Source organism: Clostridium tanneri (genome assembly GCF_033659955.1).
Taxonomy (GTDB): Bacteria; Bacillota; Clostridia; order Clostridiales; family Clostridiaceae; genus Clostridium_AM; species Clostridium_AM tanneri.
The window spans coordinates 230,686-288,356 of record NZ_JARUJP010000001.1 but is presented as its reverse complement, the minus strand read 5'-3'; the positions used below and the strand labels follow the sequence as shown (position 1 = coordinate 288,356).

Sequence of the window (57,671 nt, the reverse complement as noted above, 5' to 3'; positions counted from 1 at the left end):
TAGATGACGGAAGAGCTAGAACTCTTGAAGAAGTAGGTAAAGAATTTAATGTTACAAGAGAAAGAATAAGACAAATAGAAGCAAAGGCCTTAAGAAAGCTTAGACACCCAAGTAGAAGTAAAAAGTTAAAAGACTATTTAGACTAAAGCACCTATCAAATGGTGCTTTTGTTATATCTTTAATTTTCTGTGAAGAACATCTTTATAGTAATACTGATAACAAAATATGCTATAATATTATAATAGGAAGGTGATGATGTGGAAACTTATAAGTCAATTAAAGGGAAGGGGATATACCCTATAGTAGGAATAAGTGTATTATACAATATCTTTTTAGTGTTACTACTATTTGTAGTAAATTCCTATGAAATCTCTATCATACTTAAAATAACTATTATTGTTTTTAATATATATCAGCTTTATTACATAATTATTTGTACTTCACTAAGTTATTCTATGGACAAGGAAAACTTATATATTACCAGCAGTTTAGGCATAAAAAATATAAAAATTCCTTTCTCATCAATACAAGGTTATAAAAAAGCTAAGGGGTATATAAAAGGAGTGAAGTTATCCGGCTATGGCAAAAATCATTTTGCTATTGGGAGAGCAATAATTGAAAAAATAGGAAGTACCTATATGTTTGTTACTTCAACAGAAAATATAATTTATCTAAAAACAGAGGATATGAATTACGGCTTGTCCCCTGAAGACTTTAATAAGTTTGAAAAAGAATTAAGAGAGAATGATATTAATGAAATAAGTTGGGAACATAAGGCGAATAGAAACATTAATCTTTATAAGGATAAGAAATTTTTTGTTCCATTTATAATAGTGGCGGTACTGTCGCTTACGATTGCATTAAATCCTATATTATTATACTTGTATAATATGCTTCCGGCTATGATGCCTTTAAATTTTGATTCTCAATTTTTAGCCATAAAGTTGGGAACAGGTAAGCAATTTGCATTTAAACAAATGGTTTACGGACTTCTTAATATGGCTATTCTTTTCTGTATGTATTATGCAGCTTATTTTTGTGCAAAATACGATAGAAAGTCATCCTATAAGTTTATTTATATATCTCTAATTATATCCATAACTTTTTTTATTATGCAGATTAGAATTTTACTTACATTTAGATAAAGAATGGAGAATGAAACATGGAGTTAAGTATAAGACTTGAAACTATTGCATCAATGGTAGATAAATGTGAATGTGTAGTAGATGTAGGCACTGATCATGGATACATACCTATTTATTTAGTCAGAAACAACATATGTAACACAGCTATTGCTTCTGACATTAATAAAGGTCCTGTTGAAAAGGCAAGGTTTAATGTAAGAATTGAAGGTTTAGAAGATAAAATAAATTGTAGATTAGGTGGAGGGTTAACCACTATAAATAAAGGTGAGGTTCAGGGTATAGTTATTGCAGGTATGGGAGGAAACCTAATAAGAGATATAATAGAAGAAAGAAAAGAAATATTTAAGGAAGTGAAATTTGCAGTACTTCAGCCTGTTCAAAATCCTGAGGTTTTAAGAGAATACATCTACCAAAAGGGGTATAAAATAATTGATGAAGAGTTATGTATTGATGAAAATAGATTTTACGAAATAATTAAGATAAAGTACGATAATAACCCTAAAAAAGTGGATGAAATATTTTATGAAGTTGGTAAGAGTTTAGTAGATAAAAAGCATTCCCTTCTTCCTAAATTTATTGAAGAAAAGATAAAAAAATATAATAAAATATTATTAAATATTAAAGAAAATACAGAACTAGCAGATAAAAGAAAGAAAGAGCTTAGGGTTAAAATAGATAGATTGGAGGAACTATTACAATGTCTTTAAAAGTAAAGAATATACATAGTATAATGGAGAAACATGCTCCAGCGAGGCTTAAACAAAGCTATGATAATGTTGGTCTTATGGTAGGCGATATGAATAGTGAAGTATCATCTATACTTATAGCCTTAGATTGTACTATGGATGTAGTAGAAGAGGCAAAGAAAAAAGGATGTAATCTAATCTTTACACACCATCCCCTGCTTTTTAAAAAGCCTTCTAATATAACTACAGATACACTACTTGGAAGGAAGATAATAGAGCTTATAAGAAATGATATTAGTTTATATTCTAGCCACACCAATCTAGATGCTGTAAAGGGTGGAATAAATGATATAATTATGAACCTCCTAGGTATGGATAAGTGCAAGATTATTGAGCCTATAGAAGGAACAAGTGGTAATGAAGAAGGTTCTGGTATAGGCAGAATTGCAGAGCTTAAGGAAGTTATTACCTTAGATCAATTTTGTGATAGAATAAAAAAGGCCTTAAATATTTCAGTACTAAGATATGCAGGACCTGAATCTAAAAAAATAACAAAGGTAGCAGTTATAAATGGAAGTGGGCAGGATTATTTTAGTGCTGCTAAAAAGATGGGTGCAGACTGTGTAATTACAGGAGACACTACATACCATTATGTTAGTGATTTTCAAGAAGAGGGAATAGCTATAATTGATGCTGGACATTTTGGAACAGAGTGGCCTGCTATGACATTAGTTGCAGAGTATTTAAAAAAACAAATAGAAGATATGGGCTTTAATAGCACTATTATTTTATCGGAAACTTCTCGAAATCCTTATAAGTATAAATAGGAGCAATAGCATAATTCATTTCCTATTTACCAAAGTAGATAATATAAAATATTTATTAGGTATGTAGTAAAAGAAGGTTATTGTGATAACTAAGAATATTAGGAAGTAAATTTTATTTGCATTTATGTATTCACTATGATATTATAGTACCTGTGAGTAAGCCAGACAATCGCTGCTGTGGAAACACAGGAGAGGAAAGTCCGAGCTCCATAGGGCAGGGTGCTGGGTAATACCCAGTCAGGGTGACCTGAAGGAAAGTGCAACAGAGATATACCGCCGAAACTCAGTTTCGGTAAGGGTGGAAAGGCGAGGTAAGAGCTCACCAGCGCATTGGCGACTTTGCGGCTATGTAAACCCCATCTGGAGCAAGATCGAATAGGGAAGCATTATGGGGCGGCCCGTCCCGCTTCCGGGTGTATCGCTGGAGCCTATTGGTAACAATAGGCCTAGATAGATGATTGTCAAATACAGAACTCGGCTTATAGACTTACTCCTTTATACCGTGAAAAACACTAGGTTCATGCCTAGTGTTTTTGTTATATAATTAATTACTATGTTACTTAAACTATTGCATCTTTATTCAAACTTCGATGAATATAAGCTGTTGTTTTAAGTGATAGGTACTCAGCTTTTAAAAGTCCCATTGATATCTTATCATAGTATTTACCATCTTTATATATTTCCTGTTTTAAAACTCCTTCAACTTTGTAACCACATTTCTCATAGCATCTTATTGCAGATTCATTGTAAGAGTATACGATAAGTCGAATCTTATTTATATTCATTTGCATAAATACGAAATCTGTAAGAACCCTCATAGCATCAGTGCCATAACCTTTACCTCGATATTGTCTATTGCCAATAAATATACCAACGGTAGCAACACTATTTTTCCAGTCTACGCTATTTATGCTGCAGCCACCAATAAACTTACTATCATTAAGTGTTTCAATTGCAAATTTATACGTATCATTAAGTGCCGTGACTGATTGGAACCATTTCTCCTCTTCATGGAGAGTCATAGGATAAGGTATATCCGGCGTTAGGCTCTTAATTATTTCTGGGTCATTTATATAGGTTACTCTTAAAGGTATATCTTCTTTTCTATATTCTCTTAATCTGACTTTTTTTCCTATGTACATAATAAGCCCTCCTTTATGGTATCTATCCAGCATATAAAATGATATAAAAAGCTATAGTTAAGCTTTATAGTTCATCACAAATTATAGTATATACCATAAGATGGCTAAATTATTCCAATAGCCACCAAAATTGTTAAACAGAAATATAATATCAGGTATATTTGAAGTATATAAGAATATAATATTATCAGGAGTGTAGACTCTAATAGTGCTTTTACAATATCTCAGAGAGAAAACGAGAAGTATACATTTTTATATACTTCTTGTTTTCTTTTTTTCTTAGAGCAGTTAATTTTATTATAAGATTTGATAAAAATAGGAAGTGATTTTTACTAATAATTCATATAATTTATATTCTATTCACGTATATACATTCACTATGGTAAAGCAATAATAAAGTTTGATAATATTTAGATTTTCATTGAAAAAGTACAAACCCTATTATAAAATGATATAGCGATGTAAAGGATAACAAAAAAATATAGTATATAATGGAGTTTGGAGGAAAAACATGTTAAAAGTATTATTAGCATTTATGATTTTTAGTGGTGTCTGGTTTTCATTTTTGCTTATAAAAGACTATATGAACAAAAAGAAAGCTAGGACTCTTGAGAAAGATAGTTTTACAAAGTTAGGCATCATAGGAATGATAGCTAACTTTTTTGATACATTAGGTATAGGAAGCTTTGCAATTGAGACTTCGCTTTTCAAAAGTTTAAAGGTAGTTGAAGATAAGAAAATTCCAGGAACCCTAAATGTTGGGTGCACAATACCTACTATACTTGAGGCGTTGATATTTATGACTGTTATTGAGGTTGACCCAGTAACTTTGTTTAGTATGCTTGCGTCAGCAGTGCTAGGAGCGCTAGTTGGAGCAGAGATTGTTTCTAAATTTAATGAAAAGACTATACAACTTGTAATGGGCACAGCACTTCTTATTGTAGCTGCAATTATGATAGCGGGACAGTTAAAGCTTTTCCCAGTAGGCGGAGATGCTATAGGTCTTACAGGAATAAAACTAGTAGCTGGAATAGTAGGGAATTTTGTTTTTGCAGCACTTATGACAGTTGGAATAGGCTTATACGCACCTTGTATGGCACTTATTTTTGCACTAGGAATGGGCCCAAAAGCAGCATTTCCTATAATGATGGGTTCCTGCGCGGTACTATTACCTTTCTCTTCTTACAAGTTTATAAAAAATGGAGCTTATTCATCAAAGGCAGCAGTGGCTATTACTATACTAGGTTCTGCAGGAGTTTTAATTGCAGCCTACCTTGTTAAATCATTACCTCTTGATACATTAAAATGGGTAGTTGTTCTTGTAATATTATACACATCTGTGTTGATGTTTAAATCTGTGAAAAAGATTGCAAGTAGAGGAGAAATCCTGGAGAATGCAGCATAATAATATTCTATGTTAACATAAAAGACTTTCAGTTAATTAATTAAAGCTGAAGGTCTTTATGTTTTTTGGTGACTACCTTTTATACCATTATATGAAAAGCCTAGAATTCTGTTTATATAAATACAAATTTAGTGATATAATGGTTACTATATAAAAATAAAGAGAGGACGTGAAAGGTATGAATCCAATAGCTTTTTCCATTAATGGATTTGAAATTAGATGGTATGGAATAATTATTGCACTTGGAGTTACTTCTGCCCTTATATTAGCAAATTTTAATTGTAAAATGAAAAGGTTTGATTTCGAAAAACTCTTAGATACTTTTTTAATAGCCTTTCCTTTTTCTATTATAGGAGCAAGGCTTTACTATGTAATATTTCAATTTGATGATTATAGATATAACCTTATTGATGTGTTTAATATAAGACAGGGTGGTCTTGCTATTCATGGAGGCGTTTTACTTGGTCTAACAGCAGCTTATATTTATACAAGAAAAAAGAAATATGATTTCTTATTTATGGCAGACATTGCAGCTCCTTCTCTAATATTAGGGCAGGCAATAGGTAGATGGGGAAACTTTTTTAATGGCGAGGCTCATGGAGGACCGGTATCCTATGAATTCATTCAGAAGTTTCCTTTGTTTATACAAAAGGGTATGTATATAGATGGAAGTTATTATCATCCCACTTTTTTATACGAATCTCTATGGAATATTTGTGTTTGTCTAGTACTTATTTACCTGTTGTCAAAAACTTTAAAAAAGGGTTATGTAATATTTTCCTATATAGGGTTATATTCTTTAGGAAGATTTTTTATTGAAGGATTAAGGACAGATAGTTTAATGCTGGGCAGTATAAGGGTAGCACAATTAGTAAGTTTATCTGGAGTATTATTATCTATTGTATTTTTTATATTGGTGCATAAGGGGTCAGGCGAAAAAAATAAAGAAAATAATAAAGCATGATAGCCCTTAGCTAAATAAATAGGCGAATTAGGTTAATTAGTTCTAGAATAAACGAGGCTAATTATTACTTTTGGAGGAAGAGAATTTATGCTTGGGGAAGAAATAATAAAGAATGAAGGTGTTTTCGGGGCCATATATGAAAAGTTAACAGACAGGGATATACGTAAATCAATGGGAATGTTTTATACTCCTGATTTTATAATAGATTATATACTTAAGAATACAGTTTCTAAAGCAGATGTAGTTAAAAATCCATTTGTTAAGATACTTGATCCTGCTTGCGGGGCAGGTTATTTTTTAGTGAAGGCTTATGATATATTAAAAAATAAGTTTATTACAAATTTAAAACTTATTAGAGAACTATATGCTGATGAAACCTATTATATTGAAGAATACAGCCAATTTAACAGTAACTACACTACTGGAGACAGAGGTAAAAGTTTAAAAAAGGTTAAGGGTAATGATTACTGGACAGAAGAAATTATACACTATCATATATTAAAAAATTGCCTTTATGGTGCAGACTTAGATCCTGTAGCTGTAGCTATTACTAAAAACAATCTTATAAAAAAAGGCAATGAAAAATTAGAAATAAGTTTCAATATAGTACAGTGTGATAGTCTATTAAAATGGGAACAGTCAATTTTACATAAGGAACATAAAGTTTTAAATGATATATTTAGACTGCAGAATAAATACAGTAACAGATCAGAGGAAATAGATAGTTATCAGGTAATAGAGAAGTTAAGTAATTTTTGGAGCAATGAATTTGATTATATAATAGGAAATCCTCCCTATGTAATGATGCTTAAATCAGAAACTAGTGAAACTTACTGGAAATACATTTTAAATAAGTATAATACCGTAGGATATAAAAAGAATATATTCTATCTACTTATGGAAAGAAGTCTAGAAAAACTTAAACCTGGTGGAATGCACGGGTTTATAATACCAGATAGGTACTTTTTTGCAAGTAGTTATATTAGTTCAAGATGCAGTTTAGTTAGAAATGCCAAGCTATTAAGTGTTACTCAGTTTTCTAGTAAAATATTTAAAGATGCCATTGTTGGGACAGCAGTGTATATTTTAGAAAAAAGTAAATATGAAGATAACCATGAAATATCTTTAAAATTAGATTATATAGACGAAGAAAACTTTTGTCGTTCTCAAGTTAGCCAAAAAGAAATAGCAAAAGATGAGAAGTGTATCATAAATATTCTCACAAAGTTGAACTACAAGAGTATAATAGAAAAAATAAAAATTAATTCCTTAGAACTTAAGGAATTCTGTAATATTCATGTAGGAATGATGATCAAAAATAAAGAAAAGAATTTTAAGGATGCTTATGGAATGACAAATAGAGATAGAATAGCTTTAGGAAGAGACCTTGGTAAATATACTATAGAGAATAATGATAGATATTGCTATTTACAAGGAATGAGTGTATTTGGTGGAACTAAGAAAATAGAAAAACACAGAAAGAATCCTAAAATCTTACTAAGGAAAACTGGCAGTAGTATAGTAGCCAGTCTAGACAAAGAAGGTACTTTTGCAGAACAATCTGTATATATGATTATTCCCTTTGAGGAAGATGATGTATATAATTTACTAGGACAAATACAATCAAAGTTATCTAACTTCTATTTTATAAAAGCTCTTATAACAAATCCTGAAGCTTATCCCTACATACAACATTATGATTTAGAAAGAATACCTATACACAGAGAGGTTTTAAGCAGTAATATTTATTCAGAAATAATAAAAAAAATAGTAAATCTTAAAGAGGATATAAAGAGCATCAAATTCAGCCCTTTAATCATGAAAAATAGTTACGAGGATATTCTAGGGGAGTATAGAATTCTAAAGAATGAGGAAAAAAGATTGAGGGAAGAGCTAAATGTCTGTGTAAAAAGTAGTAATGAAATACTATATGCAGCTTATCAGTTGTCGGAAAAAGAAATAGAGTTAATAGAAAACTGTAATACTAACTGTGAGTTAAGGGAAATTGATGAGTACAATACAGAGCATATTAAGTATTATGAAGGGCTTATTAATGAAATATATAGAGAAATAAAGACAAAGAGTGTAAATATTTTAAGTCATGTTGGAAAGTATTTAGCTGTTAAAGATTTAGAAAGAGAGTTGGCTAAGGCTATTCCCAATATTGATGTACTAATAGAAATACTTAAAGAACATAGATTTGATAAAAAAGAGGTATGTATAATAAGAGAAGTTTTAAATTTATGTTCAGACAGTTGGAGCAAGTATGTAAAAGAAAAGGTTTCAAATAAGAAGGGAAAAGAGCTAGTAAGATACAGTAAAAATGAGTATGGATTAACTCTTTGGACGGAAGAAGTCCATAACATCTGGTTTAAAGATAAAGGAAAGTAAAAATTTAAATTAACATTTATATAAGTATAATATATAAATGTTAATTTAAAAGTATTCTAAAAATATTTTAGGAATAATGAGAACTATAAACAAGGGACTGATTTAACTTGCATAAATCAGTCCCTTAAAAGGTCAATAGAGAAAAACTATATTTAAATTATTCGGACAGTGTTAAAGTTAGGAGCTTGTTTTTACCATCTCGATAAACATCTATCTGTATCTGATCTCCAGATTTATGCTCACCTTTTATTTTATTAATATCATTAATGGATTTAACAGATTTACCATCAAACTTTAAAATTATATCTCCAGTTTTAAGACCAGATTTTTCTGCCGGACTGAACTCTTCTACTTGAGCCACATAAACTCCTTCAGGCATATTGTAACGTTTTGCCATATCTGAAGTAATATCTCTACCAGCTATACCAATTTTTAAAATAGGTTTCAGCAAAGTACTTATTTTTGGTTTTACAATATCTATAGGAATAGAGAAACCAAGACCTTCAACACCGTCACCACCCATTTTAGCACTGTTGACACCTATAACCTGACCGTAAGAGTTAACTAAAGCACCACCACTATTCCCAGGATTTATAGCAGCATCTGTTTGTATAAGAGTTTGGGTAACATTACCTACTTTAATTTCTCTATTTGCAGCACTTATTACACCAGTAGTAACAGAACCTAACAGTTCCTTTCCTAAAGGGTTTCCTATGGCAACTACAGGATCTCCTACCTGCATATCTTTAGAATTGCCCAGCTCTGCTACTGCAGGCATTTTGACATTCTCTGTTACTTTAACTATAGCTAAATCTAAATCTGCATCGTAGTTTATTATCTTGGCTTGAACTTCCTTCTTGTTATTAAAGATAATACTTACCTTATTCGCTCCCTCTATAACATGATAATTGGTAAGTATATAACCTTCTTCATTAATTATAATTCCAGAGCCTAAGCCTTCTTGCGATTGAGAAAATCCAAAGTAGTCTGGATCGCTTTGACTTTTAGTAGATACACCTACTACAGCAGGGCCTACCTTTTTAGCTATCTCAGAAACAGAAAGAGCACCAGAATTTGTAGACATAGGTGAAGGCTTTAGATAAGTACTTTCTGTTTTGTTTTCTACCATACTCTGGTATAGTGGTGTACTTTTAAACAAATCCGATTTAGGTAGTAGATATAATGAAGCTGCAGTAGAAGCAGCTCCTCCTACCATGCTGCAAATTAATCCTACTACTACATAAGATAGAGCTTTTTTTCTTCTAGGTCCTTTCTTTCTATTTGATTGGTTAACTTCTACATAATCTGTAGTAATAATATTATTTTTATTGAAAATTTCTCTATCATCTCTATTAAAATCATTATTTATACTAGAATTATTAAAATTGTCCATAATATCTTCCTCCAAGGTAAATTTATTTTATAGCTATATAATAATTTGAATTTGTTACAGTTTAGTGACAAAAGTGTTAATGATGTGAAACTTTTTTGTTTATCTATTGTTACAATTAATTATATAAAATTTTTATTGTTATTGACAATATAGAAGCATTAATATAAAATAGTACGAGTGGTTATTTAGGAGGCTAAATAAATGAATGAAAAGTTTGAACACGAAGTAGAAAAATGGGTAGGGCATTGGATTAAGATAATTAATAGAAATATGATAAATATACACAATCAGAAGTTGGAGAAGTATGGATTTACCGTATCTCAACTAAGTGTGCTGTCACGACTTTGGAGACAGGATGGTTTAACTCAGAAGGAAATTGCAAAAAAATTGAAGATAAAGCCGCCATCTCTGACAGGGTTAATAGATACATTAGTAACTAAAGGTTGGGTAGTGAGAAGAGAAGATAAGGTAGATGCAAGAATTAACAGGATTTATCTTACAGAAGAAGGACAGGAACTTAAACTTAAAAGCTTAGAAGTGGTAGATGAAATGGAAAAGTTGATTTGTGAAGGATTTTCACCAGAGGAAAAATTGTTGATGCTTTCATGGTTAAAGAAACTTAATAACAATCTAGAACAACATTAATAAGACTTCAGCAGAAAATACAAGAGATACTATTCTGTAAAATTATTTAGGAACCTAATATTTAGGGTCTTAATATTATGATAAATGGGGTTGAGTTTATTAATAATTTTCAAATATAAATTTAGGAGGGATTTTATGGATCGTTCAAAAAAATTAGCAGAGCAAAGTATAGGAAAATTACTATTAGAATTTTCTGTTCCAGCTATAGTTGGAATGTTAGTTAACTCTTTATATATAGTAATAGATAGAATATTCATAGGAAGAGTTGTAGGTGCAATGGCAATTTCAGGGGTAAGTCTTACATTTCCTATAGGAATAGTAATTATGGCCTTTGGAATGCTGGTAGGTATAGGGGCAGCAGCTCAAATATCTATAAAATTGGGGCAGCATAAGAAAGATGAAGCGGAAAAAATATTGGGAAATGCATTTATTTTACTTATAATTGTTTCTTTAATTGTTTCAGTTTTAGGGTTAACATTCTTAGATCCGATGTTAAGATCTTTTGGAGCTAGTGATAACACTATAGTTTATGCCAAAGAATTTATTACAATAATATTATTTGGTGCCGTACTACAAAATATAGGTTTTGGTTTAAATAATATTATTCGTTCTGAGGGAAATCCTAAAAAAGCAATGATGACTATGCTAATTGGCTGTATATTAAATATAATTTTAGATTTTATTTTTATATTTGGTTTCGGCTGGGGAATTAAAGGAGCAGCAATGGCTACAGTTATTTCACAAGCTGTTAACAGTATTTGGGTAGTGTCATACTTTAGAGGCAAAAACAGTATGTTGAAGCTTAAAAAGGAAAACTTCAAGATTGACAAGAACATAGTTGCAGGTATATTTGCTATAGGTATGTCACCTTTTGCTATGCAGATAGCGTCCAGTGCAGTTAATATTATTTTAAATAATAGTCTTGCTACCTATGGTGGAGATTTGGCTATAGGTGCCTTTGGTATAATAAATAGTATAGCTACTATTTTTCTAATGCCTATCTTTGGTATAAATCAGGGGTCACAACCTATAATAGGATTCAATTATGGTGCAAAACTATACGATCGTGTAAAAAGTGCATTAAAATTAGCAGGAATAGCGGCTGTTATAGTATCAACGACAGGAACAATTGCTGTTCATGTTTTTCCTACAGTTTTAGTAAGTATGTTTAATAAATCCGATGCAGAGTTAACAGCTATAACTGTTCATGGAATAAAAATATTTATGATAATGTTCCCTGTAGTTGGTTTTCAAATTGTTAGTTCAAACTTCTTCCAAGCAATTGGTAAGGCTAAAATATCTATGCTTTTAGCTCTTTTAAGACAAGTTATAATTCTTATACCTATGCTGTTAATACTTCCAAATATATATAATTTAAATGGAATATGGATGGCAGCACCAATATCAGATTTCATAGCCTCTATTTTAACCGCAGTGTTCTTGTTTATAGAAATGAAGAAACTAAGTGAGGAAAGAGAAATAGGAGCTAATTCTAAAGTATCAATGGGATATTCTAAATAAAAGAAGAGACTGTATTTTTAGCAGTCTCTTTTTGTACATTAAATTACTAACCTTTAGTACTAACCCTATCAATATCTAAAGCACTGTGAGATGGCTTTTTCATCATTTCTTCTTCATAAATAACATCTGGTCTAGAAAACTTCTTATTCTGCGGCTTTGTTGCCTTTTTACTTTCTCTGTGTGTCATTCAGTTCACTTCCTTTTGTATATTATGAATACTTAAAGATTAAAAAGTTCTGTGTAATGGTTTCATTTTATAGGATGTCTATTAAAAAAGTTTTTATACTTTTCAATTATATATGCTAAAATATAATAATTAAGGAAAGAATTTAAAATATAAGAACATCTATTAAAGGTGGGTTAAAATGATTTATTTAGTACTAATACTCTTTTTATCAATTTTTGCAGCAGCAAATATATTCATAGGACTTAGAGGTTTAGATATTTTAAGACACTTTATGCCAACTATAAGTATATATATTTATTGGGCATTATTTGCTTCAATAGCTCTATCCGTGTTTATTGGAAGAGTAGGAAGAGGCTATTTACCAGCAGCTCTAGATAGAGTTTTTAATATAATAGGTGGTTACTGGCTTGCTGCTCTAGTATATTTTTTAATTGGAGCCATGCTTTTTGGCGTTGTGAATATAGTAATAAGATTATTTAAGATTAAGTCTTACTACAGAGGCAATACGGATATTCACTTGATTTTAAATTTGGCTGCTATCTTTATAATAATACTATTACTAGCATATGGAACCTATAATGCAGGTCATAGTAAGGTGATCAATTACGAGATTAACATAGACAAAAAAGCGGGAGCTTTAAAGGAACTAAATATAGTAACTGTTTCTGATATACATCTAGGAAGCTTAATAGGAAAAGGCAGATTAGATAAGATGGTAAGTGAAATTAATAAACTTAACCCAGATATAGTATTTTTAGCGGGAGACATAATAGATGATGATATAGAGCCTTTTATAAATAATAATATGGGAGAATCCTTTAGACATATTAAATCAAAGTATGGTGTTTACGGAGTATTAGGAAATCATGACTACTTCGGTGGTAGTATAGAAAAAGTTGAAAAGGCCTATAAAGAGGCAAACATAAATATTTTAAGAGATAAAATGGTTAAAGTAAGTGATTCCTTTTATGTAGTAGGAAGAGAAGATGCTTCTGCGGGAAGAGTGATAGGTGGAAAAAGAAAAGAGGTATCCGTTATTACTAAGGATGCTGATAAATCACTACCATTAATTATACTAGATCATCAACCTGTGAAACTAGAAGAAACAAAAAAAGCTGAAGTAGATTTACAGTTTTCGGGACATACACACAAGGGACAGTTTTTTCCTGCAGGTTTGGTAACTGAGAGAGTATTTAAAATTGACTGGGGGTATCTAAAGGAAGATAATTTTAATGTTATAGTATCCTCTGGATATGGTACCTGGGGTCCTCCAATAAGAGTAGGAAGTAATTCTGAAATTGTGAGGACAATAGTGAAGTTTTCAAAATAGAAGGCCTCAAAGTAGTAGCTTGGAAAGGATAATAATATGTATGACAAACATAAAAGTATCAGGATATTAGGAAAAGAGTATGAAAAAGCTATGGATAAGGTAAAAAGAAAGACCTATGGAAGTTTTTACACTCCAGACTATATAGTAGACTACATAATAGAAAATACACTAAGTAATTTAAATTTAGTAGATAATCCTTTTGTGAAAATTTTAGACCCTTCCTGCGGTGTGGGATATTTTTTAATTAAGGCTTATGATGTATTAAAGAGTAAGTTTAGTGATAACATTGAACTTATAAGAAAAAAATACTTAAAAGAAGAATATAGCATCAGCGTAAATGGTAAGTTGAAAAAACTAACTGGAGAAGACTATTGGAAAAAGAAAAATCTACACTATCATATCTTAAAGTATTGTATTTATGGTGCAGATATTGATGATGAAGCTGTACAAATCACTAAAGCAAATTTATTATCTAAAGGAGTATATGATTTAGATTTAAGTGATAATATTGTTTGCTGTGATAGTTTAATAAGATGGGAGGAGGATTACTGCTTTGAGAATGAGGAGATATTTACCTCAGGGAAATTTTTGTGCAAATATAGAGATATAAATTTTAAAAGTACAGAGAAGTATTTGAATAAGGATGAACTATTAGAATTACGAAATATACGTAACTTTTGGGGAAAAAAATATGACTATATCATTGGTAACCCACCTTGGGTTTCTTTAAATAGAAAATATAAAAAGAATATTGATGATAACTTATTAAACTACTATATTACTAAATATGATGGAAATAAGTACCTTCCTAATTTATATGAATTTTTTTTAAAAAGAGCAATTGATTTGATAAAAAATACTGGAAGAGTTGGGTTTATTATACCAGATAGATTTGCAAAAAATCTTCAGTACAAGTTATTGAGGAAAGAATTGTTAACTAATTATAAAATAGTACATTTAGCATTCCAAGTAAACTTTCCAGAAATAAATACGGATACTATGATACTTATATTAGAAAAAGATTATGAAGAGAATAGCAAAATAAGCATAAACATATTTAATAAAAGGCAATATGATATTCATCAAAAAGAATACCTTAGTACCGAAGATTACGAATTTATTTATGAAAGCAATAGTGACTATAAATTGATAAAGGAAAAAGTAGAAAATAAAAGTGTAACCTTAGGCGATATAAGCACAACTTTTACAGGGTTTATTGGTGACTCTAAAAAGATATCAACAGAGAAAGTTACCAGCAAACAGGTAGAAATATTAAAGGGAGAAAATATTAATAGATTTAATATTATAAGTAGATATTATTACGAATTTATTCCTGAAAATCTAAAGGGTGGTACTAAGAATATAAAAAAATTAGCATGTCCTTTGAAGATTGTTGTAAGAAAAACGGGAAATAAAATAATAGCTGCATTGGATACAGAAGGCTATATTATTGAACAATCCCTCTATGGAATAATAAATTTAAGAGAAGGATTTTCCTATAAATATGTTTTAGCAGTACTAAACTCAAGGCTAACAGAGTGGTATTACTCTAATTTTCTTATAACAAACATAAATTCTACTCCTCAGATAAAGAAGTATGGGTTGGATAGACTTCCTATTAAATGTTGCAGTAAAGAGAAGCAAACTACAATAGAAGGACTGGTAGATAAAATTAGTGCCAAAGCAAAGAAGCTAATAAATGAAAAGGCTGCTAATAAAAATGATAGTAATATGGAAGACAAGAAACAACTTAAGGAACTTCAAAGAAAATTAAACTATGAAATATTTAGTCTGTATGAACTAGAGTACGAAGATATAAATAAAATTTCAATAGACTACTAATTTATTTGTGAAATTTAAGTAACTACTGTTAGTATATATAAAATGAATTGAAACATCTGTAACAGGTGCTTATTTTTATATAAGATTTATTAAAAAAAGAAGTCCACATGTAGCAACATGTGGAGGGGAAGTGAAAGGGATCAGTTTAGAGGAGGCGGTTAGATTAATTTTACTCCCTTTTATATTTATATATCTAAATTTAAGAAAATTACAATTATAATATAGTTTCTTAATAAGGCTTATTTAGACAATATTTAACCTAAAATTACTATAAAGGTTATTTCTTATTTATAATAATAACAAATCAAAGAAAATAAGTCAATGAAATAAGTTGGAATTTTAATAATATTTTAAAATGTCTGTAAAATACCAAAGTACCGTAGTACGTCATCTAAAACAACTATTTAACATAAAGTATAATTTTTATCTCTTTAACAATTAAGCAGAGAACTCAAATCTCTGATTTGCAGTGAATCGCTTACTCATTCGACTAAAAGGAGAAGGAGTTTCATTTAAAGTTCTAAATACTATTTGGAGTGTACAAAAGGAGTTAAAGGCAAAGTTCGTACTGATACGAATGATCAATGTTATTTAATTGGTTTTTCTCTGTCAGTACCAGAACGTTTTGATGAAAATCACATTAAACATATTGACTTTTGCAATTAGAAGTGATAATATATTAAATGTAAGGTGAATAAAAATTAATAATTTAATGAATCATCCGTATAATCTTGAAAATATGGTTCGAGAGTATCTACCAGATTACCGTAAATATCTGACTATGGGTGAATCCGTCAAAGCAGCTCCTTTGTATTTAGGTTTCTGCTTCGGGTTTACTCATAATCCGAAGTAGAAACTTTTTTATTTAAAGGAGGAAAATAAATATGTATATGGAAAAGGTTAAACCTGAAGAAGAAAAAAAATCCTTTTTGGACTCATTTTTTAAACTAACAGAGAATAATACAACAGTAAAAACAGAAATAATTGCTGGAATTACTACTTTTATAACTATGGCATACATAATATTCGTAAATCCAAGCATTTTAATGCAGTCAGGAATGAATTCTCAGGGACTTGTTGGAGAAGCAGCAGTTAAAGCAGGTATATCAGCAATAAATGACCCTGTAGTAGCTTCAGTATTTGGTGCTACCTGTATTGCAGCAGCGATTGGTACTTTTGTAATGGCTCTTTATGCTAATTTACCATTTGCTCAGGCCCCAGGAATGGGATTGAATGCTTTCTTTACTTATAGTGTATGTTTAACTTTGGGATATACTTGGCAGCAGGCATTAGCTGCGGTATTTGTGTCAGGACTTCTTTTTATAGTAATTACAGTAACATCAATTAGAGAAAAAATAGTAGATGCACTTCCACATAATCTTAAGCTTGCAATATCTGGTGGTATAGGACTTTTCATAGCCCTTATAGGACTTAAAAGTGGTGGTATTATCGTAGCAAGCCCAGCAACTTTAGTTAGCTTTGGAAGCTTTACAAATCCTCATGCACTAGTTACACTTATAGGAATAGTTATTACAGGGGTTTTAATGTCAAGAGGAATTAAAGGGTCAATGCTTTTAGGAATAATAATTACAACGGTAGTTGGAATTCCATTTGGAATTACTCATCTTGAAGGAATAAAAATTATAAGTGCACCTCCATCACTAGCGCCAACTTTCTTTGCCTTTGACTTCCAAGGTCTTTTAGGACTTGGTAAGGCTGGTATGGTAGGAGCTTTCACAAGCTTAGTAATGGTTGTTATAACCTTCAGTTTAGTAGACTTGTTTGATACAATAGGAACTTTAGTTGGAACAGCACAAAAGGCAAAGATGATTGATAAAGATGGAAGAGTTAAAAATATGAATAAAGCTCTTTTATCAGATGCTTTAGCAACTACTTTTGGTTCAATGCTTGGAACTAGTACAGTAGTAACTTATGTAGAATCTACATCTGGTATATCAGAAGGTGGAAGAACAGGACTTACAGCCTTTACAACAGGAGTTTTATTTATACTAGCAATGTTCTTTGGTGGACTAGTTGGAGTAGTTCCAGCAGAAGCAACAGCACCAGCACTTGTTATAGTTGGAGTACTTATGATGGGTGCAGTAACTAAGATTAATTTTGATGATTTTACAGAAGCATTACCAGCATTCTTTACAATAGCTATTATGCCTTTTAGTTATAGTATAGCAAACGGGATAGCAGCGGGAATAATATTCTATCCTATAGTAAAGCTTGCAACAGGAAAAGCTAAAGAGGTGCATCCAATAGTATATGTACTTGCGGCATTGTTTATATTAAGATTCACACTACTTCCACAGTAGTAGCAAAAGACGGCGTAGCTTGGGAATTGTTTCCTGGGTTGCGTCGTCTTTTATTTTTATGTTGTTGCATTACTGGAAAGCATAACATAAAATGAAAGCATAAGAAATAAAGGAGGAGGTTATGTTGAAGATAATGAAAATAGCTTTAGCAGCAGTTTTAATATTACTAGTGATTACAACTTTTAATATAATTTACTTTGGAGAGAGTTCTAAACCAGAGAAGTCTGACTGCATAATTGTACTTGGTTGTCAGGTTTATGGGAAAACCCCTAGCCCTTTTTTAGTCTGGAGAACAGAACATGCTCTTAAGTTATATAGAGATGGATATGGGAAATACATTATAGTTTCCGGGGGTAAGGGACCAGGAGAAGAAATATCTGAGGCAGAAGCAATGAGGAGATATTTGTTGTCCAAAGGAGTGGATGACGGGAAAATACTTGTGGAAGACATGTCTGGTTCAACAATGGCAAATTTAATAAATAGTCAGGCTGTCATGAGGGAGAAAAGATTAGAGACAGCCATTATAGTATCTAATAAATATCATCTTAAGAGAGCGTCATTGATGGCAAAACAGCAAGGAATAAAAAGCAGTTTTTCAGGTGTATTTGTTAAACCTTATAAGCGCCATGAATTTATAGGATATGTAAGGGAAGTTCCAGCCTTAGTGAAATACTATATTATAAAAGGATATAGTAAGTTCTTTTAAAAAAGAGGAAATTTTCAGAAAAGATAGAATATATACTATATGTAGTCAATTAATAAATTTTAATTGAAAACTAAGATAAAACAACATGTTGGGAGGTAATATTATGGACAGACTTTATTACTGCGGAGAGTGTAAAAGAGTAGTAACTAATGAGATGGTATGTAATTACTGTGAAAGTGATGACATAAGAGAACTTGTCGTTAAAACTCCTGTAAATGTTATCGGAACTAAAATTAAAGGCAATATACTGAAAATGAAAAATGGAAAAGTAGATCTTATAGTGAGAGACGAATCAAACAGCAAGATGATAAAAGAATATAGTCCAGAACAGTTAAGGAAGGTATTATAATAAAATCAAAATAGTAATAACCTCATTGACAACTTTATAGGTTGTTAATGAGGTTATTATATGCGTTAATCTACAAAGCTGTCCCAATAGTTTGTATAGTCTATTGATCCTGGAGTTAGACTTTCCTCAAAATCTTTTAATCTATAGTCGTTAGAAAAATCTTTTAGTATGTCTTTAACTGGAAATCCTGATTTAGATATCAGTTCCTCAATTTGGTCCTTTAATTCATTAATCCCCGAAAGGCAACATGTAGTATTCATATAGTACTCCCCCTTAAATTTATATAAATTAAACGATTTAAACCGGTTTTAGCAAAAAAGTTACTTGTAAACCTTTTCTTAATACAAATATAGTATACTATATACTATGAAATAATTCAATAAGTGTAACACATTTCTTAAATAAATTTATTAATAATTATATTAATAGAGTTAGGAGGTAACGTAAATGAATCTGGAATCATTATTTATGGATTCCCAGCAATTTGATAAAGAGTATAGCGAAGATTTAAAGGCTGTATTTTTTAGAAGTAAAGGAAAGCAGTTAATAGGCACTATGTATTTGGCTCAGGGGAAAGGACCACATCCAACAGTAAACTTACTTCATGGATTTCCTGGTTATGAGCAAAACATGGATTTAGCCCAAATACTAAGAAGAATTGGATATAATGTGTTTACCTTTCACTACAGAGGTTCTTGGGGATGTGAAGGGGAGTATTCTTTTAGTAATGTGCTGGAAGATGTAGAAGCTTCTATAGAATTTTTAAAATCAGAGCAGGCTTTCAAACTTCGGGTAGACAGAAATAATATAATACTGATAGGCCATAGTATGGGAGGCTTTGCTGCACTTATCACTGCTGCTAAGAAGGAAGAAATAAAGAAAGTTGTATCTATTGCTGGTTTTAATGCAGGAGCTTTTGCAGAAAGTATTTATGGTAACAGTGAAGAGGTGCTAAATTATATAGATGAATGGCAGGAAAATGTACAACCACTCAAAGGAACTTCTTCTCAGGCTTTGGTTAAGGAATGCTTAGACAATAAAAAGGAGTTTAATATAACAAATTATGTAGAAGAACTTTCTAAGCATTCACTTCTTTTAATAGCAGGAGTCAGGGATAAGGAGGCACCTATAAGGATACACCACACATCTCTTATAAATGCATTGAGAGAAAAAAATAACAATTGTATAAAAGAAGTAGTATTTAACTCAGATCATGCCTTTTCAAACAGTAGAACTGGTGTTGCTAAAGCGATAGTTTCATGGCTTGAAGAAGGTTAGTAACACAATCAGCCATAAGCTTGTGTCCAAGAGCAGTTGGATGTAGTCCGTCTATATACAGCTCCCTTGGATTCTTTGCTTTTAAATTCTCATCAAAGCAATGGTAAAAATCTAAGTGATTTATGCAATTATCTTTAGTAAATTTAATAATCCAACTCCTATAGCTAGATATAACATTATTTATTTCATCGTAATCCACAGCTCTACTCCATTTTCTTTCAGCTAGGGCCTTATCGATAAAAGGTTCTATACCAATAATAGGAATAACGTTATGATGAATAGCTTCCTTTACTAACTCACTTAGGTTTTCTGTCACCATGTTTAAAGAACGCCCTCCCATAAAGTCGTTACATCCTCCCATAATGATAACATGACTAGGATTATTTTTAATAACATCAGTATAGGACCTTGAAAGCATTCCAGCAGTTGTATCTCCGTTAGAACCTTTATTGATAATTTCAATATTTAGGTTATTACTAACTAGTTGAACCCAACATTCATTTCTGAAAACACCATATCCAGTAGTTAAACTATCACCGATACAAACTAATTTCATTTTCTTGCCTCCCTTACTTTATTTAATTCCATAAAAAGTTCCTGTTGTTGGAAAATTTGTTGTTGTATTGCCCAATGGTTACCAGCGTAATTAAAGTTGTTTTCTAATATGCTATTTAAAATGTTTCTATGTTTTGGAGTTAATGAATTTAATAATTCTTCCTGCTTAATTTCACACATATCAGTAAAGCTCTTTCTAATTTCTTTATTAAAGTTCTCCAGGTTATTTGTTAACTCCTCAGTTCTTTTCTTTAGATTGTTTCTACTAATAAATATAACTAAAATAATAATCAATAAAAGAATTAATACATCCATGTCTTTTCCTTCCTTTCCTATCAAGTGTTTTTATCCGATGCGTAGCTTTCCTAGTACTCTCTCTTGGAAAAGAGAGAGTACTAGGAAAGCTACGTCTCTAGATTTTTAGTTTCACTTCATATATCGATTATAACATTATTTTTTCAGGTGAAAGTATAGGTTTCTTAGATAATTAGATTTTGAATCTAATATATATTGATTTTAAAAGGAAAACTGACAATATTACGAATATTAGCAATGACTAAATAATATAAAGTACGTATATAGGTGAACTATTTTATTTAAAAATTAATTATTGTATTGATTTATACTTTGTTATATGATACCATAAATACATAAAAGTAAATATTTGAAACATCCATATAATTCTGAGAATAGGGCTCAGAAGTCTCTACGAGAAAACCGTAAATTTTCTGTCTATGGGTGAATCTATGTTAGCATAACCTAAACTATAATGTAGGGTAATATTTGTTTATTACATATGAAGTGTGAAAAGTTTGCTGCGGGATTCTCCATGGATTCTGCAGCAAATTTTTATTTTATTATAGGTCCAATTGTAATTAAAAGTGAGGGGGAATTTACATGAAAGTTGCAATTATATTTGGCAGTAAATCTGATACTGAGATGATGAAAGGTGCTGCTGAGATTTTAAGACAATTTAATATTGAACATAGTGCCTACGTACTTTCAGCCCACAGAGTACCAGAGAAGTTAGTAGAAACTATTAAGAACTTAGAAGATAAAGGTTGTGAATGTATAATTGCCGCAGCAGGACTGGCAGCACATCTTCCAGGGGTCATTGCATCTCATACAGTTCTTCCTGTAATAGGTGTTCCAATTAATGCAGCTATTTCGGGGATAGATTCACTGCTCTCAATAGTTCAGATGCCTAAGTCAATTCCAGTAGCTACTGTAGGTATTAATAATAGTTATAATGCAGGCATGTTAGCAGTTCAGATACTATCCTTAAAGTACCCAGAGATCAAAGAAAAGTTAAAAGACTTTAGGGCAACAATGAAGGAAAAGTTTATAAAGGAAAATGAAGAAGGAGTTGAATTATAATATGGAAAAAAGAGAAATGTTATATGAGGGAAAAGCAAAAAAGGTGTATTCAACAGAGGAAGCGGATAAAGTGGTAGTTTATTATAAGGACGATGCCACAGCCTTTAATGGTGAAAAGAAAGGTCAGATAGAAGATAAGGGCGTTATGAACAACATCATAGCTTCAATGCTATTTGAGCTTCTTGCAAAGAAGGGAATAAAAACTCATTTTATTAAAAAGTTAAATGATAGAGAACAGCTTTGTAAAAAAGTTGAAATAATACCTCTTGAAGTTATAGTAAGAAACACAGCCGCTGGAAGTATGGCAAAGAGGCTTGGACTAGAAGAGGGAATGGAACTGAAAACTACAGTGTTTGAATTAAGCTATAAAAATGATCTATTAGGAGACCCTCTTATAAATGAATACCATGCAGTTGGGATTGGACTTACTACCTTTAAGGAACTGGAAGTTATATTTAACATGGCAGCAAAGATTAATGATGTGTTAAAGGAATTCTTCCTACAACAGGGTATAAATCTCATAGATTTCAAGTTAGAGTTTGGAAAATTCCATGGTGAAATAATTCTTGCAGATGAAATATCACCGGATACTTGTAGATTTTGGGATGCAAAAACAAAAGAAAAGCTTGATAAGGATAGATTTAGAAGAGATATGGGCAATGTTAGAGAAGCCTATGAAGAGATATTAAGAAGAATAAGTTAGTGATAATAGGTCAGTTTTTAACACTAAGGTAAAGCAGTAAACAAGGCGAGTATTGTTAATTGTAACTGGCCCACTTCCACCATCAATTGGAAATAGGGGGAATGAGTAAGATGATTAATTTAAATCAGGATGATATATTTGATCTGGAAGAGGATAAATTTAAAGATGAGTGCGGAGTCTTCGGGATATTTTCAACAGAAGAGTTAGATGTTGCATCCGTAACTTATTATGGATTATATGCGCTTCAGCACAGAGGGGAAGAAAGTTCCGGTATAGTTGTATCTGACGGACAGGAGCTAAAAAGCTATAAAGAAATGGGATTAGTATGTGATGTTTTTAATAAAGATGTACTGGAAAAACTAAAGGGTACATCAGCTATAGGACATGTTAGGTATTCTACAACGGGTTCTAGCAGTGCTAGCAATGCCCAACCTATAGTTGGACAGTATAAGTTGGGATCTATTGCTATTGCACATAATGGTAATCTTGTAAATGCAGATGTAGTTAGAGAACTTTTAGAAGAAGGTGGATGTATATTTCAAACATCAATAGATTCAGAAGTTATTTTAAATCTCATTGCCAGAGGAGCTAAAAAAGGAATAGAAAAAGCAGTTGTAGATACCGTACAGGCCATAAAAGGTTCCTTTGCTATCGTGCTTCTTACAGAAGATAAGCTAATAGGTGTAAGAGACCCAAATGGAATAAGACCATTATGTATTGGAAAAGTAAATGAAAGCTATATATTATCCTCGGAAAGTTGTGCTTTAGACTCCATAGGTGCTGATTTTATACGAGATGTGGAACCAGGAGAAATTGTTGTAATAGACAAAGAAGGAATTAAATCTTTAAAGTTATCGGAAAAGACTAAATGTGAAACCTGCGCCTTTGAATATATATATTTTGCAAGACCAGATAGCTGTATAGATGATATAAATGTATATGATTCTAGAGTTAGAGCAGGGAGAAAGCTATTTGAAGAAAGTCCTGCAGAGGCAGATATAGTTATAGGAGTTCCAGATTCAGGTATTGCAGCTGCAGTTGGATATGCAGAAGCATCAGGAATTCCCTATGGCATAGGATTTATAAAGAATAAGTACGTAGGAAGAACCTTTATAACTCCATCACAAGAGATGAGAGAGAGAGCTGTAGCTGTTAAGCTAAACCCATTAAAGGTTAACGTATATGGAAAGAGAGTTGTTATTGTAGATGACTCTATCGTAAGAGGAACCACCAGCAGAAGACTTGTAGAAATACTTAGAAGAGCTGGAGCCAGTGAGGTGCATTTTAGGGTTTCATCTCCAATGGTAAGATATCCTTGTTACTTTGGAATAGATACTCCATACAGAAGTGAGCTTATAGGTAGTGGCAATTCGGTAGATGATATAAAAGAAAAAATAGGTGCAGACAGCCTGGGATATATAAGTATGGAAGGACTTTTGAAATCCTTAGGCGAAGACAAAGGTTTTTGTCTAGGATGTTTTAATGGTATTTATCCAGTTTCAGCACCAATGGAACTGCCAAAGGAACATTTAGGTTAAGTAATTTAAATTTTTTAAGTTGGGGTGATAAAGTGGTAACATATAAGGATTCCGGAGTTAATATAGAAGAAGGATATAAATCTGTAGAGCTCATGAAGGAGCAGGTTAAGAAAACCTTTATTCCTGGAGTTTTGAACACACTGGGAAGCTTTGCAGGAATGTTTGAGTTAGGTAAATATAGAAATCCAGTTCTTGTTTCTGGCACTGATGGAGTAGGTACAAAGCTGCAAATAGCTTTTAAAGCAAATAAATATGATACTGTAGGTATTGATTGTGTAGCTATGTGTGTTAATGATATCCTATGTCATGGAGCGGAACCTATCTTTTTTCTAGACTACCTAGCCTGTGGTAAATTAGAAGCGGAAACTGCAGCAGACTTAGTTAAAGGCGTTACGGAAGGCTGCATTCAAGCTGGATGTGCTTTAATAGGTGGAGAAACAGCGGAAATGCCTGGCTTTTATAGCGAAGGAGAATACGATATAGCAGGTTTTGCCGTAGGTGTAGTTGAAAAAGAAGATATAATAGATGGAAGTAAAATTGAAGAAGGCGATGTATTAATTGGCATTGCCTCCAGTGGTCCCCATAGTAATGGATATTCCCTTATAAGAAAACTTGTAACTGACTTGGATAAGGATTTTAACGGAAGCAAAATAGGAGAAGTGCTATTGACTCCAACTAAAATATATGTTAAACCAATATTGAAGCTATTAGAAAACTTCGAGATTAGGGGAATGGCACATATCACTGGCGGTGGATTTTATGAGAACATACCAAGAATGTTTAAGAATCAGTATACCGCAGTTATAATGAGGGAAAGTTTAGAAATTCATCCGATATTTAAGCACCTAATAGAGCTAGGTGCTGATGAAGGACATATGTTTAATACCTTTAATATGGGTATTGGTTTTGTCCTCTGTGTTAAACAGCAGGATGAAGAAGAAATAATAAAAGAATTAAAGGAACTTGGAGAGAAGGCTTATAAGATTGGATACATTAAAAAAGGGAAAAAAGAAGTTGTTTTAGTCTAAGTTAGTTCCAGCGACAAGAATTCAAACTGGTTGAGTTGCATCAAAGGTAGTAATTTAAATTACTTTTGGAGGAGAAAGATATGTTTAATATAGCCGTATTGGTGTCTGGAGGAGGGACAAACCTTCAATCCATAATAGATTCTGTTAACATTGGTTATTTATCAAACTGCAGTATTAAAGCTGTAATAAGCGATAGAGACAATGTGTATGCACTAGAGAGGTGTAGAAAACATAATATAAATACTTATATTATAGACAGAAGTCTTTATAAAGATAAGGTTTCAGATAAAATTTTAGAATTATTAGAAGGAAAGATAGATTTAATTGTATGTGCGGGATGGCTTTCTATATTAGAAGGAAAGTTAATTTCAAAGTTTAAAAACAAAATAATTAACATACACCCGTCTTTAATACCATCCTTTTGCGGAGAAGGTATGTATGGTATTAAAGTACATCAAAAGGCTATAGAGTATGGTGTAAAGCTATCCGGTTGCACAGTGCATTTTATAGATGAAGGCACAGATACAGGACCTATTATAGTTCAAAAAACTGTGCCAGTGTATGCTGATGATACTGCCGAAAACCTGCAGAAAAGAGTATTAGATGAAGAACATAGAGCTTTACCAGAGGCGATAAAGCTTATTTCCCAGGAAAAAGTTAAGGTAAAGGGGAGAAAAGTCATTATAGAAGATTAATGATACATAAATGTCTAAGAGGATACTCTTGACTATAGGGAAATATAAGGAGGGACAAAAATGTTAAAAAGAGCATTAATAAGTGTTTTCAATAAAGATGGAGTATTAGATTTGGCAAGATTTTTAGTAAGTATGAAGGTAGAAATATTATCTACTGGAGGCACATATAAGTATTTGAAAGATAATAATATAAATGTAACTGAGATTTCAGAAGTAACAGGTTTTGAAGAGATACTAGATGGAAGAGTTAAAACGCTGCATCCAGTTATACATGGTGGAATTTTAGCCATAAGAGATAAAAAAGAACATATGGACACTATAGAAAGAAAAGATATAAAGCCAATAGATATGGTGGTTGTTAATCTTTATCCTTTTTTCGATAAGGTAAAAGAGGATTTAAGCTTTGAAGAAAAGGTGGAGTTTATTGATATTGGCGGACCAACTATGATTAGGGCGGCAGCTAAAAATTTTAAGGACGTTATAGTTCTTACAGATACATCAGACTATAGTGATATAACAAGACAAATAGAAGACAATGGGGAAGTAGACTTTAACACAAGAAAAAAACTTGCAGGCAAGGTTTTCAATCTTATGTCAGCCTATGATGCAGCAATAAGTAACTTTTTACTAGAGGATGAGTATCCTGAGTACTTAACACTTTCATATAGAAAATGTCAGAGTTTAAGATATGGTGAAAACCCTCACCAAAGTGCTGCTTACTATACTTCTACTGTAGAAAAGGGAGCAATGAGGGATTTTGAACAATTAAATGGAAAAGAACTTTCCTATAATAATATAAAAGATATGGATGTAGCTTGGAAGGTAGCTAATGAATTTGATGAACCAGCTTGTTGTGCAGTAAAACATAACACCCCTTGTGGTGTAGCATTAGGAGAAGACATATATGGCGCCTACCTAAAGACATATGAATGCGATACTACTTCAATTTTTGGAGGTATTGTAGCTTTAAATAGAAGGGTTGATAAGAAGACTGCAGAGGAATTAGTTAAGATATTTTTAGAAATTGTAATTGCACCGGATTTTGACAAAGATGCGTTAGAAGTTTTAACAGCAAAGAAAAATTTGAGAGTAATAAGATGTGCTGTAAAACCAGAAGGTAAAACAGAACTATCAAAGGTAGATGGAGGAATACTAATACAGTCAGCAGATGATAAGTTAATAACTGAATTAAAGGTTGTAACAACTGCTAAACCTACAGAAAAGGAATTGCAGGATTTATTGTTTGGAATGAAAGTTTGCAAGTATGTAAAATCCAATGCTATTGTAGTGGTAAAGGATGGAATGGCAAAAGGAATTGGTGGTGGACAGGTTAACAGAATCTGGGCAGCTAGTGAGGCCCTCCAAAGAGCTGGGGATGGAGTTGTACTTGCTTCTGATGCATTCTTCCCCTTTGAAGATGTAGTTCAGGAAGCAGCTAAGTACGGAATAAAAGCTATAATTCAACCTGGTGGTTCAATAGGAGATGAGCAGTCTATTCAGGAATGCAATAAAGAGGGAATAGCTATGGTATTTACCGGGATGAGACACTTTAAGCATTAGAATAATAGAAAATTTTAAAATATATATTAGGTTCAAACATAATTATGATTGGAGGAAATATATGTGAAAGTTCTAATCGTTGGCTCTGGAGGACGAGAACATGCTATTGCATGGAAGGTAGCTCAGAACCCTTTAGTAGAAAAAATATATTGTGCACCTGGCAATGGCGGTACTGCTGTTGAAGAAAAGTGTGAAAATGTTCATATAAAAGACATAGAAGAACTTGCTGATTTTGCTGAAAAAAACAAAATAGATTTAACAATAATAGGACCAGAAGATTTTCTTATCAAGGGAATAGTAGACAAGTTTAAGAAGAGAAATTTAAAAATCTTTGGTCCATCAAAGGATGGAGCAATGTTAGAGGGCAGTAAGGCATATTCAAAAGATTTTATGAAGAAGTATGGAATTAAAACTGCAGCTTATGAAGTTTTTGAAGATAAGGATAAAGCTCTAGATTATATTAAAAGTTGTGAATATCCAGTTGTAGTTAAAGCGGATGGATTAGCTGCGGGAAAAGGTGTTGTTATATGTGAAACCTGCAGGGAAGCTGAAAATACCATAATTGACTTTATGGTAAGGGATATTTTCAAAGGATCAGGAAAAAGATTAGTAATTGAAGAGTTTTTAGAGGGAGTTGAAGCTTCTATACTTTCTATAACAGATGGAGAAACAATAATACCATTTATGTCTGCTAAGGATCATAAACAGATATATGACGGAGGGAATGGTCCAAATACAGGAGGAATGGGTGCTATATGCCCGAATCCCTATTGTACAGAGGAAATTCTAAGCTCTTTCAAGAAAAATATTATGGAAGGAACCTTAAGAGGTATAAAATCAGAAGGATTGAACTATATAGGAATAATTTTTTTCGGTATTATGATTACTAAAAAAGGAGTATACCTTCTAGAATACAATGTCCGAATGGGAGATCCGGAAACTCAAGCAGTACTACCATTAATGGCAACTGACTTTGTAGATTTGATACAAGCAGCCTTAGACAAGAAGTTATCACAATACAAAGTAGAATGGAATAATGGGGCTTCCTGCTGCGTTGTGGCTGCTTCAGGAGGATATCCTAGTAAATATGACACTGGATTTGCGATTAAGGGTTTAAATCATGCATCTAAAGTTTTTGGTGCTGGAGTAAAATATGAAAATGATATCTTTACAACTAGCGGGGGAAGAGTTCTTTCTGTTCAGTCCTTAGGCAAGAATATGGAAGAAGCAAGAAAATCAGCCTATGATAACTTAAGAGACATTGATTTTCAAGGAATTTATTATAGAAAAGATATAGGAATAATTGAATAAGCAAGGTAGGAAAGGTGAGATGCATTAGTGGAATGTAGCTCACCTTTTTATTAGTATTGTTTTAAGTGGAGAACAACACTTAATAAAAAGTTAAGAATTAGAATAGGGGGGAAGCCTAGAAATAATGTTAAGATAATAGTAAAATATGTTATGAATACTTAATAAATATATGAGGCCTATAACTAAGTTTGGAGGTAAAAATGAAAGATATAGAAAAAAAGCCAGAAAGAAGGACGAAGAAAAAAAGAAAAAAATCTTTAGGGAAAATGATAATAGTATTTTTAATCTATGAATTTATAGTGGCGGCGGTAACAACTCCCCTTATTGTTTTTTATGGACCATTTGAAAATGTTAAAAGAACTATGGTAGGAACTGCAATGGCAACTTTTACCCACCAGTATATAGCTACTACCTTTCTATCAAAGGATGAAATAGATGAAATTTTAAAGAGCTCTAAAAGTGGTGAAACTACTAGTAGTGAATCAGAAAATTTAGGGGGAATTAAGGTAGCCCATGTAGCAGACAAAGGAATAGATAGATATGATATACATACTAAAAAGTTTGACGGCTATATCCTAGAAATTAAAGATCCTACAAGAATAAAGATTGGATATACGAAAAAATTAGGAGAAGTAGGTCAGAGAACTAGTGAGATAGCTGAAGAAAATGGAGCTATCGCAGCAATCAATGGAGGAGGATTCACAGATAGATCATCTAATGGAAAGCTGTGGGCTGGAACAGGAGCATATCCAGAAGGAATTGTTATATCTGACGGAAAAACAGTGTATAGTGACATCAATGCTAACGAAAGAGTAAATGTTACAGCATTCACTGCTGACGGAAAATTGATTGTTGGAGATCACACCTTAGAAGATTTGAGAAAACAGGGAGTTGTTGAAGCGGTATCCTTTAGAAATACACTGATAATAAATGGCAAGACTGTCGCTGTAGAGGATGAGGGGTTAAACCCTAGAACTGCTATAGGGCAGAAGGAAGACGGAACTATCATAATGGTAGTTATAGATGGAAGAAAAGGATTAAAACCTGGTGCAACTCTAAAAGAACTTCAGAATATACTCCTGCAGCAGGGGGCTGTAAATGCAAGTAATCTTGATGGAGGATCTTCTTCAACAATGTACTTTAATGGAGAAGTTATAAATGATCCTTGTGACTGGAATGGAGAAAGAACTATAGCCACCGCTTTATATGTAAAACCTTAGAGGAGAGTGTAATAATGAAAGGATTTAAGAAAATAATCTTATGGACTTTAATACCGATAACTTTAGAATTATTAGGAATATTTTATATAGATCAATTTTACTTAAATGATGAAACCAGCTTTAATACTAAAAAAATAGATGTAGCTACAAAAAAAGGACCGAATAAAATTAATGTTAAAGTTGGTGATGAGGCTAAAAATATTAAAGCTTCCTATAATGGGAAATACATTTCTTATTATGAAGATGAAAGTATTAAAGTTATAGATACATCAAATAACAAGAAAAAAGAAATAACCTTTGAGGATGGTGGAAAACTCTCTTCATATAAGTGGTTGCCAGACAGAGATATAATGCTTGTAGCTGAAAAATATAGCAATGGCAATCTTGGAAACTATTTAAAGTTTAAATCCTACAATGCTAAAAAAGATGAAAAGCTCCCTCTAAGTGATGAAAATAATAAGGAATTAAAGATACCACTGTTAGATGGAAAATACGAGGTTTTAGACATAGCTCTTTCTACTGCCACAAATGTAACCTACGTTAAGGTTGGTAGAGAAGGGGTAAGGAGTAAACTTTACCGTATAAATGTAATGGCACAGCTAGAGGAAACAAAATACTATAATGGTAAGCTAGGTGAGATAACTGCATTGAATAAAGAGGATAGGTTAGTTTATCAGGATGTAACCTATAATAGAATAAGAGTAGTCGGCTTAAAAAATCCTATAGCTACAGGAGAAAATGCTATACATTATCTTTTGGCTTCAGACAGTGAAGATAATGTATATATTGGAAATGGAGAAGATGAGAAGGTTAAAAAAATATTTGTTGCCAGTCTAAAGAAGCCGAGAGATCAGTGGAAAATTTTAACCTTGGAAGAAAGGGTTAATAAAGACAATATATATATAACAAATAAAGGGAAGATTTACATTAATGAACCTTCAAAGAGTTTGGTTAAAGATTTAGAGTCAGGACAGGAAGTTCAATACGAAGGGGAAGTAGTAGAAATACATGACTTTGGAATTATAGTCAAAGATGGAGGAAAGATCAGCGGAAAGTTATTTTAAAAATGTTAGTTTAATATAAATATATTGATTAGTGATAATGAAGGTATAATTGCATACCTTCATTATTATTTTAACGCAATAAAAGACTAAAAAGGTATTAATATGTTTAAGAAATTGAATATTCTAATAAATAATTGTTAGAAAATAAATATAATTTTAAAATAAGAAAAATATATATTCTAATTGTGCAAAAAAAATACAAATTGAAGACAAAAATAAAAAATAAAAAAATTTTTTTTGACAGTTTTAGGTTATATAATTCATGCCAATATTTGTATCCGTTGATTTTAGTGGGTTTGGTTAAAATTTCAAAAAATGTTTACAAAATATTCAAAATATTCCGACAAGTAGAAGTTTGTCCGAATTGTGTGCTATAATTACAATAGTTAAAAAATTCAATAAATTTTAAACAGTTCCTAAAATTTTAAATTTTGAGAGGAGTGTAGCAAATGGCTAGTAACAACAAATCTATCTTCAGGACCAAGTCGATTGAAGGTCTGTTGGCTCAGACAGCAAGTAAAGGAAAAGGGCTTAAAAAGGTTCTTGGAGCATTCGAGCTTACCATGCTTGGTATAGGAGCTATAATTGGTACAGGTATCTTCGTTCTTACAGGGGTTGCTGCAGCAGACTATGCTGGACCAGCATTGGTATTATCATTTGTATTTTCAGGTATTGCTTGTTCTTTTGCAGCGCTATGTTATGCTGAGCTTGCAGCTATGATCCCAGTAGCCGGTAGTGCTTATACCTTCGGGTATGTTGGACTTGGGGAAATTTGGGCATGGATCATAGGATGGGACCTTGTACTAGAATATGTAGTTGCCGTTGCGGCAGTTGCAGTTGGTTGGTCAGGTTATATTGTATCATTACTTAAAGCAGGAGGAATAAATGTTCCTGCAGCATTATGTAATCCACCAGGACAAAATGGAGGTATTGTAAACTTACCATCGGTTATAATTCTATTTATTATTACATTATTCCTTTTAAGAGGCGTTAGTGAAAGTGCTAAGTTAAATAATATACTAGTTGTAATTAAACTAGCAGTAGTTATTATATTTATAGCACTTGGTGTAGGACATGTTAACCCAGCTAACTGGAACCCATTCTTCCCATATGGAGTTAGTGGCGTATTTAAGGGTGCAGCAATCATATTCTTCGCTTATATCGGATTTGACGCAGTTTCAACGGCAGCAGAGGAAGTTAAGAATCCTCAAAGAGATTTACCTATAGGTATAGTTGGATCACTTTTAGTATGTACAGTTTTATACATTATAGTTTCAGCTATATTAACTGGTATGGTTCCATATGCACAATATCATAATAATGCAGCTCCAGTTGCTTATGCGTTAGCGCAGGTAGGAATTAACTGGGGATCAGCATTGGTATCTGTTGGAGCAGTATGTGGTATAACTTCAGTTTTACTTGTTATGACATTCGGTTCAACTCGTTTACTTTTCTCACTATCAAGAGATGGATTATTACCAACTGTTTTTGCAGAAGTTCATCCAAAGTTTGGAACACCTGTAAAGAGTACATTACTTGTTGGTGTTATGACAATGGTGCTTTCAGGCTTTGTTCAAATTGGAAAACTTGCAGAAATGACAAATATAGGAACACTTGCAGCCTTCTGTGTAGTTTCAGCATCAGTTATAGTTCTTAGAAAGAAGATGCCAGATTTCAATAGACCATTTAAATGTCCAGGAGCACCTGTTACTCCGGTAATTGCAATAATCTTCTGTCTATACTTAATATACAACTTACCTAACTTCACAAAGATGGTATTTGTAATTTGGATAGCACTTGGATTTATTGTATACTTTGCTTATGGTAAGAGCCATAGCTTAATGAATTTTGAAGAAGAAACAGGAACTAAATAATCTTATAAAGTAACTGTAAATTTGTAATAGTAAAGTTTTGAGCACTTCTGCAAAACAATGTGGAAGTGCTCTTTTATCCTATGTTAACAAATTAATGATACTTTAACTACTCTGACTTTTTATAATAATACAGTTTTCCGTCCTCTATTGAGTAATTGATTAGATCTTTTGAGTAGAGATAGGCTATGAAAGCAGAAACACCAGCAAAGTTTAAATGATACTGGTAAAAATTAAGAGATAAATCATTTAGTATAGTTATGTTTTCTAATATATCTTCACGAGTTAAGGGTTGGTCTAAAAGATCTAAAATTTGTTTTTCATATCTTTTTATATTCTCCAAATTTTTATCTGAAAGAGATATAATTTGCTCCCTATTTAAAATAGAGCTGGAATGACTAATGACAAAGTAGTCAGCATCAAGTTCTTTAATTCTATTTAAGGTATTAATACTCTCGTCTATATTGTAAAGGTATGGAAATGAGTATTTTTCTAATATTTCTTCACTAAATATTGAATCACCAAGAAAACAAACTTTTTCAGGTGTGATTATTCCTATTTGTTCTATTGAGTGACCTTTTAAAGGGATTATTTCAAACTTTTCATCGTTAATTTTATTTATACCATAATCAAGAATAAAATCTACATTAATAGGTTTATTGCTGCTGGCAATGGACTTCATAGGGGAAGAAGAAGACAGAATAGAAGGTTGAAGTTCTTGATTCTCCATGAAGAGTTTTTCCCTTAAGGAAGTATATACTAGACAGCCAGGGTAATTTTTTTGAAAATAGTGATTTCCACCACAGTGATCTAAGTGGTTATGAGTATTTATAATGTATTTAGGATGAAGGTTATTTTCCTGGATAGCCTGCTCTACTTTTCTTGCCTCTGTATTATTTGAGCCAGTGTCAATTATAAGACAGTTCTTATTTTTAAATACAAAGATACCAGAATTTGTAGCGGCATCTATATAGTAAGTATTTCCTTTAATTTTGCTCAAGTTCATAAAATCACTTCCTTTTCAACTTTGTAGTAAATTTATAAATAAATAATAACATTGTAAATAGTTAAATTCAAATATAAGTATAGTTATTACTGGCAGAATAATTAGTGGACACTTGGATTATACAAAAAATTTTGAAATTTTCCTCTATACATGTTATAATTTTTAGTAAGTTATTATCAATTATTTTTATTAATTTCTAGAAGCGGAGGTTTGGGGATGGATGCAAATGCTAGTTTAATGAATAGTTTAATGACCCTTTTAGGACTTACAGGTGTTATTCAAGGAATAGGAATGAAATATAGTAAATCTGTTAGAAAGAAGCTTATGCTAGATGCAAAAGGAGTAGATAAAAAATATATTAGTTTTAAAATAAATTTTCTTATTATAACAGGAAGTGTTTTGTTAATAATTCAGACAGCAGCCTATTTTAGTCCAGCATTAGGAGATAAGCTGCAAATATTACTTTCTGCTTTCTTGCTTTTAGCAATAACAGCAGATCTTGTATATAAAAAATTTATACGAAAAAGATAATTCCGTAAGCTCTGGAGAAACTCTCCAGAGCTTATTAAATTTATTCTATTGGCATATTTAACTATCAAAACAAATACATGAATTTATATAATTTAGGGCATTTTAATATATAATTGTTAAAAAATATAATGATTGAATGATATTTTTTAAACAAAAAGAAGTGTTTATTTGAAAAATACAAAGCATAGATAGGTAAAATGTCGCAAAACATAAAACTTTAACTTAAAATGTTGTAAAATCTTTAACAATGGTTTATAATAAGGTTTGTCAATTGACAAATTTAAACAAAATATTTTTGATGAGGAGGAAGCTGAATGTCATCAAATACAAATAATAATAAAAAATTGACTATGGTATCATTGGTTTTAATGATTTTTACTTCAGTATTTGGATTTGCAAATATGCCTAGATCCTTTTACTTAATGGGCTATGCTGCTATTCCTTGGTATATCATATCTGGAATAGCCTTCTTTATTCCATATGCCTTTATGATGGCTGAATATGGTGCAGCATTTAAAAATGAAAAGGGTGGAATTTACTCATGGATGGAAAAGTCTGTAGGACCTAAATATGCCTTTATAGGTACATTCATGTGGTTTGCATCCTACATAATTTGGATGGTTAACATATGTTCTTCTATTTGGATTCCGCTATCAAATGGTATATTCGGAAGAGACACAACTGCAGCTTGGGCTATACCTGGATTAAATTCAACACAAACTTTAGGTTTACTAGGTGTACTATGGATTATATTAGTTACATTTACTGCATCTAGAGGATTAGAGAAGATAACTAAAGTTACTTCTGTAGGAGGAACTGCTGTTACGTTATTAAATGTAGTGTTAATAATAGGAGCAATAATAGTATTGATAACAAGTGGTGGTAAATTAGCAGAACCTGTTGTTTCTGCAACATCTTTTATACAATCACCTAATCCATCCTATCAAACTGGCTTTGGAGTATTGTCATTCCTAGTTTTTGCTATATTTGCTTATGGCGGTATAGAAGTTGTTGGTGGATTAGTAGACCAAACTGAAAATGCAGAAGTTACATTCCCTAAGGGAGTTACCTTTGCTGCAATAGTTATTTCTATAGGTTATTCAGTAGGTATATTCCTATGTGGTATATTCACTAACTGGAGTCAAGTACTATCTGTAAAAGGAGTACACATGGGTAACGTTGCATATGTAGTAATGCAAAACTTAGGATATCAGTTAGGGTTAGGATTTGGATTAGGCGAAGCTGCTGCTCTTACTTTAGGTGCTTGGGTAGCTAGATTTGTAGGAGTATCAATGTTCTTAGCGTTAACAGGAGCATTCTTTACACTATCTTATGCTCCATTAAAACAATTAATAGAAGGTACTCCAGCTGAGTTATGGCCTGGAAAAATGGGAATAGTTGAAAATGGAATGCCTAAAAATGCTATGTGGATTCAATGTATAACTGTTATAGTTTTTATACTATTGGTATCCTTTGGAGGAGAAGGAGCAGCTCAATTCTTCTCAAAATTAGTTTTAATGACTAACGTAGCAATGACAATACCATATCTTTTCTTATCTGGAGCCTTTGCACAATTTAAGAAGAAAAAAGAAATTATAAAGCCTTTTGAAGTTTACAAAAGTTATGGTAGTGCTTTAACTGCATCAATAATAGTTACTTTTACAGTAGCTTTTGCTAACTTCTTTACAATAATAGAACCGGCAACAAGAGGCGACATGAGCTCTACAATATGGATGATTGCTGGACCACTATTCTTTACAATTGTTGCGTTAATAATGTATTCAAGATATGAAAAGAAAACTGCTGGACAGAGAAAAGATAAAGTAGCATAAAGAAGAACAGAGAGAAGTACCTATATGTCTTCTCTCTGTTTTTTGTTTATAATGTATAAAAAAATGTTATTAAAATAGGAACTAAAGAAGTCAATATTGCTCCGTTTAGAAAGGAGACCACTGCGATTTGAGGCGTAGTTGCTTTTGCTATTAGAGGCAGCGTAGTATCCATAGAGGTAGCTCCAGCAGGAGCTATGGCAGTATAGTGATTAAGTTTAGTAGCCAATATAGGAATCAATATCACAGCTATAAGCTCTCTAAAAACATTTGTAAGAAAAGCTATAGTTCCTACCTGTGCATTTTCAAGGTTTGTAAGTAGTATTCCAGAAAGACTATACCATCCAAAGCCTGAAGCTATAGATAAACTGGATTTTAGAGGAAGGCCATAAATAAGTGCGGTCATAAGCCCACCTACAAGACTTCCTAGCACTATACATATTGGTATTAGTATAATTCCAATACCATTCTTTTTTAAGTCACTAAGAAGGTTTTTATTTGAACCAACGTCTATTCCCACAGAAAGTATCAAAAAGTTTAATGCTATAGTAGATAAAGTATTCAAGTTACCAATAAAACTTTCAGGCAGCAATAAGTATCCACAGAGCATTCCTAAGGTAACTGCAACTAGTATGATTTTAGTCATTATTCTCCCTCACTTTCATAAAACGTGAAGTGATAAAAAACACTAATATAATGCTGAATATAGAGGTCAAAACTGCAAAAGTTACTGATATTTGACCTATATTTTTTAGGTTATTTACAATGGATTTATTAGCACCAGCAGATGCACCCATACAGAACAAGAGAAAGACAACTCCTATTTGTTGAAGCTTGCTATTATAGTTTTTTTGTTTATCTGATAAATTTATAAAATATCCAATAGCTGCACCAATGCATAGGGAAATAATAATTGCCCACATAAATATAGTCCTCCTTATATCTTTTTCATACTGCAATAATCCCTATTATTGCATTTACTGCAATCATGATCCTTCTTATTGGACTCTCTTTTTTCGTCTGCTCCATATATATAAGCCATACTCCTTACAGATGATAGCATACAGTCATCTACCATAGTGATACCTAGAAAGTTTTCTGCATCTAGTTTACCTAATATGTTTTTTTGATACCATAAAGGTATTTCTCCATCACCTGGTGCAATTCTGCAGCTGAGACCTAGTCCTAGTTTATTACATTTTTCATAAATTTCTTTAAAAAGTTGATAGCTAAGTTCAAACAAATATGAAGTAGCCATAGCGTCTAGTACCATACCATCCTTCATTCTCCCATAGGAAAATAATTGGTTAACCTGCTCTGTAACTTTATCGCCCATAGTAATAACACAATAAACTATATGCTTACAATCTTGAATTACATCAAATTTAAAGTCTTCTCCCTTTTGTTCTATTGTAAAAATAGCAGCAGGTTGCACTGAATCATAGAGTACAGGCAATAAGTTATTATACATAGAATCTATTTCTTCATCAGTTATAAACTCGCAATAGGATTTTAAGGTGTTTATTACAATACCTTTGTCCAACTTAAATTGAAAATCTAGTATTACATCCATAACTTTCCCCCCAATATATTTATATTCCCCAACAACAATTATACAACAAAAAGGCTTTTTCACACAGGGATTATTCAATGAAGTAGGAATTTTCTAAACAAAATCCCCTGAAGGATTCTTCAGGGGATTTTGTTTAATGTTGATTTTATATTCATAGAATAAGGTTTTGGATAAAGGTTAAAAAACTAAAGCAGCTCCTTTAATTTTTCTTCGATATATTCTTTTATTTCCTTTCCATCTACGAAAATATTATCATCTATATCACTTGGTTTCACTCTAAAGAAGTTTATAATTAACTTATTATCTACTATCTTATATTCGTCTAGATGCATTGGAGATATTATAACTTCTAGCTCTTCATATTTTTCACCAAGAGGTGTATTTTGTAGTTTTTCTAAAACAGTATCAATATTAAGCTTTTTTAGAGGTTGAACCATTAAATCAGTGTATCCTAGGTCCTCCATCATCCACATATTGTTGTTCCAGAATCTTCCCTCTTTCTTATTAGCTGCCGAGAAAGGTTCTCTATTTGTTATAGCACTTAGTACCTTACGAACAGATTCCTCATTGAATTCCTCATCATAAATAAGTGTAAGACCAGCCATATCTGCTACATCGTTGAGGTATTTTTCAGAAACCTTCTCTCTGTCATTAGTAGCCTGCCAGTAATAAAGCATAGCTTCGATAAGATCCATATTTAGTTTAACTCTTTTTAGCATAGTAAAAACTCCCTTCAAGTCTTAATTAACATAATTTAATATTTCTCATGCCATGAAATGTATTCTACATTTATTTAGCAAATCCTTTTTTTATTTAAATCTCAAAGGGAAAATATATGACTATAATAAAAAGTAAGGAAAATGTATCAATTTGCCTTACTTTTTAATAATATATTTACCATTAGTTAATCATTCCATATAACATTTTTACAGCTACAGCTAGAGACATAGTTACAAAGATTGGTTTCATAAGTTTTGCACCTTTGGAAAGAGCAACTTTGGTTCCAACTCTTGCACCAAGTATCATAAATATTGCAACAGGTATACCTATTTTATAATCAATAGAACCATTAATTGCGAAAACAACTAAAGAAGTAATATTACTTACAAAGTTCAAGACCTTTCCGTTTCCGCCAGCTCGTACAAAGTCAAAGCTGTAAATAGATATAAGTCCAAAAATTAAAAAGGAGCCTGTACCAGGGCCGAAGAAACCATCATAAAATCCCATAGATAGTGCAAGGACCATGCCTAGAAGTATATTCTTTTTATTAAGAGATTCAAACTTATCTTCCATACCTATAGTTTTTGAAAATAGACTGTAGGCTCCAACGCACAATAAAAGCACAAGTACTATAGTATTTAAGTATTTTGTATCTATAGCCAAAACCGTATTTACCCCAAGAACAGCACCAACTAGAGTAAAGGGAATTAAGTACTTTAAAATTTTAAAATCAACTTTTCCTGATTGGGCAAACTTAATTGAGCTGGTAAAGGATGCACAGGAAGAGGAAAATTTATTTGTACCTAAAGCTATATGAGGAGAAACACCTGCTAATAAGAAGGCAGGAACGCTTATAATGCCGCCACCACCTGCTATCGAATCAATAAGAGCTGCAAAAAATCCAGCTGTACATAAAAATACTAAGTTCATTGTCATAAAATACACCGCCATTACATTAAGTTATTTATTCAAATAAGATATTATCATAAAAAATAGATATGCACTACTAGCTTATAAAGTGATATAAATAAAAAGAAGCTTATCCATAGAGGGAAAGCTTCAAAAAAGTTTATATATTATTGTTATGCTATTATTTATCTTCTGATTTAAACTTTTTTAGCAGGTTGTGCTTTAAAATATCATCAGAATACTCTAGCTGATTTATTACATCATCTTTTTTCTTTTTTAAGATCTCTGTTTCTCTTACTTTTTCATAGGTAGTTAGGTTGTAGTAGGTGTTAGTTTGGGCCATATAGTAATACTTCCCATCAGTAAAGGAACCATCCCTAAAAACTACTTTTTCCTCTTTAGAGTTAAATAAATCCCTACCCATTAAGCCCTTATTTGGAAGACTAAATAAATTACATAGTGTCGGATAGATATCTATTTGGCCAGCATAGATGTCATTTACGCCCTTAGGAGATTCATTAGGGAAGTGGATAATTAATGGTACCTTCTGAAGCTGAGCCCACTCTATATCTGATAGGGAAGATTTATTTAAAAATGTAGATAACTGATTTATCTGTTCCTTAGGAATAGCATAGTGATCTCCATATAGAACCACTACAGAATCTTTTAATATTCCTTCTTTATCTAGCTTATCAAAGAAAATTCCAAGCTGTTCATCAGTGTAATGTATAGACTTCATGTAATTTCCAAGAAGAGTGCCTTCATAGGAAGCTACATTAAAGGTGCCGTACTTGCTAGGATCATCATAAGGAAAGTGACTACTTAAGGTTATTAAAAAGCTATAGTAGGGCTTATTCAAGGTCTTTATCTTTTCTACTGCTTGATTTAAAAAGGACTTGTCACTTAGACCAAGGCCAACAGTTTCATCAACTGTATAACTTTTTTCTCCGTAAAAATTATTAAATCCAAGCTTTTTATACATTACGTTTCTATTCCAGAATGTCTCTGTAAAACCATGTAGGGCAGCAGTATCGTATCCAGCTTCTTTAAAGTTTTCAGGCATTCCATTAAATTCGTTGCCAGCATATAAAAAGTAAGCGGCACCAGAAGAAGCAGGGTATAAGGAGTTATTTGTCATAAACTCTGCATCAGAAGTTCCTCCAGCTGCAGTTTGATAAAATATATTATTAAAGTAAACACTATTTTTAGCTAGCTTATTTAAATTAGGAGTTATTTCTTCACCGTTAACCTTACTATCTATAACAAAGCCTTGAAGAGCCTCTACCTGAATCATAATCAGGTTTTTGCCTTTCGCAGCTCCTTTTAAGTTAGATTCTTCTCGGGAGTTTGTCTGCAGAAAGGTTCTTATTTCTTTTTCCTCTACATTGGAAAGAGGAGTTAACCTGCTTATACCGGCAGATATAGAATTATAAAGGTCCAAACTGTGGTAGTTTACAGCACCAAGTTTTCTAGTTATATATACCTTGTTATACATTGTACTTAAAAGTCTAGGCTGCTCCTTTGATAAGCTGTAAAAGCTTTTAATGTTGGCAGTTAACCCTATAATTAAACAAATCATAAGAAGTGAAAACCTAAGTTTTTTTGGCAACTCTAAGTTATCTTTAGCTCTATAACCCCTAATGAAAGGCACCATAAGCAAAAGGTCAGCAGCGTAAAGGAAATCAGTTAATTTTATGAGACTAGCCACACTGGATTTAACTGCTCCCAAGGCAACACCGTTTACTAAAACCGGTATAGATATAACGTCCTTAAAATACCTAAAATAAGTTAAATCGCCTATTATAAAAAGGGTTATGAGAAGGTTACAGATATATAAGAATTTTATCCGAAATTTATTTTTAAATAAAAGAGATATAGCAGATAGAATTAAAACTGAAGCAAGTACTGGAGGCAATAGTGCAGCATAGGAGAAATAGTCTGGCTGCATTTGACTACCGTAAACTAGAATTTTAATTGTTATAAAAAGTACAAATAAAAATAAATCTATATAGGCATTCATAAAGAAACTTACTTTTTTCATTAATAAATCCTCCAATAAGTATGTAAAATTAATCCTTCTAAATTATAGAATAGATATATGTATAATCATAAAATAATTTGTGAATAAATTATTAAGCTGTTGCAGATATAGGGCTTTAAATACTATAATTAATAAGGGCTTATATATTTTAACAAATAGATAAAAGCTATGCAACAACATCTAGTAGTATATGAAGTATTTTTAGATTGGTATTTACATACGGGAAATAGTATAGCATAATATATTTGTTATTATAAGAAAAAATAGGAGGGAAAGTCATGGAAGATAAGGATGAAATTCAAGAAGGTCTTATTATAGATGAAGAAGCTAAAAAAGAATTCTTAGAGGAGTTAAGAACTAAAAATTTAGAAGAAACTCAGGAAATAGAAAGAGCTAAAATTTTAGCGGCCCTTAAAGAAAGTGAGAATACCAGTGAAAATACTATAGAAGAATCGGCTTTAGATAGCGTTGAAGATAAAAATATAAGTGTAGTTGAAGATAAAAAAGATGAAAAGAAAAGGCCAGAGTTCTGGATAAAAAATTTTAAAGCATCATTTATAGATACAGCTGTAACAGCTCTTTTATCTACTGCAGCTCTATTTTTGTTTGATCTTATTTTAAGATTAATATTCGGATATTATGTTGCAGATTTAAAAGGAGTATATATTATAATATTCTTAATAATACTAGTTATATATCCACCTATAATGTATAGATCAAAGCACAGCAAAACTATAGGTGAAAAATTTGGCAAAAGAGAAGCGTAAGAAGGAGAAGAGTAAAAGTTGAGAAAAGGCAATGAATATGAATTTAATATAGAAAAGACCCAGTTTCCTGGTACAGGAATAGCAAAAATGGATGACCTTAAAGTTTATATTAAAAATGCAGTACCAGGTCAGAAGGTTAAAGCAAGAGTTACTAAAAAGAGAAAAGAGTATGCAGAAGCAAAGATAGTAGAAGTAATAGATAATGTAGATTATGCAGTAGAGCCGACATGTCCTCATTTTAATCTATGTGGAGGATGTACTTCTCAGTTTTTACCATATGATAAACAATTAGAGTTAAAAACTGAACAGGTTTTGGAATTATTTCGTGAAGCAGAGATTGATGGCTTTGAGTATTTAGGTATAGAAAAGAGTCCAGATGAACTTGAATACAGAAATAAGATGGAGTTTACCTTTGGGGATGAAGAAAAGGGCGGGGAGCTTACTTTAGGCATGCACATCAAAGGTAAAAGTTTTGGTATTGTAAATGTTCATGGATGTCAGATAGTAGATGCAGACTTTAGAGTTATTTTAGATACAGTGGTAAATTACTTTAGAGAAAAGGAACTTCCTTACTACAGAGTAATGAAACGAGAAGGTTTTTTACGAAATCTTGTTGTAAGAAAAGCTAGAAACACTGGTGAATTATTAATAAATATAGTTACTACTTCTCAGTTAGATTTTAACTTTGAAGAGATTACAGAAATCCTTAAAGCTTTAAATTATGAAGGCGAATTAAAAGGAATATTACATATTATAAATGACAGCTTCTCTGATGTGGTTCAAGCTGATAGTGTAGAAGTTCTTTATGGAAGGGATTACATTATAGAAGAACTTTTAGGGCTTAAGTTTAAAATATCTCCTGAATCCTTCTTCCAAACTAATTCTAGAGGAGCAGAAAAGTTGTATAGTATGGTAAAGGACTTTTTAGGAGATGCATCATCTAAAGTAGTTTTTGATTTGTACTGTGGTACAGGAACTATTGGTCAAATTGTAGCACCTAAGGCTAAAAAGGTTCTAGGAGTGGAGCTCATAGAAGAAGCGGTTAAGGCTGCTAATGAGAATGCTAAGCTTAATGGGTTGACAAACTGTCATTTCATAGCTGGAGATGTAGCTCAGGTTATTAAGACTATTAAAGACAAACCTGATGTAATAATTCTAGATCCACCAAGACCAGGGGTACATCCTGTGGCTTTAGATTATGTTATTAAGTTTAATGCACCAGATATAGTGTATGTATCTTGTAATCCGAAAACTTTAGTTACTGATTTGAAAGTGCTTAAGGAAGCAGGATATACTGTGGAGCAGGTTAAGCTAATGGATATGTTTCCACATACGCCCCATATCGAAACTGTGGTTAAGTTAAGCAAGTAGTATCAAGGGTTATACAGATTTACTCCTTCCGTCAAATAGCAATTTCCCACCATAAATTTATACTTGGCGGAAGTACTATCTCTTAAACCCCGAGAATATCTTCTGCTTATAATAGAACAGGAGCCTTTACTAGTACACCTATATTATATATAAAAGGATAAGATATGCAAAAGGATATCTTATCCTTTTATGTGTATAGGGAAAAAATCTGATTCTAGAGTTTACATTTGCCATTTTTTAATGAAAATTGTACTGTCTCTTATTTCAACTTCAAAGAGTTAATTAAGGAGAATTTGTAAAAGTTTACTTAAGCCACTCTTTTGTTAAAATCTCAAACTTTTTACAACCAGAATTACGACAGTAATGTGTGCAAGATTCTATGTGGATCATAACGTTAGTATTTTTCAAGGATTGTTCAATGCCTTCTTCTATCTCATCACATATGTCATGTGCAGATTTTATGGCCATATCTTCAGGAAACACTAAGTGTAAATCAATATATTTATTGGGTCCTGCTCTTCTTGTTCTCAAATCATGAAAATCGCAATAAACTGACTTATATTTAGATATAATTCCGTTTATTATTTCTATCTCCTCATCAGATATTTTAACATCCATTAGGGGAGCAAAAGCTACTTTTAAAAGTTCAACTGCTTCTTTTAAGATAAATATTGCAACTAATATAGCAACTACAGGATCTAAGAAACTTAACTTTGTAATCAACATTAATAATAAACCTACTCCAACACCAAGAGAGGTATATACATCTGCTTTCAGATGAAGAGCATCAGCTTCTAAGGCTATAGAATCTTCTTCCTTAGCAACTTTATATAGTTTTTTAGAAACAAGAAAGTTTACACCAGAAGATATAAACATAACAATAAATCCTAAGCCAATAGAGACTATCTCTTCAGGGTAAATAATTTTTTTAATGGCCTCTATTATTATCCAGATAGATGCTACAAAAATAAGCAATCCCTCAATAACACCAGAAACATTTTCAATTTTACCATGTCCGTAAGGGTGCATTTCATCAGCAGGTTTGTCTGAGATTCTTACTGAAAAAAAAGCTATTATAGCAGCAGTTAAATCCATAGTAGAGTGAATTGATTCAGATATTATACTTACAGAACCGGTAGTAATGCCTACAATTAACTTTAAAATAATAAGAACTGAATTGGATAATATTGAAAGCCTTGCAAACTTTGTTTTTCTATTCATTTTTACCTCCCAAAGAATCATTCTATTATCAATTGATAATAGGATATAATATATATAATACACTGTAATTGACGTATAATCAAGAAGATAAATATGAAATTATCTATCAATTGATAATGAGTTTCGTGATTATTTAGTAGCAAGAAAGCTAAGATATAAGCCAGAGATGCATCTTTTCACTACAGCTTTTATTCTTATCATGTCTAAAGTTTCTACATCAAAGCCACACTCCTCAAATATTTGTTTTATTGTTTTTCCATTAGGGTGAAATTTTGATAGTATCTATTCTACAGGGCACATTTTAAAAATTTCATGGGATTATAATGTGGCATAAATTCGCAGAGGTTTACCATTCAATATACAAGTTAGATATAAAAATTACGGTTATAACTAGCTAATAAGGAAAATAAATATAATCTTTCAATCTTATCTATAATATTACTATGGGAAACACATAATATCATTGAAAATATAGGGATGATTTTTAAAAGGAGGATACTATGATAATTTATAATTATAAAGCTAGAAAATTGTTGATCCTATCTTTTATGGCTCTGTTATTAATTTTAGGTATTTATAAAATCAGAAATTATATAGATTTTCCTAAAGTAATTCAATTATTAAAAAATGGATCACTAGCTCAGCTTAATTATAGTTCTGAATATAATCAGGGGAAAGCCTATGGTAATACACAATTTAATAATATTATATTTTATGAAGGTAATAATACTAAAAAGCAAATAGCATTAACATTTGATGATGGCCCAGATACAGTTGTTACTCCAAAAATTTTAGATATTTTAAAGAAAAACGATGTAAAAGCAACCTTTTTCATATTAGGTAACAGAGCACAGAGGAATCCAGAGATTGTAAAGCAAATACTAAAAGACGGTCATGCTTTAGGAAACCACTCATGGGATCATAAAGACTTGGATAGGCTATCTCCAGATAAAATTAAATCTGAAATTCAGAAAACAGATAATATATTATTTAGTATAACAGGTTATCATCCAGCGATAGTACGTCCACCGTATGGTGCTGCTAATAGAAAGGCAGTGCAGGAGATTGGCCCTATGGGATACAAAGTTATTGATTGGTCAGTGGATACCCTTGACTGGATGGGTATACCACCTAATATTATAATGTATACCATCAAGAGAGAGATAAGACCAGGTGGAATAATTCTGCAGCACTGTGCTGGAGGGAAGAAAGGAAATTTATCCAATACAGTAACGGCACTTCCTCAAATAATAGAATATTTAAAATCAGAGAACTATGAGTTTGTGAGAGTACCTGAGCTTGTAGGTACTTCGCCTGGTTTATAGAGACTTTATTGTTTTTCTCTTCAATCTCTGTAGCTCTGGAAGACTTGGAAATCACCCTTGGGTCAAGGATTACATTCCTTACGTTAAAAACAATAGCTTATGCAAAGCTAATAATTCGCATAGCGTAATAGGCTAAGAGGCTCTAGCAGGTGACAAAAAATAGATAGGAACATATTTAAAATTTTAGGTCTTAGAAAATATTTTTTTGGGCGAGTCATTTGACCTATAGTACCAGATAGGAAACCTTGAACAAGCTTATATTTGCTTTTTGGCATTCCTTCTGACAGCAAAAATAAGCTTGTTAGGGGAAAAAGTGGGTTTAGATTAATAACATGATTAATCTTTCCTTTGTATACTGGCGGTTTTTTATTATAAAGGTTCTGCCTTTTTTACAATTAGATTGAACCCATCCATATTGACTATAATAAGCGGGTCTCCCTTTTTTATTGACTGACGTTGAGAGTAAACTGTCTTTGTAGCATTGTCAAATAGTCCCTTACCCTTATAATTAAAGTCCTCACAAGCTACTCCTTGCTGCCAAAGAAATTTTTGCTCTTTTTTTATTCTTTTGGATTCAATAATGAATCGTTCAATACTTATTATTGAAGCAAAAATACATATTAGGATTATAGTCTGTAAAAGAGAGTGAGATATCATTACTATTCCTAATGAGCAGATAAATACACCATTGGCGTTTGAACCTCCACGTTGACTTTTACCATAAAAGAGTGGAAGATCTGAATATTTTTCAATGCCTATCCATACTAGGGCATATACTGATAAGAATATACCTAGGATTCTTAAAATATCAATGGGTGCTATAGATAAAAAATCCGAGCCATTTAGTTCTAATAGTTTTTTTACTAATTGCAAGGCTAGAGTTATTATAATTAGAGCAATAACCTGAGGCCAATCAATAGTTACAGGGTGTATAGAATCTAACATCTCACCTGTAGCTTTAGGATCTCCCATGTCTTTAATAGCTGCATTTTCTGCATCTTCATCACAATACCCCATTTTAATATATGCTTCTTTTTGGTCAGTAATGTGATTTTTCATTTCCACGCAAATCTCCTTTCTTATTTTTCTGTTAGAGATATTTTTAGTTAAAATACGTAAATATTCATCTGCCTTCATATTAATACGCCTCTAATTCTAGTAAGGATGCCATAGTTTTAACATATTTTTGCCATATAGAAGTGTTATCTTGCAATAATTTTTTCCCCTGTAATGTTAGGCTATAATACTTGCGAACTTTTCCGTTAACTTCTTTTTCATGGTAATTTAAATATTGTTGTTTTACTAAAGTGTGTAGTAAAGGGTATAACGTGCCTGCCTTAAGTTCAAACATATTGTTTGAACTATTTTTTAAAGTTTCAATCATTTCGTAACCATACATATCTTTTTTCTGGAGTAATTTTAAAATAAGCATAGTGATATCCCCAGAATATAAACTGTTGTTAACTGACAACTTAACCACCCCTTTCATATATAGGCAATCTATATACTTATTATTAATATTATTATATATCGATAATCTATATATGTTAATAGATTAATTCTAGTTTTCTTAATTTTTATTCAATTCATCTTAAAATATTGTCTGCTTTAGTAGTTAACTTGATTATTCCATTTGTAAAGGTCTCTGTTACTGCTGTTTGTTTACTATTATTAAAATCAATAAAAGAGATGTTTCAAAACTAAGTAATTAGCCTTGAAACACCTCTTTTTCTATGATTAATAACGAACCGAAAGCATTTTTGTTTTTAAAATTAATCGTTTTTATTCAACCATTTATTAAGTACTTCTATATACTTCTCATTTTCATCTACAAATGGCATGTGAAGACTGGATTCAAACAATTCCCATTCTGAATTTGGAATCTTGTCATACATTGTCTTTGCAATAAATGGTGAGCAAAGATCATGGGAGCCGCTGGTGATTAAACAAGGTTCTTGAATATCCTCAATCTCTTTCATAAAATCAAAGTTTTTTAATGTTCCAGTTGGAGTGAATTCGTTTTGCCCCCATGCAGTTATATAGGACTCTGTTCCAGCAACCTTTGGACGTCTTAAGCATTCTGGTGAATCCGGTCCTAATGGATATGCACAGTGACGAAGCATGAATTCTGCCTCTGCTTCTTGATATTCTTTTGTGGAATAATCCCCGGTCTCTTCTGCTTTTGCAATAGCATCCTGCATTTTTTGTGGAAGGAATTTAATTCTTCGACGTTGTTCTTTTTCCCATAATTCAGAGGATGGTAAAGTACTAGATAAAATATAACTTTTAATTCCTTTAGGTTTGTATTCACAAGCATATTGAATTGCCTGCATACCTCCCCAAGATTGTCCTAGTAAGTGAATTTCATCTAAGCCTAGGTGTTTACGTAACTGAATTAATTCTTCAATCCATGTCTCTGCGCACCATAAGTCAGGGCGGGAAGGTGTTGCGGACAATCCGCATCCTAATTGGTCATACATAATGACTGCACGACCATCTTCTGCAATCTTGTCAAGTACTTCAAAGTAATTATGTGTAGAACCTGGTCCACCGTGTAATAAGAGCAAAGGTTTCTTATTTCCAGTACATTCACCTACTATACGATAGTAAGTTTTATATTCTAGATAGGGCATGTAACCTTCGGTAATCTTCATAAAATAATCTCCTTATCTCTATTTCTGTTCAGGAACAATAATTACATCTTTTGTATATTTATTCAATACTTCGCAGCCATCTTCAGTTATTATAACAAGGTCTTCGATACGAACGCCTATTCCTTCTTCTGGTAAATAAATTCCTGGCTCAACAGAGAAGCATTGTCCTGGTTTGATGATGTCTTCATTTACGGAAGAAACATCACCGAATTCATGATCTTCTAAACCACAAGAATGTCCAGTTCTGTGTGTGAAGTATTTTCCATATCCTTTTGATTCTATGTAGTTTCTTGCAGCTAAGTCTACGTCACACATTCTATTTCCAGGTTTTGCAGCAGCAATACCTCTTAAGTTTGCTTCTACAACGATGTCATAGATTTCTTTTTGTCTTTCGGAAATTTCACCGATAAATACAGTTCTTGTCATATCAGATGCATAGTTCTTGTAGAATCCGCCTATATCAAGAACAACGCAATCTCCATATTTTCCTTTTGAATCATCTGTTACGTGATGTGGATCTGCTGCTCCCTTAGCATATGCTGTGATTGGGTCGAAAGATACTTCGTTAATACCATGTTTCTTGTAAATTTCTCGAACTTTAGCATTTAATTCTTTTTCAGATAAACCTCTTCCTACCCATGGAATCAATTCATCCATTGTAAGGTCATTTAATCTTGAGGATTCTCTTAAGATAGCAATTTCTTCTTCATCCTTAATCATTCTTACATAGTCAACGATAAAGGAACCGTTTACAAATTTGCTTCCTCCACCAAGTTCTTGTAATCTTAATAAGAATCTAGATGGCCATACTTTATCGATACCAATAACTTTATCTTTTTCTACAAATTTGGATAAAATCTCAACTCCGTCCTGGATATCGTTATACCATACGATTTCTACACCAAGATCCTCTTCTTGCGGGAATAGTTCATTAATAACGATTTTGTGGCCTCCATTAACATTTAAGTACAATGCTAGTAATCTTTCTCCTGGCATAATCCATTTGCCTGTTAAATAAAAAATAGCTGTAGGATCAGAAATAATCATTTGAGGAATCTCATGTTCTTCCATTGATTTTAAAACCCTGTTTAATTTGTTTATGTTCATAGTTATTGCCTCCCAATTTGGTTATTAAATACTAGTATAATACGATTACTAATATAATACGCTTGTCTTCAGATGTCAATGTTTACATTGAAGCTTTTGAATTTTTACAAATGAAATTATTTACATTTTTTCTTTGTATTGGTGAAAAAATTGTGCTATTATAGGTTATGTGAAGGTAACAATTTCACAACATATGGTATTCAAGTCAGTGCAAACCACTTAACTAAGAGATGTGCACATGACTTTGAAATACAGACTCAATATTAAATTTTTTTATGGGAGGAATGAAAAGATGGAAAGTACAAGCAGAAGACCATTTGGGTTCTATGTGTGCTCATTTGCTTTCACATTAGAAAGATTTGCATTCTACTCAGCAAAATGGTTAATCGCAGTATTCGTAGTTGCTACCGTAGCAAAGGGAGGACTTGGTCTTTCCGCTGCAGAAGGAGCAAAAATGTCTGCAAACTTAGTAGCATTTACTTATCTTGCTCCATTGATCGGTGGGTATATCTCTGACCGTATCGTAGGTGCTAGATACCTTGTTCCAATAGGAATGATTTTGATGGGAGCAGGTTACTTAGTGGGATGGCAAGCCTCAAGTGCTGCTATGGTTAACTTAATGATTATTCTAGTTTCTATCGGTACAGGTTTATTCAAATGTCAGACAAACGCTATAACAGGCAGACTTTTCGATGATCCAAGACAATTAGATAGTGCATTTTCTATTCAGTATTCTTTCGTTAACATTGGTTCTTTTATTGGTACAACCATTATAGGGGTACTTGTAGGAACTAAGGGGTACGCTTTCTGTTTCTTAATCTGTGCAATTATGATGTTTATTGATGCCGCTTGGTTCATTTTTGGATGGAGATTCTTAGGCGAAACAGGTAAAAAACCATTCAAGGTTGATGAACACGAAGAGGTAAAAGAGAAGCAGTTAGTAGAAGAAAAGAAGCCTCTTACATCAATGGAAAAGAAAAGAGTTGCTGCAATCGTTTTAATATCCTTCTTCTCTGTAATATTCTGGGTGTTCTGGTACTTAGCCTACATGCCTGTGTATTACTATTGGGGCGGCGACAATGCACTTGCTAACTGGACTATAGGTAACTTTACAGTGCCAACAGCTTGGTTTGATTCATTAAATGCATTAATGTGTATTTCATTAGGACCAATTCTTGGTGGATTATGGGTAAAATTAGCTAAGAGACCTCAAGGTGACTTAAGTATGTTTAAGAAGACTGCTTTAGGAATGTTATTATTAGGTTTATCTTATGTAATTTTTGCAATGGCAGATGTTACAAGAGGCGGTAATCTTGCATCACTTGGCTGGATCATTGCATTCGGTATAGTATTATCCCTTGGTGAAATGGTGTTCTCACCACTTGGAAACTCATTCATCAGTAAGTTTGCTCCACCTAGATTATTATCAAGAATGATGAGTGTTTGGGTACTTGCTGTCTTCTTTGCAGGAAAGTCCTACGGATGGTTGTATGAGTTTACATTAAAATTCAAATTTGCATCTGTATACTTTGTAATCGCAGGTATTGCTATTGCAGCTGGTATTATTCTTTGGTTATTAGATAATAAGTTGAACAGTTTAGTTGTAAAAGATGAAGAAGAACAAAATGCTGATGAAGTAGGTCATTATGTATAATAAATCAATTTGTTAACTAACCCGGGTGATTCAAAAAATCACCCGGGTTTTTGAGTTTTGGTTGAGAATTGAAACTTTTAAGATATAGAGAAATTATATTGCTTAAACTAATTGAAGAGTTTTTGTATGAATTTATTTAAAATTTTAAATTTTAGTATACTTTACACTATCTTCTTATTTTAAATTAATAGTATATTATCTATAGATTGTAGTAAGAGGGGGAAAATAGATGAATAAGTCAGTGGAAGATAAAATGAAAGAAATATTATTGTCAAAGGGAATAGATATTAGCAATTGCTCCAGTGATAATGGAGAACAAGACAATATACCAAAAGAACCAACTCCTAGAGCTAATGCCTTAAGAGATATTTTCTATAATACTTTAGCTACAGCAGATATGGAATTTCCATACTGGTACAATAGAAAGTGGAAGGAATTAGATGGTGAAATTACCATAGTCAGAAGGGCCAAAGCCTTGAAAGAAGCTTTTTCCCGCGTAACACCAAATATAATACCAGGCGAAAAGCTAGTTATGCAAAAAACTCGAAACTATAGAGGGTCCTTCCCAATGCCATGGCTTAGCGAAAGTTTCTTCGTTGCACAGGGGGATGAGATCTCAAGGGAGGCTTCTAAATCAGTTGGAAGTGCAGCAGACGAATTAAGTCATGTTGGACAAGGCGGTGGAAACGTAACGAAAAGCTTTGGAGAGATAGTGTCTATTGCCGGCAAGTTTGGAATGAGAAAGGAAGAAATTCCTGCACTTTTAAAGGTTGCAAGGGAATGGGTTGGCAAATCTGTTGAGGACGTAAGTCTTAGATATGAAAAAATGGTACCAGAATATGAAACTAAGGAAAAAATAATGAGAAGCTTAGTATGCATGTTTGATTCTGGATATACGATACCACAGGGAAGAGAAGTAGTTAACTATTACTACCCACTGCAGTATGGTTTTGATAAGCTTAAGGAAATAGCAAAGGAATGCATAGATAAAGTTGCTGGAAATGCAGATGGTGATGGACTAATAGGTATGGACAGACTTTACTTTTATGAAGCAGTTATAATTGTTATAGAAGGACTTCAACAGTGGATTCTTAATTATGCTAATCATGCTAGGCTATTAGAGGGAAGGTCCTCTAGTGATCAAGAGAAAAAGGAGTATAGGGATATAGCTGAGTGTCTTGAATCTATAGCTCATAATCAACCACAGAATTTTAGAGAAGCACTTCAGTTGTCCTACATTCTTCATATAGCCGTATTAAATGAAGATGTTATATCCGGACTATCTATAGGCAAACTTGGACAAATACTGTACCCTTGGTATGAACAGGACATAGCCAGCGGTAAGATAACAAAAGAGGAAGTTCTTGAACTTATGGAACTTTACAGAATCAAAATAACTTGCATTGATGTTTTTGCTTCAGCAGGAGTTAATGGTGGAGTATTATCTGGTAACACTTTTAACAACCTATCTTTAGGAGGATTAACAAGACAAAACCAAAGTGCAGCTAATGAATTAGAAATGATAATATTAGAAGCGGGAATAACTTGTAGAACTCCACAGCCAACTTTAACGGTAATGTATGATGAAAAGCTTCCAGAGGAATTTTTAATAAAGGCTGCTGAATGTTGTAAAACTGGAACGGGATATCCTGCATGGGTTAATAATAGAAATGCAATGGATTTCATGATAAATCAATATGCTGAAGAGGGAATGACTATTGAAGAAGCTAGATCAGTTGCAATTGGAGGCTGTTTAGAGATATCTCCTTGTTGTTGGAAAGTACTAACCTTAAATGGCAAAAGCTATGAAATTCCAGGTGGTGCTGGTCAGCCTACCAGTGTTGGCGTTCACTTTATAGCAAATCCAAAAGTTCTTGAACTAGTTTTAACTAATGGAAAAGATTATAGAACTGGAATGCAGGTTTATCCACCTCATAATAGAAAACTTGAAACTTTTGAAGAATTAATTGAAACCTTTGAACAATATTATGAAGATACAATAAAGATTCTTGCTAAAACTAACAATATCGAACATGATATTTGGAGAAAACAAAATATGGCTGTTATAAATTCTTTTCTTAAGCCAGATTCATTAGATAAGGGTCATCATATAGGAAATATGGGTTATAGATATAACGGAACCTTTAATGTAGAAACCTGTGGAACTATCACTATGATAAACTCTTTAGCAGCTTTAAAAAGCTTAGTGTATGATAGTAAGGAATATACTCTCAATGAGATGATAGATGGAATTTTAAATAATTTTGGTTATAAACAAGCATCTGAAACTGGAAACTACTCATTAGCAGAACAGGTAAAAGTTGATGGTGTTGATAAGTATGACAGGATATATGGTGATTGCCTAAAAGCACCTAAGTACGGAAATAACGACTTCTATGTTGATAGTATTTTAAAAGATTATGAAGAATGGTTAGCAGAGGCATGCAGCAAAGTTGAATCCTTATATGGTAAGAAAATGTATCCTTGTCAAATATCTGTGTCTACTCATGGACCACAGGGAGCAGCTACTTTAGCAACTACAGATGGAAGGTTAGGTGGAACTACTTATTCTGATGGTTCAGTATCTGCATATCCAGGAACAGATAGAAATGGTTTATATGCATTATTTGAATCAGCTAACATTTGGGATCACACTACATCACAAAATTCTCAAATGAATCTAAAAGTTCATCCAGCTGCACTAAAGGGCATTCAGGGCACGAAAAAATTATTAGATTTAACTAGAGCATATATGAGAAGAGGCGGCACCCACGTACAATACAACATTATAGATTCTACTATATTAAAAACAGCACAAAAATCTCCAGATCAGTACAGAGATTTACTAGTTCGTGTAGCAGGATTTACTCAGTATTGGTGTGAATTAGGTAAGCCTATTCAAGATGAAGTAATATCAAGAACTCAACATGAAGGGGTGTAGTAATATGGCATTAAAACATAATGATTGTTTAAATTTTTGTAGTATAGATGCAAATAAGGGAATATGTAGATTGACTAAAAATCTAATTTATATAGATACTGATACCTGTAGTAAATTTGATTTAGCACCTAAATGCAATAACTGTGAGAACTTTCATAATGCAGATGAGAATGGTATAGGAATATGCAGAGGTTTATCTAAAGAAGATTGGGTTTATGGCAGTTTAAATGCAGTAACTTGTAATAGTCATAAGTTCAATAGGAAAGGTTAATATTGTGAATACTAAAGGATTGATATTTGATATACAGAGTTTTTCTGTTCACGATGGACCAGGTTGTAGGACTACTGTATTTATGAGCGGGTGTCCACTTAGCTGTAGATGGTGTGCAAATCCGGAAAGCTGGGTTAAGAAACCTCATATAATGTTTAGTGAATTGTCCTGCAAATATGAAAAAGGCTGTAGAATATGTAAAGATAAGTGTACTAAAAAGGGGCTAAGCTTTGATAAGGAAAATAAGCCGGTACTAAACTTTAATATATGCAAATATTGTACTACTTTTGAATGTGCAAAAGCCTGCTATCAAAATGCTCTTAAAGTATGTTCTAAAGAATATAGCACTGAGGAATTAATGAACATATTAACAAGGGACTCTAATAATTGGAGAAGCGGTGGAGGCGTTACATTTAGTGGAGGAGATCCGCTTTCGCAAAGTAATTTTCTACTTGAGATACTTAAAAAGTGCAAGGAAAAAGGTATTCATACAGCGATAGAAACAACTGCATATAGTAAGGAGGAAATATTCCTGGATGTAATGAAGCATATAGATTTTGCCTTTATTGATATTAAGCATATGGATAGAGAAAAGCATAAGGATAAGGCTGGAGTATACAACGACTTAATTCATAGTAACATAACATCACTTGCAAAATCTAGCTGGAAGGGCCGACTTGTGCTGAGAATGCCTGTAATACATGGCTTTAATGATAATGACGACAATATACTACAATTAGTTAAATTTATGAATTTTAACGGTCTAGTGGAAATAAATATACTCCCATTTCATAGACTTGGAGAATCAAAATGGACACAACTTGGCCAAAGTTATGATTACTCATTAGAGGGAGACGTTTCTGATTCTAGGCTAAAAGAAATACAGAATATGTTTTTACAGAACAGCATAGTTTGTTACATCGGCCACGATACTTTGTTTTAACTATACTATTATAGTTATTTATACAGCATAATATTAAAAATCCATCAAGTTTATTAAAACTAGTAATTCTACTATTGGAATTGCTAGTTTTTCATTTATAATATAAGTATATATTTTATTCAAAGGATGAGTGAGCATGGAGTTAAAGGACATATGTATATATGATCACATAAAGGATTACTTAGATGAAATATCTATTGTAAGTTATAAAAAAGGACAATATATAACTCGTTCTAGTGAAAACCTTGAAGAGATCTTTTTTATATTAGATGGAAAGGTTAAGGTAGAATGTATAACCAAGTATGGCAAGAGCTTTTTAGTAGATGAACTGTCGGAAAATGAGTTCGTAGGGAAAATCAGTTACATGCATGATCAGAATTTATTTTGTGACATTAAAGCTACAAGTAATGCATCCTTATTAAAAATAGATAAAAATACCTTTAAAAAATTGCAGCAAAGCTCGGATTTCATGAAAATATTTTTGTTGAAGACTAGTAATAGAATATATTATATGTACAAGAAATTAATGATGAAGGATTTGTTTAAATTTGAGGAGTTATTTGCTTTTCACATACTGAAAAATTCTAAAAATAATATATTTAAATTTAAAAGTATGTACAGTCTTTGCAAAGTTTTATCAGTGAGCAGAAAAGGTTTATATAATACTATAAATAGATTTATAAAGGAAAACTGTATAAGAAAGGATGAAAATTCAATTGTTATTTTAGATAGACAGTATTTGAACAAAATTTCCACGCATGTAAGAGAGTTTAACGAAACTAATGGCAGTGATTTGAAATTTGATATATAGCCGCATATATAAGTTAAGCTTAGATATATAACTAGTTAACAAGTAAATACATTGTGATATTGGTGAAGAGTCTTTCCTAATTTAGGGAAAGGCTCTTTTTTATATTACTGTTCGAGAAAAATGTCAATTTGTGTTGAAGGTTGTAAAAAAATGTTATATAATTATAGAGTAAAATTGTAAACTATAAATTATAGATGGAGAGTTGAGTTAACTATGAAAAGGTTAAAGGTAAATTTAATGCTAAACACAATAAAAAGTAAGTTAATTGTAACCATGGTAGCGATTTGCTTAATTCCCGTGATTTTGTTAGGAGTTACATCTTACTTCAAATCTAAAAATGTACTAGAAAAGAAGCTTGAAGTTACAAGTATGCAAACTCTAAAGGAAATTAATAGAGGCATAGATAATTACTTTGATGCTATGGGGAATCAAGTAAAGGTATTATCCGTTAATGCAAACCTAGTAAACGTTGATAATACGGAAATTGAAGATTCTTTTAAATATGCTAAATATAGTATTAAAGATGTTCAAGAGAGTGATAATGATATAATAAGTGTTTATTTTGGAACTGAAGGTGGACACTTTACAACCTATCCTGAAGTTAAATTGGCAGAAGGATATGATTATAAGGGAAGACCTTGGTATAAAGAAGCTATAGACACTCCAGATAGAGTAATATATACAGAGCCTTATAAAGATGCTAACAGTGGAGAATTTGTTGTATCTATTGCAAAGGCTATTGTTAAGGAAGGTAAAGCAATTGGAGTTGTTTCTATGGATATCACACTTTCTAAGTTTACAGAAAACCTATCAAATGTAAAGGTCGGAGACGATGGATACATAATTGTAACTGACGACAAAGGTACTGCTTTGGTTCACCCAGATAAAAAGATAGTTGGAACTGATACTCTTAAAAAGTTAAGTTTATGGGATCAAGCTTCAA

Annotated in this window: 54 protein-coding genes, 1 other RNA gene and 2 riboswitches (2 of these 57 only partly in view); of the genes, 37 read left to right on the top strand and 18 right to left on the bottom strand. The window is 32.1% G+C overall.

What is annotated here, in order from left to right:
• From rpoD to rnpB, 5 genes are all read left to right on the top strand, one after another.
• Positions 1–146, top strand: the final stretch of a protein-coding gene (gene rpoD, locus P8V03_RS01355; RefSeq protein WP_261670932.1) for an RNA polymerase sigma factor RpoD. It extends 940 nt beyond the left edge of the window; 146 of the gene's 1,086 nt are visible here — the last part of the coding sequence; the start codon falls outside the window, past its left edge; its stop codon occupies positions 144–146.
• A gap of 111 nt (positions 147–257) precedes the next feature.
• Positions 258–1,145, top strand: a complete 888-nt coding sequence (locus P8V03_RS01350; protein WP_318796482.1) for a PH domain-containing protein — start codon at positions 258–260, stop codon at positions 1,143–1,145.
• Between the two features lie 17 nt (positions 1,146–1,162).
• A complete protein-coding gene (locus tag P8V03_RS01345) occupies positions 1,163–1,852 on the top strand; it encodes a tRNA (adenine(22)-N(1))-methyltransferase (protein WP_318796481.1) in 690 nt (229 codons plus the stop codon).
• Positions 1,843–2,658, top strand: coding sequence for a Nif3-like dinuclear metal center hexameric protein (locus P8V03_RS01340; RefSeq protein WP_318796480.1), 816 nt, complete (start codon positions 1,843–1,845; stop codon positions 2,656–2,658). Before P8V03_RS01345 ends, P8V03_RS01340 begins: the two co-directional genes overlap by 10 nt.
• Positions 2,659–2,811: 153 nt before the next feature.
• Positions 2,812–3,156, top strand: an RNA gene (gene rnpB, locus P8V03_RS01335) — RNase P RNA component class A.
• Between the two features lie 62 nt (positions 3,157–3,218).
• Here rnpB and P8V03_RS01330 read toward each other — a convergent pair.
• On the bottom strand, positions 3,219–3,800 hold the full coding sequence (locus tag P8V03_RS01330; protein ID WP_261670928.1) for a GNAT family N-acetyltransferase: 582 nt from the start codon (positions 3,798–3,800) through the stop codon (positions 3,219–3,221).
• 511 nt (positions 3,801–4,311) lie between these two features.
• On the opposite strand from P8V03_RS01330, the gene P8V03_RS01325 reads away from it, so the two are divergent.
• The 3 genes from P8V03_RS01325 (at position 4,312) to P8V03_RS01315 (ending at position 8,560) form a co-directional block, all read left to right on the top strand.
• Positions 4,312–5,205 carry a sulfite exporter TauE/SafE family protein gene (locus P8V03_RS01325; RefSeq protein WP_318796478.1) on the top strand — a complete coding sequence of 298 codons (894 nt, stop codon included), beginning with the start codon at positions 4,312–4,314 and terminating at the stop codon, positions 5,203–5,205.
• 178 nt (positions 5,206–5,383) lie between these two features.
• Entirely contained in the window at positions 5,384–6,169 is a 786-nt protein-coding gene (gene lgt / locus P8V03_RS01320; RefSeq protein WP_261670926.1) for a prolipoprotein diacylglyceryl transferase, read from the top strand.
• 87 nt (positions 6,170–6,256) lie between these two features.
• A complete protein-coding gene (locus tag P8V03_RS01315; protein WP_318796477.1) occupies positions 6,257–8,560 on the top strand; it encodes an N-6 DNA methylase family protein in 2,304 nt (767 codons plus the stop codon).
• Between the two features lie 157 nt (positions 8,561–8,717).
• On the opposite strand, the gene P8V03_RS01310 is transcribed toward P8V03_RS01315, so the two are convergent.
• Positions 8,718–9,953, bottom strand: coding sequence for a S1C family serine protease (locus tag P8V03_RS01310; RefSeq protein ID WP_428978956.1), 1,236 nt, complete (start codon positions 9,951–9,953; stop codon positions 8,718–8,720).
• 201 nt (positions 9,954–10,154) lie between these two features.
• Between P8V03_RS01310 and P8V03_RS01305 the strand changes: the two genes are divergently transcribed.
• Both P8V03_RS01305 and P8V03_RS01300 read left to right on the top strand, forming a co-directional pair.
• A complete protein-coding gene (locus tag P8V03_RS01305; RefSeq protein WP_318796476.1) occupies positions 10,155–10,598 on the top strand; it encodes a MarR family winged helix-turn-helix transcriptional regulator in 444 nt (147 codons plus the stop codon).
• A 135-nt stretch (positions 10,599–10,733) separates the two neighbouring features.
• Positions 10,734–12,119 (top strand): MATE family efflux transporter, encoded by a 1,386-nt coding sequence (locus tag P8V03_RS01300; RefSeq protein WP_261670923.1) that lies wholly within the window; start codon positions 10,734–10,736, stop codon positions 12,117–12,119.
• 46 nt (positions 12,120–12,165) lie between these two features.
• Here P8V03_RS01300 and P8V03_RS01295 read toward each other — a convergent pair whose 3' ends face one another.
• A complete protein-coding gene (locus P8V03_RS01295; protein WP_318796475.1) occupies positions 12,166–12,306 on the bottom strand; it encodes a hypothetical protein in 141 nt (46 codons plus the stop codon).
• 178 nt (positions 12,307–12,484) lie between these two features.
• Between P8V03_RS01295 and P8V03_RS01290 the strand changes: the two genes are divergently transcribed.
• From P8V03_RS01290 to P8V03_RS01270, 5 genes are all read left to right on the top strand, one after another.
• Positions 12,485–13,636: a metallophosphoesterase gene (locus P8V03_RS01290; protein ID WP_318796474.1), complete on the top strand. Its 1,152-nt coding sequence runs from the start codon at positions 12,485–12,487 to the stop codon at positions 13,634–13,636.
• Between the two features lie 36 nt (positions 13,637–13,672).
• The gene (locus P8V03_RS01285; protein ID WP_318796473.1) at positions 13,673–15,478 is read left to right on the top strand and encodes a TaqI-like C-terminal specificity domain-containing protein; all 1,806 of its coding nucleotides are present in this window, start codon (positions 13,673–13,675) and stop codon (positions 15,476–15,478) included.
• Positions 15,479–16,179: 701 nt separating this feature from the next.
• Positions 16,180–16,280, top strand: a riboswitch (purine riboswitch).
• A gap of 82 nt (positions 16,281–16,362) precedes the next feature.
• Entirely contained in the window at positions 16,363–17,799 is a 1,437-nt protein-coding gene (locus tag P8V03_RS01280; RefSeq protein WP_318796471.1) for an NCS2 family permease, read from the top strand.
• Positions 17,800–17,920: 121 nt separating this feature from the next.
• Positions 17,921–18,505 (top strand): YdcF family protein, encoded by a 585-nt coding sequence (locus P8V03_RS01275; protein ID WP_318796470.1) that lies wholly within the window; start codon positions 17,921–17,923, stop codon positions 18,503–18,505.
• Between the two features lie 103 nt (positions 18,506–18,608).
• Positions 18,609–18,854 (top strand): hypothetical protein, encoded by a 246-nt coding sequence (locus P8V03_RS01270; protein ID WP_261670918.1) that lies wholly within the window; start codon positions 18,609–18,611, stop codon positions 18,852–18,854.
• Between the two features lie 65 nt (positions 18,855–18,919).
• Here P8V03_RS01270 and P8V03_RS01265 read toward each other — a convergent pair whose 3' ends face one another.
• Entirely contained in the window at positions 18,920–19,114 is a 195-nt protein-coding gene (locus P8V03_RS01265) for a hydrolase (protein WP_261670917.1), read from the bottom strand.
• A 187-nt stretch (positions 19,115–19,301) separates the two neighbouring features.
• Between P8V03_RS01265 and P8V03_RS01260 the strand changes: the two genes are divergently transcribed.
• Entirely contained in the window at positions 19,302–20,132 is an 831-nt protein-coding gene (locus P8V03_RS01260; protein WP_318796468.1) for an alpha/beta hydrolase family protein, read from the top strand.
• On the opposite strand, the gene P8V03_RS01255 is transcribed toward P8V03_RS01260, so the two are convergent.
• Together P8V03_RS01255 and P8V03_RS01250 are read right to left on the bottom strand one after the other, a co-directional pair.
• Complete coding sequence (locus P8V03_RS01255) at positions 20,098–20,688, bottom strand: GDSL-type esterase/lipase family protein (protein ID WP_318796467.1); 591 nt, start codon at positions 20,686–20,688, stop codon at positions 20,098–20,100. The genes P8V03_RS01260 and P8V03_RS01255 overlap by 35 nt on opposite strands.
• Entirely contained in the window at positions 20,685–21,002 is a 318-nt protein-coding gene (locus P8V03_RS01250; RefSeq protein WP_318796465.1) for a hypothetical protein, read from the bottom strand. The genes P8V03_RS01255 and P8V03_RS01250 overlap by 4 nt, the downstream gene beginning before the upstream one ends.
• 338 nt (positions 21,003–21,340) lie before the next feature.
• Positions 21,341–21,442, top strand: a riboswitch (purine riboswitch).
• Between the two features lie 142 nt (positions 21,443–21,584).
• Here P8V03_RS01250 and purE point away from each other — a divergent pair.
• From purE to bcaP, 10 genes are all read left to right on the top strand, one after another.
• On the top strand, positions 21,585–22,064 hold the full coding sequence (purE, locus tag P8V03_RS01245; RefSeq protein ID WP_318796464.1) for a 5-(carboxyamino)imidazole ribonucleotide mutase: 480 nt from the start codon (positions 21,585–21,587) through the stop codon (positions 22,062–22,064).
• A 1-nt stretch (position 22,065) separates the two neighbouring features.
• Positions 22,066–22,767 carry a phosphoribosylaminoimidazolesuccinocarboxamide synthase gene (gene purC, locus P8V03_RS01240; protein ID WP_318796463.1) on the top strand — a complete coding sequence of 234 codons (702 nt, stop codon included), beginning with the start codon at positions 22,066–22,068 and terminating at the stop codon, positions 22,765–22,767.
• A 110-nt stretch (positions 22,768–22,877) separates the two neighbouring features.
• Complete coding sequence (gene purF, locus P8V03_RS01235; protein ID WP_318796462.1) at positions 22,878–24,305, top strand: amidophosphoribosyltransferase; 1,428 nt, start codon at positions 22,878–22,880, stop codon at positions 24,303–24,305.
• A 32-nt stretch (positions 24,306–24,337) separates the two neighbouring features.
• Positions 24,338–25,333, top strand: a complete 996-nt coding sequence (gene purM, locus P8V03_RS01230; protein ID WP_318796461.1) for a phosphoribosylformylglycinamidine cyclo-ligase — start codon at positions 24,338–24,340, stop codon at positions 25,331–25,333.
• A gap of 80 nt (positions 25,334–25,413) precedes the next feature.
• The gene (gene purN, locus P8V03_RS01225; RefSeq protein ID WP_318796460.1) at positions 25,414–26,028 is read left to right on the top strand and encodes a phosphoribosylglycinamide formyltransferase; all 615 of its coding nucleotides are present in this window, start codon (positions 25,414–25,416) and stop codon (positions 26,026–26,028) included.
• Positions 26,029–26,088: 60 nt separating this feature from the next.
• Positions 26,089–27,588, top strand: coding sequence for a bifunctional phosphoribosylaminoimidazolecarboxamide formyltransferase/IMP cyclohydrolase (purH, locus tag P8V03_RS01220; RefSeq protein WP_318796459.1), 1,500 nt, complete (start codon positions 26,089–26,091; stop codon positions 27,586–27,588).
• 63 nt (positions 27,589–27,651) lie between these two features.
• Positions 27,652–28,899, top strand: coding sequence for a phosphoribosylamine--glycine ligase (gene purD / locus P8V03_RS01215; RefSeq protein WP_318796458.1), 1,248 nt, complete (start codon positions 27,652–27,654; stop codon positions 28,897–28,899).
• 200 nt (positions 28,900–29,099) lie between these two features.
• Complete coding sequence (locus tag P8V03_RS01210; protein WP_318796457.1) at positions 29,100–30,119, top strand: phosphodiester glycosidase family protein; 1,020 nt, start codon at positions 29,100–29,102, stop codon at positions 30,117–30,119.
• Positions 30,120–30,133: 14 nt separating this feature from the next.
• Positions 30,134–31,183: a hypothetical protein gene (locus tag P8V03_RS01205; protein ID WP_318796456.1), complete on the top strand. Its 1,050-nt coding sequence runs from the start codon at positions 30,134–30,136 to the stop codon at positions 31,181–31,183.
• A gap of 449 nt (positions 31,184–31,632) precedes the next feature.
• Positions 31,633–33,057 carry a branched-chain amino acid transporter BcaP gene (bcaP, locus tag P8V03_RS01200; protein WP_318796455.1) on the top strand — a complete coding sequence of 475 codons (1,425 nt, stop codon included), beginning with the start codon at positions 31,633–31,635 and terminating at the stop codon, positions 33,055–33,057.
• Between the two features lie 106 nt (positions 33,058–33,163).
• Here bcaP and P8V03_RS01195 read toward each other — a convergent pair whose 3' ends face one another.
• Complete coding sequence (locus P8V03_RS01195) at positions 33,164–34,060, bottom strand: MBL fold metallo-hydrolase (protein WP_318796454.1); 897 nt, start codon at positions 34,058–34,060, stop codon at positions 33,164–33,166.
• Positions 34,061–34,276: 216 nt separating this feature from the next.
• Between P8V03_RS01195 and P8V03_RS01190 the strand changes: the two genes are divergently transcribed.
• Both P8V03_RS01190 and yjeM read left to right on the top strand, forming a co-directional pair.
• On the top strand, positions 34,277–34,591 hold the full coding sequence (locus tag P8V03_RS01190) for a hypothetical protein (protein WP_261670903.1): 315 nt from the start codon (positions 34,277–34,279) through the stop codon (positions 34,589–34,591).
• A 314-nt stretch (positions 34,592–34,905) separates the two neighbouring features.
• Positions 34,906–36,423 carry a glutamate/gamma-aminobutyrate family transporter YjeM gene (yjeM, locus tag P8V03_RS01185; RefSeq protein WP_318796453.1) on the top strand — a complete coding sequence of 506 codons (1,518 nt, stop codon included), beginning with the start codon at positions 34,906–34,908 and terminating at the stop codon, positions 36,421–36,423.
• A gap of 46 nt (positions 36,424–36,469) precedes the next feature.
• Here yjeM and P8V03_RS01180 read toward each other — a convergent pair whose 3' ends face one another.
• From P8V03_RS01180 to P8V03_RS01155, 6 genes are all read right to left on the bottom strand, one after another.
• Entirely contained in the window at positions 36,470–37,066 is a 597-nt protein-coding gene (locus tag P8V03_RS01180) for a LysO family transporter (protein ID WP_318796451.1), read from the bottom strand.
• On the bottom strand, positions 37,059–37,343 hold the full coding sequence (locus P8V03_RS01175) for a LysO family transporter (protein WP_261670900.1): 285 nt from the start codon (positions 37,341–37,343) through the stop codon (positions 37,059–37,061). The genes P8V03_RS01180 and P8V03_RS01175 overlap by 8 nt, the downstream gene beginning before the upstream one ends.
• 14 nt (positions 37,344–37,357) lie before the next feature.
• Positions 37,358–37,993, bottom strand: coding sequence for a 5-methyltetrahydrofolate--homocysteine methyltransferase (locus P8V03_RS01170; RefSeq protein ID WP_318796450.1), 636 nt, complete (start codon positions 37,991–37,993; stop codon positions 37,358–37,360).
• A gap of 185 nt (positions 37,994–38,178) precedes the next feature.
• Positions 38,179–38,712, bottom strand: coding sequence for a TDE2712 family protein (locus P8V03_RS01165; RefSeq protein ID WP_318796449.1), 534 nt, complete (start codon positions 38,710–38,712; stop codon positions 38,179–38,181).
• A 181-nt stretch (positions 38,713–38,893) separates the two neighbouring features.
• A complete protein-coding gene (locus tag P8V03_RS01160) occupies positions 38,894–39,649 on the bottom strand; it encodes a TSUP family transporter (protein WP_318796448.1) in 756 nt (251 codons plus the stop codon).
• Between the two features lie 154 nt (positions 39,650–39,803).
• Entirely contained in the window at positions 39,804–41,663 is a 1,860-nt protein-coding gene (locus P8V03_RS01155; RefSeq protein ID WP_318796447.1) for an LTA synthase family protein, read from the bottom strand.
• Between the two features lie 278 nt (positions 41,664–41,941).
• On the opposite strand from P8V03_RS01155, the gene P8V03_RS01150 reads away from it, so the two are divergent.
• Together P8V03_RS01150 and rlmD are read left to right on the top strand one after the other, a co-directional pair.
• Positions 41,942–42,430 carry a hypothetical protein gene (locus P8V03_RS01150; protein ID WP_318796446.1) on the top strand — a complete coding sequence of 163 codons (489 nt, stop codon included), beginning with the start codon at positions 41,942–41,944 and terminating at the stop codon, positions 42,428–42,430.
• A gap of 18 nt (positions 42,431–42,448) precedes the next feature.
• A complete protein-coding gene (gene rlmD, locus P8V03_RS01145; protein ID WP_318796445.1) occupies positions 42,449–43,801 on the top strand; it encodes a 23S rRNA (uracil(1939)-C(5))-methyltransferase RlmD in 1,353 nt (450 codons plus the stop codon).
• A 303-nt stretch (positions 43,802–44,104) separates the two neighbouring features.
• Here the strand turns inward: rlmD and P8V03_RS01140 are convergent, their stop codons facing one another.
• On the bottom strand, positions 44,105–45,022 hold the full coding sequence (locus tag P8V03_RS01140; RefSeq protein WP_318796444.1) for a cation diffusion facilitator family transporter: 918 nt from the start codon (positions 45,020–45,022) through the stop codon (positions 44,105–44,107).
• Between the two features lie 500 nt (positions 45,023–45,522).
• On the opposite strand from P8V03_RS01140, the gene P8V03_RS01135 reads away from it, so the two are divergent.
• Positions 45,523–46,347 (top strand): polysaccharide deacetylase family protein, encoded by an 825-nt coding sequence (locus tag P8V03_RS01135; RefSeq protein WP_318796443.1) that lies wholly within the window; start codon positions 45,523–45,525, stop codon positions 46,345–46,347.
• Positions 46,348–46,716: 369 nt separating this feature from the next.
• Here the strand turns inward: P8V03_RS01135 and P8V03_RS01130 are convergent, their stop codons facing one another.
• From P8V03_RS01130 to P8V03_RS01115, 4 genes are all read right to left on the bottom strand, one after another.
• Positions 46,717–47,484 carry an NfeD family protein gene (locus P8V03_RS01130; RefSeq protein ID WP_318796442.1) on the bottom strand — a complete coding sequence of 256 codons (768 nt, stop codon included), beginning with the start codon at positions 47,482–47,484 and terminating at the stop codon, positions 46,717–46,719.
• 1 nt (position 47,485) lies between these two features.
• On the bottom strand, positions 47,486–47,818 hold the full coding sequence (locus P8V03_RS01125; RefSeq protein WP_318796441.1) for a PadR family transcriptional regulator: 333 nt from the start codon (positions 47,816–47,818) through the stop codon (positions 47,486–47,488).
• A 301-nt stretch (positions 47,819–48,119) separates the two neighbouring features.
• Positions 48,120–49,001, bottom strand: a complete 882-nt coding sequence (gene pepI, locus P8V03_RS01120) for a proline iminopeptidase (protein ID WP_318796440.1) — start codon at positions 48,999–49,001, stop codon at positions 48,120–48,122.
• Between the two features lie 18 nt (positions 49,002–49,019).
• Positions 49,020–50,108 (bottom strand): M24 family metallopeptidase, encoded by a 1,089-nt coding sequence (locus P8V03_RS01115; RefSeq protein WP_261670890.1) that lies wholly within the window; start codon positions 50,106–50,108, stop codon positions 49,020–49,022.
• 292 nt (positions 50,109–50,400) lie between these two features.
• On the opposite strand from P8V03_RS01115, the gene P8V03_RS01110 reads away from it, so the two are divergent.
• The 6 genes from P8V03_RS01110 to P8V03_RS01085 all read left to right on the top strand — a co-directional run.
• Positions 50,401–51,762 (top strand): peptide MFS transporter, encoded by a 1,362-nt coding sequence (locus tag P8V03_RS01110; RefSeq protein ID WP_318796439.1) that lies wholly within the window; start codon positions 50,401–50,403, stop codon positions 51,760–51,762.
• A 229-nt stretch (positions 51,763–51,991) separates the two neighbouring features.
• A complete protein-coding gene (hpdB, locus tag P8V03_RS01105) occupies positions 51,992–54,703 on the top strand; it encodes a 4-hydroxyphenylacetate decarboxylase large subunit (protein WP_318796438.1) in 2,712 nt (903 codons plus the stop codon).
• Between the two features lie 4 nt (positions 54,704–54,707).
• Complete coding sequence (gene hpdC / locus P8V03_RS01100; protein ID WP_318796437.1) at positions 54,708–54,974, top strand: 4-hydroxyphenylacetate decarboxylase small subunit; 267 nt, start codon at positions 54,708–54,710, stop codon at positions 54,972–54,974.
• A 4-nt stretch (positions 54,975–54,978) separates the two neighbouring features.
• Positions 54,979–55,917 (top strand): 4-hydroxyphenylacetate decarboxylase activase, encoded by a 939-nt coding sequence (gene hpdA / locus P8V03_RS01095; protein ID WP_346432495.1) that lies wholly within the window; start codon positions 54,979–54,981, stop codon positions 55,915–55,917.
• A 136-nt stretch (positions 55,918–56,053) separates the two neighbouring features.
• Positions 56,054–56,728, top strand: coding sequence for a Crp/Fnr family transcriptional regulator (locus P8V03_RS01090; protein ID WP_318796436.1), 675 nt, complete (start codon positions 56,054–56,056; stop codon positions 56,726–56,728).
• A gap of 213 nt (positions 56,729–56,941) precedes the next feature.
• Positions 56,942–57,671, top strand: partial view of a methyl-accepting chemotaxis protein gene (locus P8V03_RS01085; RefSeq protein WP_318796435.1) — the beginning only. It continues 1,286 nt past the right edge of the window; only the first 730 of its 2,016 coding nucleotides appear in the window; its start codon is at positions 56,942–56,944; the stop codon falls past the right edge of the window.

What these genes read in the sequence shown, in the direction of transcription:
- P8V03_RS01180 (WP_318796451.1), bottom strand. Translation starts at nt 37,066, where the DNA reads ATGACTAAAATCATACTAGTTGCAGTTACCTTAGGAATGCTCTGTGGA.
- P8V03_RS01290 (WP_318796474.1), top strand. Translation starts at nt 12,485, where the DNA reads ATGATTTATTTAGTACTAATACTCTTTTTATCAATTTTTGCAGCAGCA.
- P8V03_RS01170 (WP_318796450.1), bottom strand. Translation starts at nt 37,993, where the DNA reads ATGGATGTAATACTAGATTTTCAATTTAAGTTGGACAAAGGTATTGTA.
- P8V03_RS01205 (WP_318796456.1), top strand. Translation starts at nt 30,134, where the DNA reads ATGAAAGGATTTAAGAAAATAATCTTATGGACTTTAATACCGATAACT.
- P8V03_RS01210 (WP_318796457.1), top strand. Translation starts at nt 29,100, where the DNA reads ATGAAAGATATAGAAAAAAAGCCAGAAAGAAGGACGAAGAAAAAAAGA.
- P8V03_RS01135 (WP_318796443.1), top strand. Translation starts at nt 45,523, where the DNA reads ATGATAATTTATAATTATAAAGCTAGAAAATTGTTGATCCTATCTTTT.
- P8V03_RS01260 (WP_318796468.1), top strand. Translation starts at nt 19,302, where the DNA reads ATGAATCTGGAATCATTATTTATGGATTCCCAGCAATTTGATAAAGAG.
- P8V03_RS01250 (WP_318796465.1), bottom strand. Translation starts at nt 21,002, where the DNA reads ATGGATGTATTAATTCTTTTATTGATTATTATTTTAGTTATATTTATT.
- P8V03_RS01285 (WP_318796473.1), top strand. Translation starts at nt 13,673, where the DNA reads ATGTATGACAAACATAAAAGTATCAGGATATTAGGAAAAGAGTATGAA.
- hpdB (WP_318796438.1), top strand. Translation starts at nt 51,992, where the DNA reads ATGAATAAGTCAGTGGAAGATAAAATGAAAGAAATATTATTGTCAAAG.
- P8V03_RS01150 (WP_318796446.1), top strand. Translation starts at nt 41,942, where the DNA reads ATGGAAGATAAGGATGAAATTCAAGAAGGTCTTATTATAGATGAAGAA.
- purC (WP_318796463.1), top strand. Translation starts at nt 22,066, where the DNA reads ATGGAAAAAAGAGAAATGTTATATGAGGGAAAAGCAAAAAAGGTGTAT.
- purF (WP_318796462.1), top strand. Translation starts at nt 22,878, where the DNA reads ATGATTAATTTAAATCAGGATGATATATTTGATCTGGAAGAGGATAAA.
- P8V03_RS01115 (WP_261670890.1), bottom strand. Translation starts at nt 50,108, where the DNA reads ATGAACATAAACAAATTAAACAGGGTTTTAAAATCAATGGAAGAACAT.
- yjeM (WP_318796453.1), top strand. Translation starts at nt 34,906, where the DNA reads ATGTCATCAAATACAAATAATAATAAAAAATTGACTATGGTATCATTG.
- bcaP (WP_318796455.1), top strand. Translation starts at nt 31,633, where the DNA reads ATGGCTAGTAACAACAAATCTATCTTCAGGACCAAGTCGATTGAAGGT.
- purH (WP_318796459.1), top strand. Translation starts at nt 26,089, where the DNA reads ATGTTAAAAAGAGCATTAATAAGTGTTTTCAATAAAGATGGAGTATTA.
- P8V03_RS01270 (WP_261670918.1), top strand. Translation starts at nt 18,609, where the DNA reads ATGGACAGACTTTATTACTGCGGAGAGTGTAAAAGAGTAGTAACTAAT.
- P8V03_RS01305 (WP_318796476.1), top strand. Translation starts at nt 10,155, where the DNA reads ATGAATGAAAAGTTTGAACACGAAGTAGAAAAATGGGTAGGGCATTGG.
- P8V03_RS01310 (WP_428978956.1), bottom strand. Translation starts at nt 9,953, where the DNA reads ATGGACAATTTTAATAATTCTAGTATAAATAATGATTTTAATAGAGAT.
- lgt (WP_261670926.1), top strand. Translation starts at nt 5,384, where the DNA reads ATGAATCCAATAGCTTTTTCCATTAATGGATTTGAAATTAGATGGTAT.
- P8V03_RS01155 (WP_318796447.1), bottom strand. Translation starts at nt 41,663, where the DNA reads ATGAAAAAAGTAAGTTTCTTTATGAATGCCTATATAGATTTATTTTTA.
- P8V03_RS01295 (WP_318796475.1), bottom strand. Translation starts at nt 12,306, where the DNA reads ATGACACACAGAGAAAGTAAAAAGGCAACAAAGCCGCAGAATAAGAAG.
- P8V03_RS01160 (WP_318796448.1), bottom strand. Translation starts at nt 39,649, where the DNA reads ATGACAATGAACTTAGTATTTTTATGTACAGCTGGATTTTTTGCAGCT.
- hpdC (WP_318796437.1), top strand. Translation starts at nt 54,708, where the DNA reads ATGGCATTAAAACATAATGATTGTTTAAATTTTTGTAGTATAGATGCA.
- P8V03_RS01175 (WP_261670900.1), bottom strand. Translation starts at nt 37,343, where the DNA reads ATGTGGGCAATTATTATTTCCCTATGCATTGGTGCAGCTATTGGATAT.
- purE (WP_318796464.1), top strand. Translation starts at nt 21,585, where the DNA reads ATGAAAGTTGCAATTATATTTGGCAGTAAATCTGATACTGAGATGATG.
- P8V03_RS01265 (WP_261670917.1), bottom strand. Translation starts at nt 19,114, where the DNA reads ATGAATACTACATGTTGCCTTTCGGGGATTAATGAATTAAAGGACCAA.
- P8V03_RS01255 (WP_318796467.1), bottom strand. Translation starts at nt 20,688, where the DNA reads ATGAAATTAGTTTGTATCGGTGATAGTTTAACTACTGGATATGGTGTT.
- P8V03_RS01140 (WP_318796444.1), bottom strand. Translation starts at nt 45,022, where the DNA reads ATGAATAGAAAAACAAAGTTTGCAAGGCTTTCAATATTATCCAATTCA.
- pepI (WP_318796440.1), bottom strand. Translation starts at nt 49,001, where the DNA reads ATGAAGATTACCGAAGGTTACATGCCCTATCTAGAATATAAAACTTAC.
- purN (WP_318796460.1), top strand. Translation starts at nt 25,414, where the DNA reads ATGTTTAATATAGCCGTATTGGTGTCTGGAGGAGGGACAAACCTTCAA.
- P8V03_RS01090 (WP_318796436.1), top strand. Translation starts at nt 56,054, where the DNA reads ATGGAGTTAAAGGACATATGTATATATGATCACATAAAGGATTACTTA.
- P8V03_RS01195 (WP_318796454.1), bottom strand. Translation starts at nt 34,060, where the DNA reads ATGAACTTGAGCAAAATTAAAGGAAATACTTACTATATAGATGCCGCT.
- P8V03_RS01275 (WP_318796470.1), top strand. Translation starts at nt 17,921, where the DNA reads ATGTTGAAGATAATGAAAATAGCTTTAGCAGCAGTTTTAATATTACTA.
- P8V03_RS01340 (WP_318796480.1), top strand. Translation starts at nt 1,843, where the DNA reads ATGTCTTTAAAAGTAAAGAATATACATAGTATAATGGAGAAACATGCT.
- P8V03_RS01110 (WP_318796439.1), top strand. Translation starts at nt 50,401, where the DNA reads ATGGAAAGTACAAGCAGAAGACCATTTGGGTTCTATGTGTGCTCATTT.
- P8V03_RS01165 (WP_318796449.1), bottom strand. Translation starts at nt 38,712, where the DNA reads ATGCTAAAAAGAGTTAAACTAAATATGGATCTTATCGAAGCTATGCTT.
- P8V03_RS01280 (WP_318796471.1), top strand. Translation starts at nt 16,363, where the DNA reads ATGTATATGGAAAAGGTTAAACCTGAAGAAGAAAAAAAATCCTTTTTG.
- P8V03_RS01330 (WP_261670928.1), bottom strand. Translation starts at nt 3,800, where the DNA reads ATGTACATAGGAAAAAAAGTCAGATTAAGAGAATATAGAAAAGAAGAT.
- P8V03_RS01345 (WP_318796481.1), top strand. Translation starts at nt 1,163, where the DNA reads ATGGAGTTAAGTATAAGACTTGAAACTATTGCATCAATGGTAGATAAA.
- P8V03_RS01300 (WP_261670923.1), top strand. Translation starts at nt 10,734, where the DNA reads ATGGATCGTTCAAAAAAATTAGCAGAGCAAAGTATAGGAAAATTACTA.
- P8V03_RS01325 (WP_318796478.1), top strand. Translation starts at nt 4,312, where the DNA reads ATGTTAAAAGTATTATTAGCATTTATGATTTTTAGTGGTGTCTGGTTT.
- P8V03_RS01190 (WP_261670903.1), top strand. Translation starts at nt 34,277, where the DNA reads ATGGATGCAAATGCTAGTTTAATGAATAGTTTAATGACCCTTTTAGGA.
- P8V03_RS01315 (WP_318796477.1), top strand. Translation starts at nt 6,257, where the DNA reads ATGCTTGGGGAAGAAATAATAAAGAATGAAGGTGTTTTCGGGGCCATA.
- P8V03_RS01130 (WP_318796442.1), bottom strand. Translation starts at nt 47,484, where the DNA reads ATGAAGGCAGATGAATATTTACGTATTTTAACTAAAAATATCTCTAAC.